Origin of the sequence: Streptomyces sp. NPDC047117, from assembly GCF_040643545.1 — a bacterium.
Taxonomy (GTDB): domain Bacteria; phylum Actinomycetota; class Actinomycetes; order Streptomycetales; family Streptomycetaceae; genus Streptomyces.
In genome coordinates this window covers 1-56,965 of the sequence record NZ_JBEYUN010000004.1, presented here as the reverse complement: position 1 = coordinate 56,965, position 56,965 = coordinate 1, and the positions used below count along the sequence as shown (strand labels likewise).

Sequence of the window (56,965 nt, the reverse complement as noted above, 5' to 3'; positions counted from 1 at the left end):
GATCCGGTTCGCCGGGTTCTCCATCCAGCCCGGCGAGTTCGCGAAGATCCTGCTCAGTGTCTTCTTCGCGGCCTATCTCGCGGCGAACCGGCACGCGCTCGCGTACACCGGCCGCCGGCTGTGGCGGATGCAGCTGCCCACCGGCCGGGTGCTCGGCCCCATCGTCGCGATCTGGCTGATCAGCGTGGCCGTGCTGGTGCTGGAGCGGGACCTGGGCACCTCCCTTCTCTTCTTCGGCGTCTTCGTCGTCCTGCTGTACGCGGCCACCGGGCGCACCGGCTGGATCGCCGTCGGGCTGCTGCTCGCCGCGGTCGGCGCGGCCGCCGTGGGCAGCGTCGAGCCGCACGTGCACAGCCGTGTCGCGGACTGGCTGCACCCCTTCGCAAGCATCGAGCGGGGCGAGGGCGCGAGCCAGCTCGCCCTGTCGCTGTTCGCCTTCGGCGCGGGCGGCATGCTCGGCACCGGCCTCGGCCAGGGCCACTCCGCGCTCATCGGCTTCGCCATGAAGTCGGACTTCATCCTGGCCACCGCGGGCGAGGAGCTCGGGTACACCGGCCTCACCGCGCTCTTCCTCCTCTACACACTGCTGGTCGCGCGCGGCTACCGCGCGGGGCTGGCGATCCGCGAACCCTTCGGCCGGCTGCTCGCGGTCGGCCTGTCCTCGCTCCTCGCCATCCAGGTGTTCGTGATCGCGGGCGGGGTGATGGGGCTGATCCCGCTCACCGGGATGGCGATGCCGTTCCTGGCCCAGGGCGGCTCCTCCGTCGTCACCAACTGGATCATGATCGCGCTGCTCGTCCGCATCAGCGACCGGGCGCGGCGGCCCCGGCCGGTCCGCGCGGACACCGGAGTGATCGCGCGGGTGGTGGTGCCGGACCCGGCGGGTCCGGCGGGTCCGGACGACGGGGCGGAACCGGCTGATCCGGTACCGGATCCGGGGGCCGCGGAGAGTGCGGGGCGCCCCGGGACGGGGCGTGGCGGCCGGGCCGGCAGGCGACGCCGCGGCCGTTCCGGCGGTCGGCGCGGCCGCCGGAACGGGGACGCCCGGTGACCCGCCACATCCGCCGGAACGGAGGCCCCCGGTGATCCGCCACATCCGCCGTACCTCGGCGTTCTGTCTCCTCCTCCTGGTCCTGCTGCTCCTGAACGCCGCCCGGGTGCAGCTCCTCAACTCCGAGGAGTACGCCCACAACCCCGCCAACCGCCGGGCCGACCTCCAGCGGTACGACCGACCGCGGGGCGCCATCGTGGTCGGCGACCGGCCCGTGACCGGCTCCCGGGACAGCGGCGGCACCCTGCGGTACGCCCGTACGTACACCCAGGGCCCGCTGTACGCGCCGGTCACCGGGTACGCCTCGCAGGTCTACGGCACCTCTCTCCTGGAGAACGCCGAGGACGGCATCCTCTCCGGCACCGACGCCCGGCTCGCGCCCGTCCCGCTGTGGACCGCTCTCACCCGCGAACAGCAGCCGGCCGGTGACGTGGTCACCACCATCGTCCCGGCGCTGCAGCGGGCCGCGTACGAGGGCCTGGGCGGCAAGAAGGGCGCCGTGGCCGCCGTGGAGCCGGCGACCGGGAAGATCCTCGCGCTGGTCAGCACGCCCTCGTACGACCCGGGCCGGCTGTCCGGCAGCGGCTCCGCCACCACCGACGCCTGGACCCGGCTCAACGCGGCCGCCGACCGGCCGATGCTCAACCGGGCGCTGCGCCAGACCTATCCGCCCGGCTCGACGTTCAAGGTCGTCACCGCGGCGGCCGCGCTCGACCACGGCATCGTGGAGGACCCGGACGCCGACACGGACACCCCGAGCCCGTACACCCTGCCCGGCACCTCCACCCGGCTCACCAACGAGGCGGGCGGCTGCGAGGACGCCTCGCTCCAGCACGCCTTCGAGGTCTCCTGCAACACCGTCTTCGCGCGCCTGGGAGTGGACGTCGGGCTGGACGGAATGGCGGACACGGCCGAGAAGTTCGGCTTCAACGACGACGGGCTGATGATCCCGTCCCGGGTCGCCGGGAGCACCTTCGACACCGACATGAACGACGCGCAGCTCGCGCTCTCCTCCATCGGCCAGTACAACACCGCCGCCACCCCGCTCCAGATGGCGATGGTCGCCGCCGCGGTCGCCAACGACGGTGACCTGCGGCGCCCGTTCCTGGTGGACCGGCTGACCGACGCGCGGGGGAACACCCTCACCCACACCCGTTCGCGCCGCCTGCACCGCGCGATGAGCGAGGACACCGCACGCCGGCTCCGTGCGCTGATGACCGACGTGGTCACCAAGGGCACCGGTACGAAGGCGGCGATCCCCGGCGCGACCGTCGGCGGCAAGACCGGCACCGCGCAACACGGCGTCGGCAACTCCGGCACCCCGTACGCCTGGTTCCTCTCCTGGGCACAGGCGGACGGCGCGGAGGTCCCCGCCGTCGCGGTGGCCGTGGTGGTCGAGGACGCGTCGGCGCACCGCGCCGACATCAGCGGCGGCGGCAGCGCGGCCCCGATCGCCCGCGAGGTGATGCGGGCGGCGCTCGACCAGTGACTCCGGGTCCCGCGGGCGCCGCCCGCCGCGCGCCCCGGTCCGCCGTACCCCAGGGGACAATGCCTCCATGACTGACACGGGATCGCTGACACTGTCCGAGGTGGAGGCGCTGGCGCGGCGCGCGCACGAGGGGCAGACGGACAAGGCCGGGCGGCCGTACGCGGAGCATCTGGCGGCGGTGGCGGCGGGGGTGCGGGAGCGGGGCGGGAGTACCGAGCAGATCGCGGCGGCGTGGCTGCACGACTCGGTGGAGGACGACGCGCTGTCGGCGGAGTGGCTGGCGGAGGCGGCGCTGACGCAGGCCACGAAGGACATGATCCTGGCCGTCACGAAGCGGGCGGGCGAGCCGCCGGAGGAGTACGCAGCCCGGATCCTGGCCACGCCCGGTGCGCTGCTGGTCAAGGAGGCCGACCTCGCGCACAACGCGAATCCGGACCGGCTGGCCGTCCTGGACCCGGCGACCCGGGACCGGCTGACGGCGAAGTACGCGCGGATGCGGGGGCTGCTCGGGCTGGGCGAAGGCTGACGCACCGGTCCGGCCGTCCATCGGCCGGACACCCCCGCATAAACATGCCCAATACAGCTAACCTGCCGCGCATGAGCGCATCGGACGACACCCAGGCGCGTGTGATCGCCGCCCTTTCGGGGGCGAGCGTCCGCCGCATCACCACCGGCCAGGTCATCCTCGACGACATCGACTGGTCCGTACGCAACGGCGAGCACTGGGCGCTGCTCGGCGCGAACGGCGCCGGGAAGACCACCGTCCTCCGCCTGGTCGGGGCGCTGATGTTCCCCACCACCGGCACGGTCGAGGTGCTCGGGCACCGGCTCGGCACGGTCGACGTACGGGAGCTGCGGGCCGCGATCGGCCTGGTCTCCAGCGCGCAGAAGGTGCCGCAGGACCTTCCCGGGCACACGGTCGTCCTCACCGGCGCCAGCGGCACCGTGCAGCCGCTGTGGAAGCAGTACGACGACGCCGTGCGGGAGCGCGCCCACGCGCTGCTGACCGAGCTGGACTGCAAGGACCTGGCGGACCGGCCGTACGGGGTGTGCTCGGGCGGGCAGCGGGCCCGGCTGCTCATCGCCCGCGCCCTGATGGCCGACCCCTCGCTGCTGCTGCTCGACGAGCCGTTCAACGCGCTCGACCTGCCGTCCCGCGAGGACCTGATCGACACCATGCACCAACTGGCCCTGAACCGGCCGGAGCTGGCGACGATCACCGTGACCCACCACCTGGAGGAGCTCTCGCCGGCCATCAGCCACGCGGTACTGCTCCGCGAGGGCCGCGTCCAGGCGAAGGGCCCGGTCGAAGAGGTACTGACCGGGGACGGGATGACGGCGTGCTTCGGCCGCCCGATCGAGGTCACCCGCCACGAGGGCCGCTGGCTGGCCCGCTCGGGACACCGCTGACCACGATGCGGACGGCCCGCTGACCATGCCCGCACCCCCTGGCTAGGGTGCGGGCATGGTCACGTCATCCGCGGCGACGCCGCAGCCCGCGCCCTTACCCGTACTCGCCCAGGTCAACATCGCCCGGCTCAAGGCTCCGCTGGACTCCCCCGAACTCAAGGCGTTCGTCGACGGGCTGGACCCGGTGAACGCGCTCGCCGAGGCCGCCGACGGGTTCCTGTGGCGGCTGAAGTCGGAGGGCGGGGACGCCACCGACATCAGCATTTTCGGGGACGAGTGGCTGATCGTGAACATGTCGGTGTGGCGGGACGTCCCCGCGCTCACCGCCTTCATGTACACCGGCCTGCACCGGGAGTTCCTGGCGCGGCGGCGGGAGTGGTTCGAGAAGGTGGACGAGGCGATGACCGCGCTGTGGTGGGTCACGGAGGGCCACGAGCCGACCGTCGCGGAGGCCGAGGAGCGCCTGCTGCACCTGCGGGAACACGGCCCGACCCCGCACTCCTTCAGCCTCCGTACGACGTTTCCGGCCTCCGAGGAAGCACGCACTACGACGTCGCCCGCCGCTCCCTGAACAGCGCGTACCCGGTCGCCGCCGCGCCCGCGCCCTCCCACAGGCCCACGCCCAGGAAGCCCGCCGGCACCGCGCCACCGATGACGACACCCGTGAAGACGGCGCAGGTCAGCAGGCGGAAGGGCACGGTCCAGCGGAAGAAGGCGCGCCAGTCGGCCGCGGCGGCGAGCAGGTAGTACGCGCCCATGTTGAACGAGGTCATCGAGGACGCGGTGAGGAAGGCACGGGTGTGGTCGGCGGGGGCGCGTACGGCCGGGTCGGCGAAGCCGAGCGAGGCGAGCAGCGCGCCGGGCGCGACCAGTCCGACCGCGCCCATCACCAGCGCGCAGGCGCCGAAGACGGCCATCGTCCAGCCGGACGCCGACCGCGGCAGGCCGGGCCGCCGGGGCCTTCCGGACACTACGCGGCGCCGCCGCGGCTGATCGCCTCGGCCACCTCGGCGGTGCGGGCCGCCTCCTCGGCCGCGAACCGTTCCGCGTCCAGCTTCTCGGCCACCTCCTCGTCCTGGGCCATCAGCAGGTCCAGGTTGGAGTCGCCGAGGTCGAAGACGCCCATGTCGAGGTAGGTCTGCTGGAGCCGCTTGCCCCACAGGCCGATGTCCTTCACGCACGGGACGATGCGGCTGAAGAGCAGCTTCCGGAAGAGGTGCAGGAACTCGGACTGCTCGGTGAACTCCTCGGCCTCCGCCTTGGGTATGCCCCAGTTCTCCAGCACTTCGAGGCCGCGCAGCCGGTCGCGCATCAGGTAGCAGCCCTCGATGACGAAGTCCTCGCGCTCGCGCAGCTCGGCCTCGGTGAGCTGCTTGTAGTAGTCGCGCAGGGCCATCCGCCCGAAGGCGACGTGGCGGGCCTCGTCCTGCATGACGTAGGCGAGTATCTGCTTCGGGAGCGGCTTGTCGGTGGTGTCGCGGATCATGCCGAAGGCGGCCAGCGCCAGGCCTTCGATGAGGACCTGCATGCCGAGGTAGGGCATGTCCCAGCGGGAGTCCTCGAGGGTGTCGTTCAGCAGCGACCGGAGGTTGTCGTTGATCGGGTAGAGCATCCCGATCTTCTCCTGGAGGAAGCGGCTGTAGATCTCGGCGTGCCGCGCCTCGTCCATGGTCTGGGTCGCCGAGTAGAACTTCGCGTCCAGGTCCGGCACCGACTCGACGATCCGCGCCGCGCAGACCATCGCCCCCTGCTCACCGTGGAGGAACTGGCTGAACTGCCAGGAGGTGTAGTGCTGCCGCAGCTCCCCGCGCTCCTTCTGCGACATCCGGTCCCAGTACTTCGTGCCGTACAGGGACATGGACTCGTCGGGCGTGCCGAGCGGGTCGTGCGGGTCGACCTCCAGGTCCCAGTCGATGCGCAGGTCCGCGTCCCACTGCTTGTCCTTGCCCTTCTTGTACAGGGCGAGGAGGCGGTCGCGGCCGTCGTCGTACTCCCAGGTGAAGCGGGCCGCGCCGGTCGCGGGCACCTGCCACAGCGACTCGCCCGGGCCGGTGACGTAGAGGTCATGCGTGGACATGGGGAGCCTCCTCGGGTCCGAACGCCGCGGCGCGTCCGGTAGTTGGCAGGCTCACACGCACCTTACCGACGGGTCAATAAGTCGTGCGCGGGGGATTGACGACCTTACTGACGCGCAGTCTCATAAGACGTGACCGCCGGTAACCCCATGAGCGAGGTAGCCAGAGCCATGCCGACAGCTCCCGACATCAGTACGGCGGAGACCGGGATCCTGCGGGACGCACTCGGACTGCTCAAGGACCGCGAGCAGGTCGCCGAGCGCCTCCTGGACTCCTCCGCGAAGCACTCGTTCGACCCGGACACCGAGCTGGACTGGGACGCGCCGATGGAGGAGGGGAAGTGGTTCTGGCCTCCGGAGCTGGTCTCCCTCTACGACACCCCGCTGTGGCATCGCATGCCCGAGGAACAGCGCATCGAACTCTCCAAGCACGAGGCGGCGTCCCTGGCGTCCCTCGGCATCTGGTTCGAGATCATCCTGATGCAGCTGCTCACCCGGCACGTCTACGACAAGTCGCCGACCAGCTCGCACGTCCGCTACGCGCTCACCGAGATAGCCGACGAGTGCCGGCACTCCAACATGTTCGCCAGGCTGATAAGCCGCAGCGGGGCGCCCGTCTACCCCGTCTCGAAGACCCACCACAACCTCGGCCGACTCTTCAAGACGGTCTCCACCACGCCCGGTTCCTTCACCGCGACCCTCCTCGGCGAGGAAATCCTGGACTGGATGCAGCGGCTCACCTTCCCCGACGAGCGCATCCAGCCGCTGGTCCGCGGCGTGACCCGGATCCACGTCGTGGAGGAGGCGCGGCACGTCCGGTACGCCCGCGAGGAACTGCGCCGCCAGATGACCACCGCGCCCCGCTGGAGCTGCGAGTTCACCCGGCTCACCTCCGGCGAGTTCGCCCGCGTCTTCTCGCAGGCGTTCATCAATCCGATGGTCTACACGAACGTCGGGCTGAACCGCGCGGAGGCCGTCGCCCAGGTGAAGGCCAGCGGCCACCGGCGCGAGGTCATGCAGACCGGCGCCAAGCGGCTGACCGACTTCCTGGACGAGATCGGCGTCCTGCGCGGTGCCGGCCGCAGGCTCTGGCAGAGCTCCGGCCTGCTGGCCTGAGGGAGCGACGGAGGCCAACCACCCCCGGCCGGACGAGAACGGGGCGGTTACGCTGCTGTTCATGAACGTCAGCGGCACCGCCCCAGCAGTCCCCCGCCCCGCCTACCGGCGGCTGAGCGTGGCGGAGCGGCGTGCCCAGCTGCTGACGGCGGCGCTCGGCCTCTTCGCCCAACGGGCGCCGGAGGACGTGTCGTTGGACGACGTGGCGAACGCCGCCGAGGTCTCCCGACCGCTGGTCTACCGGTACTTCCCCGGCGGCAAGCAGCAGTTGTACGAGGCCGCGCTGCGCAGTGCGGCCGACGACCTCGAAGGCTGCTTCGCCGAGGCGGAGACCGGCCCGCTGACCCAGCGGCTGGGCCGCGCCCTGGACCGCTACCTCGCCTTCGTCGACCAGCACGACACCGGGTTCAGCGCCCTGCTCCAGGGCGGCAGCGTGGTGGAGACGGCCCGTACCGACGCCATCGTCGACGAGGTGCGGCGCACCGCCGCCGAGCAGATCCTGCACCACCTCGGCGCGCCCGAGCCGGGCCCGCGGCTGCGGATGATGGTCCGTACGTGGCTCACCGCCGTCGAGGCGGCCTCGCTGATCTGGGTGGACGAGGAGAAGCAGCCGCCGCTGGACGAGCTGCGCGACTGGCTGGTCGACCACTTCGTCGCGCTGATCGTCGTGACCTCGGCGACGGACGAGGAGACCGCACGGATCGCGGCCGTCGCGCTGGCGGCCGAGACCCGCGAGGGCCCGGTCGGCACCCTCGTGCGGCGGCTGTCACCGGCCTTCGGGGACGCCGCCCACCTGCTCTGAGCACCGCGCCCGGCCACCGGGCGCGGCCCTGATGTGACACTGACCGCGTGAGAAGCGAGAACACGCCCTTCGTCGGCGGCCCCCTGGACGGCCGGGTGCTGCCGGTCCTGGTCGGCGCGACCGGCCGGCCGCCCGCCCGGTACGAGATCCCGGTCCCGGGCACGGACGGCGCGCCGGACACGGTGCACGTCTACCGGCGCGAGCCGGGCCCCGCCGGACGGCTGGGGCTGCCGCGCGGCTGGGTGTACACCTACGCGGCGGATGCGCGACCGGGCGAGGGGCGGCCCAAGTGGCCGTGGTCGCGGAGGCATTGACGGAACTTCCGGCGGCCGCCGGGCGTTCTTCCCTCGCACGACGGCGGCTGATCGGGTGACGCCCGTCCCCCGGTTCGCCCGCTCCCTGAGCGGGCAGGTGTGCCGCGTGGCACCATCCGAACCAGTCGGATGGTCGGTCCAGAGGCGGAGGTGCAGGGTGCGGGGACGGTTCCGGCGGTCGGTGGGGACGGTGGCTCTGCTGGGCGCTGCCGCCGCGGCACTGCCCGCGGCTCCCGGGTACGCGGCAGCGCGGCCCGCCGCGCCGCCCGACATCCCCGTCAGCGAGCTGCTGACCCGGCTGCAGAAGCTGTACCAGCAGACGGAGGCGGCCAGCGAGGCGTACAACGCCACCGAGGAGGACCTCAAGGCGCAGGCGAAGCGGTCCAAGAAGCTGGACGGCCGGCTGAAGGACGCCCGCGCCGACCTGGCACAGGGCCGCGCGGACGCCGGCCGGCTGGCGCGCGAGCAGTACACCGGCGCAGGACCCGGCGGCCTCTCCCCGTACGTGCAGTTCCTGCTCTCCAAGGACCCCGAGCAGGCGCTGGACCGCGGCCATCTGCTCAAGGAGGCGGCCGGCCACCAGGCCGACACCGTGACCCGGCTCGCCGGCAGCGCCAAGAAGGCCGACGAGCTGGCGACCGAGGCGAAGAAGGCACTGGACAAGAAGAAGTCCCTGGCCGAGAAGCAGAAGAAGCAGAAGGCGCAGGTCGAGAGCCGGCTGCGCGAGGTGGAGGCCATGCTCTCCTCCCTCTCGCCGGAGCAGCTGGCGGAGCTGAGCCGGCTGGAGCGGGCCGACATGAAGGACGCGCAGCGGGCGTTCCTCGGCTCCGGCAAGCTCGGCGGCCCGCAGGCCCCGTCGAAGGGCGGACAGCGGGCCATGGCGTACGCCCTGACGCAGGTCGGCAAGCCGTACGTGTGGGGTGCCGAGGGCCCGGACTCCTTCGACTGCTCCGGGCTGACCAGCCAGGCCTGGGCGCACGCCGGGCAGCCCATCCCCCGCACGAGCCAGGAGCAGTGGAAGCAGCTGCCGCACGTCAGCCTGAGCAAGCTCCGCCCCGGCGACCTGGTGATCTACTTCCCGGGCGCGACGCACGTGGCGATGTACATCGGCGACGGCATGGTCGTCCAGGCCCCGCGCCCCAACGCCCAGGTCAAGATCTCCCCGATCGCCGCGAACCCCCTCCTGGGCGCCGTCCGCCCCGACGAAAAGGCCCCGAGCCTGAAGGACTACACCCCGCCCGAGCTCCCGGACGGCGCCACGGACGGCGACGACACGGGCTACGGCGACTCCTCCGCGCCCGGGAACTGACGGTCCGCGCACGACAGCGGGGCGGCTCCCCCGAGGGAGCCGCCCCGCTCTGTCCTCGCGAAACCGTTGCGTCAGGACGTCAGCGACGCCAGGTACGCGCCCGTCTTCTCCGGCTCATAGAAGAAGTTCTCGAAGTCGGAGGGGTCGTTGAAGCCGTTGGCGAAACGATCGGCCGCCGGCTGGAGCTGGCCGGCCGCGCCGATGAGGTTCAGGACGTGCTCCGGCGGCGGGGCCAGCATCGCGTTGGTCCACTTGGTGACGTGCTGGGCGGTGTTCCAGTACCGGTCGAAGGTGGCCTGCATGAAGTCCGCGTCGAACGGCTTGTCACCGTGCTCGATGATCGAGTCGAGGTACGCCTTGGCGCACTTGGACGCGGAGTTCGAGCCCTGGCCCGTGATCGGGTCGTTGGCCACGACCACGTCGGCCACGCCGAGCACCAGGCCGCCCGAGGGCAGCTTGCCGATGGGGTTGCGGACGGTCGGCGCGTACCGGCCGGCCAGCGTGCCGTTCGCGTCGGTCAGCTCGACCTTCGTGGAGCGCGCGTACTCCCACGGCACGAACTTTTCCAGCAGCTCCAGCGTGAGCGCCAGGTGCTCGTTGGGGTCCTTCACGCCCTGGAAGGCGTCCAGCGGGCCACCGGGGATGCCCTCCCAGAAGAGGATGTCGGCGCGGCCGGACGTCGTGTAGGTCGGCATGACGAAGAGCTCGCCGACGCCGGGCACCAGGTTGCAGCGCACCGCGTCGAACTCGGGGTGCTCCGGGCGGGGGCCCATGCCGTGCACGTACGCGACGGCCAGCGCGCGCTGCGGGGTGTCGTACGGGGAACGCGTGGCGTCCCGGCCGAACATGGACACCAGCTCGCCCTTGCCCGCCGAGACCAGCGTCAGGTCGTAGCGGGAGGCGAAGAAGTCGAGGTCGGAGACGGCGGCACCGTGGATGACGAGCTGGCCGCCGCGCTGCGCGAAGGTCTCCATCCAGCCGGCCATCTTCACGCGCTGGTCGACGGACTGCGCGTACCCGTCGAGCTTGCCGACCCAGTCGATGGCGCGCTGCGTGCCCTCGGGGGACTCGTGGCTGCCCGGTGCGGCGACGGAGACCCCCAGGCCCTCGATGCGCGGGGCCTGGCTCTCCCAGAAGTTGATCTGAAGGTCGCGCTCGTACTGGAGGGCGGTGTGGAACATGCACTGCGTCGACATGACCCGCCCTGAACGGATCTCGTCGGCCGTGCGATTGGACATGAGGGTGACCTCATAGCCCTGGGACTGCAGTCCGAGGGCCAGCTGGAGACCGGACTGGCCGGCTCCGATGATGAGTATCTTCCGCATGGTGGTGCTCTTCTCTGCTGGGGCTCGCGAGCGGTGCGAACCTATTCGGGGGTCAACTCCAGGGCATGCGCGACGAGAGTGAGCAAGGACTCCACCACCGTGATCCGATTCCGTGCATCCATGATCACCACGGGCACGTCGAGCGGTACGGAAAGGGCCTCGCGCACGTCATCGGCCGCGTATTCGGCGGTCCCCTCGAAGTGGTTGACGGCGACGACGTACGGAAGACCGCAGCTCTCGAAGTAGTCGAGAGCGGGGAAGCAGTCCTCCAGCCGCCGGGTGTCCGCCATCACTATCGCGCCGATGGCACCCCGGACCAGGTCGTCCCACATGAACCAGAACCGCTGCTGACCCGGCGTACCGAAGAGGTACAGGACCAGGTCCTGGTCGAGCGTGATGCGGCCGAAGTCCATCGCGACCGTGGTCGTGGTCTTCTCCGGGGTGGCCGTCAGGTCGTCGGTGTCCTCACTGGCCTGCGTCATCACCGCTTCGGTCTGCAGCGGCGTGATCTCGGAGACCGACCCGACGAAGGTCGTCTTGCCGACGCCGAACCCGCCCGCCACCACGATCTTCGTGGCGATGGGGGCCCGCGTACGGTCCGTCTGCCAGCTCTGCAGCCCTTCGTCGGCGGCAGGCGTCCCGGCGCTCGCCGTCATCGTCTCAGAGCCTGCGAAGTCCACTCAGCACCCTCTCAAGCAGCGCGCGGTCGGGCTGGCCGGTGCCGTGACCGGAGCCGTAGACGCGGATCTTTCCCTGGTCGGCGAGGTCGCTGAGCAGGACGCGGACCACGCCCAGCGGCATTTTGAGCAGCGCGGAGATCTCCGCGACGGACCGCATCCGGCGGCACAGCTCGACGATGGCGCGCATCTCGGGCATCACGCGGTCGGCCCAGGCACCCGCGGTCAGCTCGCGGCGCTCCTCGGGCGCGTCCAGCGCGGCCACGAAGGTCTCCACGAGCAGGACGTGTCCGAAGCGGGTGCGGCCGCCCGTGAGCGAATACGGCCGCACACGCGCGGGTTTCTTGTCCCCGCCTCGTGTGGGGAGTTTGGGTGCGGTACTCACTGGACGCTCTCCATCGACTTGCGCAGTTCGCTGCGGAGTTCGGGGGTGAGGACATGGCCGGCCCGGCCGACGAAGAGCGCCATGTGGTACGCGACGACACTCATGTCGCAGTCGGGGGTCGCGTGCACGCCGAGCAGCGAACCGTCGCTGATGTAGCTGACGAACAGGCTGCCCTCGTCCATGGCGATCATCGTCTGCTTGACCGTTCCGCCGTCCATCAGCTTCGCCGCACCGTTGGTGAGGCTGCCGACGCCGGAGACGATGGTCGCCAGGTCCGCGCTGGAACCCCGCGGGCCGCGCGGGACCCCGGTGTCAGCGGCCCCCTCGGCCAGCTCCGGGTCGGAGGCCAGCAGCAGCAGTCCGTCCGACGACACCACCGCCACCGAACGGATGCCCGGCACCTCGTCGACCAGATTGGACAACAGCCACTGCAGATTCCGTGCCTGGCTGCTCAGTCCGTAAGCAGTGGGCGCTTGCGCCATCAATCGCGTGCCTCCTCGACAACGTGACTCTCTCCCGGGGCCCCCGCTCCGTCGGTGTCCGTTTGTGGGATGGTCGGGTCCGCCGTGTGCTCCGCGATCTCGGCAGCCACGTCCCGGCGGCCCTCGCGCGCCCCCTGCTGGAAACCGCCCAGCCGGCGCCGCAGCGCTTCGGCGTTCACCCCGCCGCTCTGGCGCGGGGCACTCGGCGGCCGCTGTGCCACGACGCGGGGCGTGCGCTTGGGCAGCCCCATGTCGGTGAGCCGCCGCGCGGGCGGCTCCTCCTCGGTCCCGGCCCGGCTGTGCTCGGCGCCGCCGTCGTACGGGGACGGCGCGGCGGCCGCCCGGTCCTCGTCGGCGACGTACGGCGACCGGCCGGCCGGCGCACCGCCGGTGTCCGGCTCGCCGTCGGGGTCACCGGAGAAGTCCGGTACGCCCGGACGTCCGGCACCGGCCGTCGGCGCGTACCCCTCGGGACCGGCCGGGGCCGGCGTCTGGGGAGCGGCCGGAGCCTGGGTTTGCGGGGCCTGCGCCGCCGGGTCGTGCCGGCCGTACGGTGCCTGCGGCGCCGGTGCCGCGGGGCCGGCCTGCGGGTACCCGCCCGGCGTCCCCGCGTCGGGAGCACCCGCACCCGGCGCGGCCCTGTCCGGGCCCAGACCCGCCGCGTCGATGGACCGCTCGGCGGCCTCGATCAGCGGGTCGCTGTGCTGCCCGGGGAGGGGGTCGGTGAGGGGATCCGTCAGCGGGTCCGGCAGAGGATCTGTCAGGGGGTCGCCCACGGGCGCCGGAGCCGGCTGCGCGTGCCGCGGCGGCTGTACCTGCTGCGCCTGCGGCGCCTGCTCCACCTGGTGCCGGTCCTGCTGCGGCGTCAGGGGGCGCTGGCCGCGGGCGGGCAGCGCGTTGGAGTTGGCCTCGGCGACCGAGCCCGGGAGGGTCGGTCCGGCCTGCACCGTGCCGGGCTGCGCGGCGGCGGCCGGCGTCGGGCGGGTCGGCAGGATGGACTTCGGCAGCACCACGACGGCGGTGACCCCGCCCTGCTGCTGGTCGCGCAGCTGGACGCGGACGCCGTGCCGCGCGGCGAGCCGTACGACGACGTACAGGCCGAGGCCGAGCGCCTCGTCGACGGTCTCCGAGGAGGTCGCGGTCGCCGGGTCCGCCAGCCGCTGGTTCAGCTCCGCCATCCGCTCGGCGGTCATCCCTATGCCCTGGTCCTGGACGGAGAGCATCAGCTCGCCGCTCTCCAGCAGCCAGCCGGACAGCTCGACGTGCGCGTCCGGCGGGGAGAACGCCGTGGCGTTGTCCAGCAGCTCGGAGACCAGGTGGCTGACGTCGTCGGCGACGAAGCCGGCGACCTGGGAGTGCGGCGGCAGCGACTGGATGCGCACCCGCTCGTACCGCTCGATCTCGCTGATCGAGGCGCGCAGCACGTCCAGCAGCGGCACCGGCACGGCGTTGTGGTTGCTGTGCTCGGAGCCGGACAGGACGAGGAGGTTCTCGCTGTTGCGGCGGACCCGGGCGGCGAAGTGGTCGAGCTTGTAGAGGGTTTCCAGGCGCTCGGGGTCCTGTTCCTTCTCCTCCAGGCTCTCGATGACGCCGAGCTGCCGCTCGACGAGGCCGACCGTACGCATCGCCAGGCTGACGAAACGGTTGTTGACGCCCGAGCGCAGGGCGGCCAGCCGTTCGGTGAGGTCGTCCCGCTCCTCCAGCAGCACGTCGCGCTCGGCGGCCAGCCGCTTGCGGCCGCTCGCCATCCGGGCGCGCTCGCCCTCGGCCTCGGCGGCCTTCTTCGCCAGCTCGGCGACCTGCGCGTGCAGTGTGTTCACCGAGCGGACGGTCTGCGCGTACTCGTCGTTGCGGCCCTTGTACTCGACGGGCTTCTCGTCGGCGGGGTCCTCGGCGACCCGCGCGGCCCCGCGGCGCAGCGCGGACAGCGGCTGGGTCATCGTGCGCGCGGACCAGATACTGATGCCGACGGCGAGCAGCAGGCAGAGGCCGACCAGGCCGATGCGGATCTCCAGCGTGGTGACGTCGTCGTCCCGGAGCGTGCCCATGGACTTCACGTCGGCGGTGGTCAGCGAGGACTCCACGCTGCGCATCAGGCCGATGCGGGTGGTGAGCGTGGACCCGATGCGCTCGCGGTTCAGCTGGAGGTCGAGGGGGGTCAGCCGGGACTGGTCGGTGAGCCGGGTGAGGTAGCGCTCGGCGGTGTCGACGTCGGTGCCGTTGACGGTCCGGTCGTAGCTGTCGCGGGAGTGCGCGTCCGCGCTCTGCCGGAAGTCGGCGACCGCGGCCTGCGTGCGGACGTGCGACTGCTGCGCGGCGGCCGACAGGTCCGGCTGCCGGCCACCGCTCGCCAGCGCGGCGAGCAGCAGTCCGCGGGTGGCGGAGGCCTGTTCGGTGGCGCGGGCGAGGAGCGGCAGGGCCTGGGCGTGGGAGCCGGCGGCGAGCGCGCGGGGCGGCACCTTGCGGGCGATGTCGGCCGAAATGGCGTCCAGCGCCTGGATGGTGGCACTGTAGGACTTGAAGGTGTCCAGGGCGGTGCCCCGGCCCGTCAGTCCCTCCTGCCGGACCTTGGGCAGCGTCTTGAGCAGCTTGCCGGCGTCGGCGAACGCCGCGGTCTCGGCGGAGGTCTCCCCCGCCTCGGCGCGCAGGTCCTTGATCTGCCGGTCCACGCGGGCCCGCTGGGCCTCCGACACGCCGCCGCCGTTCTGCGTGGTGCGGCCGGTCGCGACGTACGTCGTCATGGCGTCGCGCTCGTCGGCGAGGGAGTGGGACAGGGTCACCGCGCGGGCGTTCAGCTCGCCGAGGTCGACCAGCTCCTGGGAGCCGTCCACGTCCTGTGTCGCCGAGGCGATGACCGGCGTGCCGACCGCGAGGACAGCGACGGCGACCACCGCCACGGCCCCCACGAGCCTGTTGCGCACGCGCGCGGGACGTCCGCCCGCGCGGTCACCGTCCGTACCGGACCTGGCCGGGCCGGCCGGTGTTCCCGGCTCCACCACGTCACCCCGAAGCCGCTTTTTCCGCACCGCTGCTCGCAATCCTGTCTCGCCTGCCCACGCCGTGTGGCCTTGCGGACCCGGCCGTTCTCCCCCGGAGGGCGGACCTGCGACGCGTCCGCGGCACCTCACGCCCCCACCGGGGTAACAGTCCGGCTGTGCGCGTCCCGGTGAGCGAATGACCCCACCCCATGATCCGGAATACGACCATTTCACCGGCGCCGCGCGGCGGCCCGGCAACACTTGCCCGGCCACCTGAATGAGTGAACATCAATCGGAAGTTGACCATCAACTTCCGCTGTGAGGCGCAACAGTAGGCCATCGGCAGGCGGGTTTGGAGAACCGTCGCCGTCCTGGCAGGATGCCCGCCCGCATTTTCCGGAGCGGCTTTTCCGCGGCCCGGAGGGCCGGAACGGGCGCCTCTCCCGCTCCGCGCCACGCGAACCGCGCATTCCGGACGGCCTCTTCCGGCCGTTCCGGCATCCTGGCTGCCATGCGCATCGAACTCGCCACGGAGCCCGGCGACCCCCAACGCCCCAACGAGGACTACGCATCAGTAGCGCTGCCCGCGTCCGGCGAGGGCGGCGTACTCGTCCTGCTCGACGGGGTGACGCCGCCGGCGGAGGACTTCGGGTGCCGCCACGACGTGCCGTGGTTCACCGCGCGCCTCGGGGGCGCGATGCTCGAACTGTCCGGTTCGCTCCGCGACATGACGCTCACTGAGGCGCTCGCCGAAGCCATCGGGCGCACCGCCGCGGCCCACCGCGACACCTGTGACCTTTCTCACAGCAGGACTCCGCAGGCAACGGCCATCGCCGCGCGCTGGTCCCGGTACGCCGTGGAGTACCTGGTGCTGTCGGACTCCGCGCTGCTCGTCGAGGCGCCGGACGGGACGGTCGAGGCGGTGCTGGACGAGCGCCTCGCGCAGCTGCCGGCCTCGGTGGGCGAGCGGCGGGCCGCCGTACGGGCCCTGCCGGAGGGGTCCGCCGAACGAGCGGCCGCGGCCCGCGAGTACGTCGCCGCGGTCGAGGCGCTGCGCAACGCCGAGGGCGGCTTCTGGACGGCGGCCGCCGATCCGTCCGTCGCGGAGCGGGCGGTCACCGGCAGCGTGCCGCGCGACCGGGTCCGTTCGCTGACCGCGCTGAGCGACGGGGCCGGGCGCTGGGTGGAGGTGTTCCGGGAGGGGACCTGGGCCGACTGCCTCGGCGTGGTGCGGAAGGAGGGGCCGCGGGCGCTCATCGAGCGGGTGCGGGCCATGGAGAACGCGGACGCCGACGGACTGTCCTTCCCGCGGGGGAAGCTGCACGACGACGCCGCGGTGGTGTACGCGGAGCTGTGAGCGCGGGGCGGGCGCGGGCGACGGGCGCGGGCGTCGGGCGGCGGGCGGCGGGCGGCGTGGGCAACGGGCGCTCCACGGGCGGCGTGGGCGCGGCGGTCGCCGGCGGCGCCCCCGCCGTCACTCCTCCGCCGCCTCCCGGCCGGGCCCGGCGCCCGGTTCGCGTTCCTCGTGGAGCTCCCGCTCCTGCTCTTGTTCATCGTTCAACCGATGGAGGAGCCGCGCCAGTTCGCCGATCTCCCCGCGGTCCCAGGAGGCGAGCCGGCGGGCATAGCGGTCCCGCCGGGCGTCGCGCACCCGCGTGAAGCGGGCCAGCCCCTCGTCGGTCAACCGGACCAGGACGGCACGCCCGTCGGCCGGGTCCTTCTCGCGGGCGACCAGCCCGAGGTCGTCCAGCGCCCGCAGCTGGCGGCTGATGGTCGCCTTGCCGACGCCGAAGTAGCAGGCGAGTTCGGTGGCCCGCTGCTCGCCCGCGTCGGCGAGCCGGACCAGCAGCCCGTACGCCGAGGGCTCCAGATCCGGGTGCACCTCGCGGGCCATCTCGCCGGACGAGGCGCGGGCCCGGCGCAGGAATACCGCCAACTCGCGTTCCAGCGAAAGGAACAGGTCGTCCATACCGTCGGGCCGTCGCGCCGTCGCCCCGTCGGTTCCGGTGTTGTGCACGTCAGCGCCCTTTCCCGTTTTCCGGACGATGGAAGAATTTTTCAGCGGCGGCCGATTCCGCAGCTGGGACAGTATTTCGCAGGATTAGACCAACGGAATCATCCGACCCCCTTTCCGCTCCAGGTCTACGCGCGTACCGTCATTTATGGCATGACCACACCAAGTCATGATCCACGGTCGGCCTCCCCCTCAGATCCCACCGAGATCTTCGGAGTCACGTATGCACGTGCACAGATCCGGCCCGGCCCGCCACCCTCGGCGCTCCGCCGCCAGGGTGGCCGGGATCCTCCTCACCCTGCTCGCGCTGCTCGGCGGCACCTTCGGCACCGCCGCCGCCACGCAGCCCGCCGGCACCCCCGCGAAGGACGCACCCGAACCCACCCACCCCGGTCAGGACTGGGCCGGCTCGCAGATCGCCGAGCACGAGGGCGGCACCGGCCTGCCGGCCGCGCCGTCACTCCAGGCGTCCGTCGAAGGAGTGGACGTCAGCGGCCATCAGGGCAACGTCACCTGGTCGACGCTGTGGAACAGCGGGGTGAAGTTCGCCTACGTCAAGGCGACCGAATCGACCAGCTACATCAACCCCTATTTCGCTCAGCAGTACAACGGCTCCTACAACTCCGGGATGATTCGCGGGGCCTACCACTTCGCGACGCCCAACACCTCCAGCGGCGCGGCCCAGGCCAATTACTTCGTGGACCACGGAGGCGGCTGGTCCAAGGACGGCAAGACCCTGCCCGGGGCGCTGGACATGGAGTACAACCCGTACGGCCAGGTCTGCTACGGCATGAGCGCAACGGCGCTGGTCAACTGGATGAAGGACTGGTTCGCGACGTACAAGGGGCGGACCGGACGGGACGCGGTGATCTACACCTCCACCAGCTGGTGGAAGCAGTGCACCGGCAACTATGCGGGCTTCGGGAACACCAACCCGCTGTGGATCCCGCGGTACGGCTCCTCCGTCGGGGAGCTGCCGGCCGGCTGGGGCTTCCACACCATCTGGCAGTACACGTCCACCGGGCCCACCGTCGGTGACCACAACCTCTTCAACGGGGCGTACGACCGTCTCCAGGCGCTCGCGAACGGGTAAGAGGCGGACAGGGCTCCCCCACCGTGCCGCGCGGACCCGCGCCGGGCTCATCCCGCGGGTCCGCGCCGCACGGCGCCCTGTCCTCCCCTCCCCTTGCGCGTCTTCGAAAGAGGCTCCCCCCTATGCGCATACGCCGGTGCATCACGCTGCTCTGCACACTCGGCACGGCCCTCACGGTGGCCGTGCCCGCATCCGCCGCATCCGCCACGACCACCCCGACCGACGGCTCCCGCGCCTCCGGAACCGACCACCGCGCGGGCTCCACGATCCGTTCCCACGAGGGCGCCGCCGCGCCGGACACGGCACCGCGGCCGCTCGCCGGGGTGGCCGGCATGGACGTCAGCAGCCACCAGGGCAACGTCAACTGGGCCGCCGCCTGGCGCGCCGGCGCCCGCTTCGCCGTCGTCAAGGCGACCGAGGGCACGAGCTACCGCAACCCCAAGTACGGCCAGCAGTACGGCGGCTCGTACAACGTCGGCATGGTCCGCGGCGCGTACCACTTCGCGATCCCCAGCTCCTCCTCCGGCGCCGCGCAGGCCAACTTCTTCGTGAACAACGGCGGGGGCTGGAAGGCGGACGGCCGCACCCTGCCGCCCGCGCTGGACATCGAGTACAACCCGTACGGCAGCATCTGCTACGGCCTGAGCCGGGCGGCCATGGCGGCCTGGATCAGCGACTTCAGCAAGACGGTGCACGCCCGTACCGGCCGCCACCCGATGATCTACACCTCCACCAACTGGTGGAAGCAGTGCGTCGGCGACAACGCGTCCTTCGGCATGAACCACCCGCTGTGGATCGCCCGCTACTCCTCCTCACCCGGCCCCCTCCCGGCCGGCTGGGCAGCACACACCATCTGGCAGCACGACGACAGCGGCCGCTTCCCCGGCGACCAGAACGTCTTCAACGGCTCCACGGCCCAACTCCGCAAACTGGCCACGGGCTGAGCATCCGCACGGGCGAGGCCCGGCCCCCTGGGTGGGGGCCGGGCCTCGTGGATGGTGGGGTCACGCCGCCACCGGGACCTCCGGTGCGGCCGGGGTGGCGGCCGGGGTCAGGGCCAGGTCGAGGACCTGGCGGACGTCGGAGACCGGGTGGACGTCGAGCTTTTCCAGGATCTCGGCGGGGACGTCGTCGAGGTCCGCCTCGTTCCGCTTGGGGATGATCACCGTGGTGATGCCCGCGCGGTGTGCCGCGAGGAGCTTCTGCTTGACGCCGCCGATGGGCAGCACGCGGCCGGTGAGGGAGACCTCGCCGGTCATCGCCACGTCGGGGCGGACCTGGCGGCCGGAGAGCAGCGAGGCCAGCGCCGTCGTCATGGTGATGCCGGCGCTCGGACCGTCCTTGGGGACGGCGCCCGCGGGGACGTGCAGGTGCACGCCGCGCTCCTTCAGATCGGCGACGGGCAGCTCCAGTTCCGCGCCGTGCGAGCGGAGGAAGGAGAGGGCGATGTGCGCCGATTCCTTCATCACGTCGCCGAGCTGTCCGGTGAGCTGGAGGCCGGCACCGCCGGTCTCGGCGTCGGCGAGCGAGGCCTCGACGTAGAGGACGTCGCCGCCCGCGCCGGTCACGGCGAGGCCGGTGACCACGCCGGGCACCGCCGTACGCCGCTCCTCCGGGTCCTGCGCGGACTCGGGGACGTGGTGCGGCCGCCCGATGAGCGGGCGCAGCTCGTCCGTGCCGACGGTGAAGGGGAGGTCCTGTTCGCCCAGTTCGTGCTTGGCCGCGACCTTGCGGAGCAGGCGCGCGATGGCGCGCTCCAGGTTTCGTACGCCCGCCTCTCGGGTGTACTCGCCGGCGAGCTTGCGCAGCGCGGCGTCCTCCATCACGACCTCGCCGGTCTCCAGGCCCGCCTTCTCCAGCTGGCGCGGGAGCAGGTGGTCGCGGGCGATGGTGACCTTCTCGTCCTCCGTGTAGCCGTCCAGCCGGACCAGGTCCATGCGGTCCAGGAGCGGCTCCGGGATCGCTTCGAGGACGTTGGCCGTGGCGAGGAAGACCACGTCGGAGAGGTCGAGCTCGACCTCCAGGTAGTGGTCGCGGAAGGTGTGGTTCTGCGCCGGGTCGAGGACTTCGAGCAGGGCGGCGGCCGGGTCGCCGCGGAAGTCGGAGCCGACCTTGTCGATCTCGTCGAGGAGGACGACCGGGTTCATGGAACCGGCTTCCTTGATGGCGCGGACGATGCGGCCGGGCAGCGCGCCCACGTACGTACGGCGGTGGCCGCGGATCTCCGCCTCGTCCCGGACGCCGCCGAGCGCGACGCGGACGAACTTGCGGCCCATGGCGCGGGCGACGGACTCGCCGAGGCTCGTCTTGCCGACGCCGGGCGGCCCGGTCAGGGCCAGGACGGCGCCGCCCGCCCGTCGCCCACCACCGCCCTTGCCGGAATCGCTGCGCGATACCCCTTCTGACGGGCCGCCGACCAGGCCGAGGCCGCGGTCCGCGCGGCGCTTGCGGACGGCCAGGTACTCGGTGATCCGCTCCTTCACGTCGTCCAGGCCCGCGTGGTCCGCGTCCAGGACGGCGCGGGCGCCCTTGATGTCGTACGCGTCCTCGGTGCGCTCGTTCCACGGCAGCTCCAGGACGGTGTCCAGCCAGGTGCGGATCCAGGAGCCCTCGGGGCTCTGGTCGCTGGACCGCTCCAGCTTGTCGACCTCCTTGAGGGCGGCCTTGCGGACGTCCTCGGGCAGGTCGGCGGCCTCGACGCGGGCGCGGTAGTCGTCGCTCTCGTCGTCCGGGTCGCCGTTCAGCTCGGACAGCTCCTTGCGGACCGCCTCCAGCTGGCGGCGGAGCAGGAACTCGCGCTGTTGCTTGTCGACGCCCTCCTGGACGTCCTTGGCGATGGACTCGGCGACGTCCTGCTCGGCGAGGTGCTCACGGAGCGCCTCGGTGGCGTCCTTCAGGCGGGCCACCGGGTCGGTGGTCTCCAGGAGGCGCACCTTCTGCTCGGTGGTCAGGAAGGGCGAGTACCCGGAGTTGTCGGCGAGCTGGCCGACGTCCTCGATCTGCTGGACGCGGTCCACGACCTGCCAGGCGCCGCGCTTGCGCAGCCAGCTGGTGGCCAGCGCCTTGTACTCCTTGACGAGCTCGGTGACGGCACCGGGCAGGGGGTCCGGGACGGTCTCGTCGACCGTGGTGCCCTCCACCCAGAGGGCGGCGCCGGGCCCGGTCGTCCCGGAGCCGATCTTCACGCGGCCCAGGCCGCGGATGAGCGCGCCGGGGTCGCCGTCGGACAGCCGGCCGACCTGCTCGACCTTGCCGAGCGTGCCGATGCCGGCGTACGTGCCGTCGATCCGTGGAACGAGCAGCACCCGTGGCTTGTTACCGGGTGAGGCGGCGGCCTGCGCGGCCTCCACCGCGGCGCGTACGTCCGGATCGGAAAGGTCCAGCGGCACCACCATGCCCGGCAGGACGACCTCGTCGTCGAGGGGCAGCACGGGCAGGGTGAGCGGTGTGGACGTCGAAGCCATGATCTCCCCTTCGGCAGGCAAGTTGAGCTGTACTCACTCAATGCTCATGAGCCGATGGATGTTCCCCTGCCGTGTTCGCTGTGAGCGATCAGTCGCGGACTCGTAGAGTGGGGGCGCCCGGCACCCACGACCCCGGAGGCCCCGCACCCATGTCAGCCCCCTTCGAGACCGACGAGGCGCCCGTCACGCTGGAGCGCCGGGACGGACCGTTCGGCGAGGTGGTGCTGCGGCGGCGGGGCGCGCACTTCGAGATCATCGCCAACGGGTGCTTCCTGATGGACACCTCGGACGGGCGGTCGGAACGGCTGCTCGTCGATGCCGCGCTCGCCGCGCTGCCCGACGGCCGCGCGCTGCCGTCCGTACTGATCGGCGGGCTCGGCGTCGGGTTCTCCCTGGCCCGCGCGGCGGCGGAGCCGCGCTGGGGCCGGATCGCGGTCGTCGAGCGCGAGGCGGCGGTGGTCGACTGGCACCGCTCGGGCCCGTTGGACGCGGTGTCGGGCCCGGCCCTGGCCGATCCGCGCATCGAGATCGTCCCGGCCGACCTGGTCGCGTACGTACGCGACGGAGCCGGCGCCGAGACCTTCGACGCGCTCTGTCTGGACATCGACAACGGGCCGGACTGGACCGTCACCGAGGACAACGACAGCCTCTACTCCCCGGCCGGCCTCGCGGCCTGCCGGGACCGGCTGACGCCCGGCGGAGTGCTCGCCGTATGGTCCGCGCAGCCCTCCGCCTCCTTCGAGTCCGCTCTCCGGAATGTGGGGTTCAGCGAGGTTCGCACCGAAGAGATCCCCGTTGTCCGAGGCGTCCCCGACGTGGTCCACCTCGCGAGGAAACGCGCGTAGCCGCGGGTCTCATCGTGCCTTTACGCTGCTGCCAGCAGTGTGCGACCAGCCGGTACACCGGGTCAGCAGGTCGGCACAACCAGTCAGTAACGCGACCACGCACGGGGAAATTCAGGGGCGGGCGATGGACCAGACTCAGACCACCCACGGCGCCGCCGCGGCGGCGGCCACGCCCGGCGCACAGCGGCGAGTGCTCGTCGTCGAGGACGACCCGACGATCGTGGACGCCATCGCGGCCCGGCTGCGCGCCGAGGGCTTCCAGGTGCAGACCGCCGTCGACGGCCCCTCCGCCGTCGACACCGCCGAGGCCTGGCAGCCCGACCTGCTCGTCCTCGACATCATGCTGCCGGGCTTCGACGGCCTGGAGGTGTGCCGCCGGGTGCAGGCCCAGCGGCCGGTCCCGGTGATGATGCTCACCGCGCGGGACGACGAGACGGACATGCTCGTCGGCCTCGGCGTCGGCGCCGACGACTACATGACAAAACCGTTCTCCATGCGGGAGCTGGCCGCCCGCGTGCACGTCCTGCTGCGCCGCGTCGAGCGGGCCGCGCTGGCCGCGCACACCCCGCGCAGCGGCATCCTGCGCCTGGGCGAGCTGGAGATCGACCACGCCCAGCGGCGGGTCCGGGTCCGCGGCGCCGACGTGCACCTCACCCCGACCGAGTTCGACCTGCTGGTGTGCCTGGCCAACACCCCGCGCGCCGTCCTCTCCCGAGAGCAGCTGCTGGCCGAGGTCTGGGACTGGGCGGACGCCTCCGGCACCCGTACGGTCGACAGCCACATCAAGGCGCTGCGCCGGAAGATCGGCGCCGAGCGGATCCGCACGGTGCACGGCGTCGGTTACGCGCTGGAGACCCCGCCGGCATGAGGTCGCCCCGGCCTCTGGCGCGCGAGCTCTGGCAGCGGGCCTGGGAGGCGATGCGCCCGCTCGACCCCTACCGGTCGGTCAAGGCGGCACTCGGCGCGCTGGTCACCGTTTCGGTGATCATCACGACGCTGCTGGTCCTCGTCGCGTTCCACTCGGCGACGGAGCTGCGGGTCATCACCGTCTTCTCGATCATCGCCTCGCTGCTGATCACCCAGTTCGTCGCGCAGGGCCTCACCGCCCCGCTGGACGAGATGACGGACGTGACCCGGGCCATGGCCGGCGGGGACTACACCCGGCGGGTGCAGGGCAGCCGGCGGGACGAGTTCGGCGAGCTGGCGGACGCGTTCAACCGGATGGCCGCGGATCTGGAAGCGGTGGACACCCATCGCAAAGAGCTGGTCGCCAACGTCTCGCACGAGCTGCGCACCCCGATCGCCGCGCTCCGCGCCGTGCTGGAGAACGTCGTCGACGGGGTCTCCGAGGCCGACCCGGAGACGATGCGCACCGCGCTGAGCCAGACCGAGCGGCTGGGCCGGCTGGTCGAGCACCTGCTGGACCTCTCCCGGCTGGACAACGGGGTCATCCCGCTGCACGCCCGCCGCTTCGAGGTCTGGCCGTACCTCTCCGGTGTGCTGAAGGAGGCCAACATGAGCCGCAGCGCCTCCACCCTCGCCGTCGGCTCCAGCCACCACAGCCGTACGGACGTCCACCTGCACCTGGACGTCTCGCCGCCGGAGCTGACCGCGCACGCGGACGCCGAGCGGCTGCACCAGGTCGTCGCCAACCTGATCGACAACGGCATCAAGCACAGCCCGCCGCACGGCCGGGTGACCGTACGGGCGCGCCGCGGCGAGGGCGCCGGCAGCCTGGTCCTGGAGGTGCAGGACGAGGGCCCTGGCATCCCCGAGTCCGAGCGGCACCGGGTGTTCGAGCGGTTCAACCGCGGCGGGCCCGCCCCGTCCGGTCCGGGCACCGACGGCGGTACGGGTCTCGGACTGGCGATCGCACGCTGGGCGGTGGATCTGCACGGCGGGCGCATCGGAGTGGCCGAATCCCCGCGTGGCTGCCGGATCCGCGTCACCCTTCCGGGGACCGGTCAGCCCCGTCCTTGACGCTCGGTGACGTAGGGTCGGTGGCGGAACCACTCATTCGGGGTGTTCCCCGTGTCCCCACCGGGGGTGCGATGGCGATACCCCCTACCCAGGCGCGAGCGAACCACGCATGTTTCCCGCCAAGTCGTTCCCCGAAACCCGCCGCCAAATGTGACGTGCGCGACGAGTACCCCTCCCGGACTGCAGCATCGGTCGACAGAGGCGTAGCCTTTATTCCCGCTGTCCACCACCTTTAGGAAGCGGAAGAGGGCGGTTGCCGCCGTGTCGCCACAGTCCCCCAACACTTCGAGTGCCTCGACCGACCAAGACGGGCAGGGTAAGAACCCTGCAGCCGGATTCGGTGCGAACGAGTGGCTCGTCGACGAGATCTACCAGCAGTACCTCCAGGACCCGAACTCGGTAGACCGAGCCTGGTGGGACTTCTTCGCCGACTACAAGCCGGGCGCCCCGGTGACGTCGGGCACCCCAGCTGACGAGGCCAAGCCTGCCGCGCAGGCGACCCCGCCGGCCCAGCCGGCCGCCAAGCCGGCGGCTGCCGCCCCGGCCAAGGCCGAGGCCAAGCCTGCCGCCGCGCAGCCCGCGCCCGCGCAGCCCGCGCCGGCGAAGGCCGCCCCGGCCCCGGCCAAGGCTGCTCCGGCCGCCAAGCCCGCGGCCAAGCCGGCCGCCGAGGCGCCCGAGGGCCCCGAGCTCGTCACGCTGCGCGGTCCCTCCGCCGCCGTGGCGAAGAACATGAACGCCTCGCTGGAGCTGCCCACGGCCACGTCCGTGCGCGCCGTCCCCGTGAAGCTGCTGTTCGACAACCGCATCGTCATGAACAACCACCTCAAGCGCGCCCGCGGTGGGAAGGTCTCCTTCACCCACCTCATCGGGTACGCCATGGTGCAGGCGCTCAAGGCGATGCCCTCGATGAACTACTCGTTCGCCGAGAAGGACGGCAAGCCCACCCTGGTCAAGCCGGACCACGTGAACCTCGGTCTGGCCATCGACCTGGTGAAGCCGAACGGCGACCGCCAGCTCGTCGTCGCCGCCATCAAGAAGGCCGAGACGCTCAGCTTCTTCGAGTTCTGGCAGGCGTACGAGGACATCGTCCGCCGCGCCCGGGTCGGCAAGCTGACGATGGAGGACTTCACCGGCGTCACCGCGTCGCTGACCAACCCCGGCGGCATCGGCACCGTGCACTCCGTGCCGCGCCTGATGCCCGGCCAGGGCCTCATCGTCGGCGTCGGCGCGATGGACTACCCCGCCGAGTTCCAGGGCACCTCGCAGGACACCCTGAACAAGCTGGGCATCTCCAAGGTCATGACGCTGACCAGCACCTATGACCACCGCGTGATCCAGGGCGCCGCCTCCGGCGAGTTCCTGCGGATCATGAGCCAGCTGCTGCTCGGCGAGAACGACTTCTTCGACGACATCTTCAAGTCGCTGCGGATCCCGTACGAGCCGGTCCGGTGGCTGAAGGACATCGACGTCAGCCACGACGACGACGTCTCCAAGGCGGCCCGGGTCTTCGACCTGATCCACGCCTACCGGGTGCGCGGCCACGTCATGGCCGACACGGACCCGCTGGAGTACAAGCAGCGCAAGCACGCCGACCTGGACATCACCGAGCACGGCCTCACCCTGTGGGACCTGGAGCGCGAGTTCGCGGTCGGCGGCTTCTCCGGCAAGTCGATGATGAAGCTCCGCGACATCCTCGGCGTGCTGCGCGACTCGTACTGCCGCACCACCGGTATCGAGTACATGCACATCCAGGACCCCAAGCAGCGCAAGTGGCTGCAGGACCGCCTGGAGCGCCCGCACACCCCGCCGGAGCGCGACGAGCAGCTGCGCATCCTGCGCCGCCTGAACTCCGCCGAGGCCTTCGAGACCTTCCTGCAGACGAAGTACGTCGGCCAGAAGCGCTTCTCGTTGGAGGGCGGCGAGTCCGTCATCCCGATGCTGGACGCGGTCATCGACTCCGCGGCCGAGTCGCGGCTGGACGAGGTCGTCATCGGCATGGCCCACCGCGGCCGCCTGAACGTCCTCGCCAACATCGTCGGCAAGTCCTACGCGCAGATCTTCCGCGAGTTCGAGGGCAACCTCGACCCGAAGTCGATGCACGGCTCCGGCGACGTGAAGTACCACCTGGGCGCCGAGGGCACCTTCACCGGCCTGGACGGCGAGCAGATCAAGGTCTCGCTGGCCGCCAACCCCTCGCACCTCGAAGCGGTCGACCCGATCGTCGAGGGCATCGCCCGCGCGAAGCAGGACATCATCGGCAAGGGCGGCACGGACTTCACCGTCCTCCCCGTCCAGCTGCACGGTGACGCCGCGTTCGCCGGCCAGGGCGTGGTCGCCGAGACGCTGAACATGTCGCAGCTGCGGGGCTACCGCACCGGCGGCACGGTGCACATCGTCATCAACAACCAGGTCGGCTTCACCGCCGCGCCGGAGTCGGCCCGCTCCTCCATGTACGCCACCGACGTGGCCCGCATGATCGAGGCGCCGATCTTCCACGTGAACGGTGACGACCCGGAGGCCGTGGTGCGCGTCGCGCGGCTCGCCTTCGAGTTCCGCCAGGCGTTCAACAAGGACGTCGTCATCGACCTGATCTGCTACCGCCGCCGCGGCCACAACGAGTCGGACAACCCGGCCTTCACCCAGCCGCTGATGTACGACCTGATCGACAAGAAGCGCTCGGTGCGCAAGCTCTACACCGAGTCCCTCATCGGTCGTGGCGACATCACGCTGGAAGAGGCCGAGCAGGCGCTGCAGGACTTCCAGGGCCAGCTGGAGAAGGTCTTCACGGAGGTCCGCGAGGCCACCACGACCCCGGCCGCCCCCGAGGTGCCGCAGCCGCAGGCCGAGTTCCCGGTCCACGTGGACACCGCGGTCTCCCAGGAGGTCGTGAAGCGGATCGCCGAGTCCCAGGTCAACATCCCCGACCGGGTCACCGTCCACCCGCGTCTGCTGCCCCAGCTGCAGCGCCGCGCGGCCATGGTCGAGGACGGCACGATCGACTGGGGCATGGGCGAGACCCTGGCCATCGGTTCGCTGCTGATGGAGGGCACCCCGGTCCGGCTCGCCGGCCAGGACTCCCGTCGCGGCACCTTCGGCCAGCGTCACGCGGTCCTCATCGACCGGGAGACGGGCAACGACTACACGCCGCTGCTCTACCTCTCCGAGGACCAGGAGCGGTTCAACGTCTACGACTCGCTGCTCAGCGAGTACGCGGCGATGGGCTTCGAGTACGGCTACTCCCTCGCCCGGCCCGAGTCGCTGGTCATGTGGGAGGCGCAGTTCGGTGACTTCGTCAACGGCGCGCAGACCGTCGTGGACGAGTTCATCTCCTCCGCCGAGCAGAAGTGGGGCCAGACCTCCGGCGTCACCCTGCTCCTGCCGCACGGCTACGAGGGCCAGGGCCCGGACCACTCCTCGGCCCGCATCGAGCGCTTCCTCCAGCTGTGCGCGCAGAACAACATGACCGTCGCGATGCCGACGCTCCCCTCCAACTACTTCCACCTGCTGCGCTGGCAGGTGCACAACCCGCACCACAAGCCGCTGGTCGTCTTCACCCCGAAGTCGATGCTGCGTCTGAAGGCCGCGGCGTCGAAGACGGAGGAGTTCACCACCGGCGGCTTCCGCCCGGTGATCGGCGACAGCTCGGTCGACGCGAACGCCGTGCAGAAGGTCATCTTCTGCTCCGGCAAGGTCTACTACGACCTGGAGGCGGAGCGGGAGAAGCGCGGCGCGAACGACGCTGAGGCTGCCAACACGGCGATTGTCCGCATCGAGCGCCTGTACCCGCTGCCCGGCAAGGAGCTCCAGGCGGAGATCGCCAAGTTCCCGAACGCCGGCAAGTACATCTGGGTCCAGGAGGAGCCCGCCAACCAGGGCGCCTGGCCGTTCCTCGGCCTGAACCTGATCGACCACCTGGACCTGGCGGTCGGTGCCGACGTGCCGCACAAGGAGCGCCTGCGCCGCATCTCGCGGCCGCACGGCTCCTCGCCGGCGGTCGGCTCGGCCAAGCGCCACCAGGCCGAGCAGGCCCAGCTCATCGCCGAGGCGTTCGACGCCTGAGCCACCGGCTCGTACGGCACCTGAAGGGGCGGGGCCCCACCGAAGCGATTCGGTGGGGCCCCGCCCCTTCGGCGTACGCCGCCGGGCCGTCGGCGGCGCTCAGATCGTCAGCGGCTCGAAGTCGCGGAGCTGGTACGGCGGCAGGTCCGCCTCGGTGGAGCGGGTGTCGTGCGCCAGCGCGAGCGTCCAGGGGTGGCCGGGACCGACCGCGACCTCCATGGCGGGCAGGGCCCGGGAGAGCGTGCCCAGGGCCGCGGCGCGGTCGCCCGTCGCGAGCAGCGCCAGCGCGTGGTTGGCGTCGCTGCCGACGGTGTACGGGTGGGCGGGGCCGAGCAGATCGCGGTAGGCCCGGTACGTGCGCTCGGCCATCGCCAGGGCACGCTCCGGGTCGCCGGACTCCCGCTCCAGGCAGCCGGCGCCGGACGCGATCATCAGGGTGAGCGGGTCCCGGCGGCCCAGCAGCCGCACCGACCGGTCCAGCAACGCCTGCATCCCCTGCCGGGCGCGCTCCCCCTGACCGGCGCCCCGGCGGCAGAGCGCCAGGTTGTGCGCGGCGCGCAGCGTCTGCGGATGGTCGGCGCCCAGGAGCCGGTGGTGGGCCCGGGCGTTCCGCTCCTGGGTCTCCAGGGCCGGCTCGATGCGGCCGGTGAGCCGCAGGCCGGTGGCGTGGTGCAGCTCGGAGCAGAGCGTCCAGGGGTGGCCGGTGCCGAGGATCTCGCCGCGCGTCCGCAGGGTCTCCCGGTCCAGTTCCACGGCCTGGTCGTGGGCGCCGAGGAGCCGCAGGGAGACCGCGAGGTTGTTCTGCGCGGCGAGGGTGCGGGCGTCGCGGTCGCCGAAGGTCTCCCGGCTGCCGTCGAGGACGTACCGGGAGAGTTCCAGCGCCTCCTGGTAGCGGGCGAGGCCGCGCAGGTCGGCGGCGAGGCCGGCAGCGGCGCGCAGGATCTCGGCGTCCGGGGCGCTGCGCCCGCCGAGCAGCCGTTCCAGCACGGGCCGGTCCAGCGCCTCGCAGGCCGCGTACTGCCCGGTGGCCCGCAGCAGGTTGGTGTGCGCGTGCAGCAGGTCCAGGCGGTGCGGGTGGTCCTCGGGCAGCAGCCGCTCCCAGGTGAGGTCGGCGCGCCGGGCGAGGGCGAGGCCGGTGTCCTGGGCGCCGGTGAGATAGGCGTAGCGCAGGCAGTTCAGTACCGGTGCGGCGGTCTCCGCGGGGTCGGCGTCCAGCGCGCCGGCGGGCAGCAGGTGCGGCAGCAGCCCGGCGTACGCCGGCCAGTGGGCCGGTTCGTCGGGACGGCCGGGGTCGGCGGCGGCGAGCGCGCCGCGGACGGCCCGCGCGTACCGCTCCCGCTCCGGTGCCGGGATGCCCTCGCGGACCAGGAGGCGGACCATGCGGTGCAGGTGGACGCAGGCCACCTCGGTGCCGTCGGCCGTCTCGGTGGCCTCCACGACGGAGTAGCGGGCGAGCAGCCGCAGGGCTTCCTGGAGCCGCCGGTGGTCGCCGGTGACCGGGGTGAAGTCGCCGCGGATCCGGGCGAGGAGGCCGACCGGTACGGTGCCGGGCGCGAGGACGGCGCACAGCCGCAGCACTTCGGCGGCGTCCGGAGCGGTCTCGGCGATGCGGTCGAGCAGGGCGGTCCAGGCCGCGGCGAAGGTCATCGGGAAGTCGTCGGCGACCACCGTGCGGGCGTCGGCAATGCCGCCCTCCAGGAGGCGCAGGTACCGGTCGACGCTCATGTCGGAGTCGTTCAGCCAGCCCGCCGTCTGGTCCAGCAGGAGCGGCAGGTCCTCCAGCGCGGCGGCCAGCCGGTCGGCGTCGGCCGCGGTCAGCCGCGGGGCGCGGCGGCGGACGAAGGCGACGCTCTCCGGGCGGCCGAGGACGGGAACCGGGAGGAGGAGGGTGTTGTGGGTGTCCCAGGAGCGGTTGCGGGAGGTGATCAGGACGTGGCCCGAGCCGCTGGGCAGCAGGTCCGCCACCGCGGCCGGGTCGTCGGCGCCGTCCAGGACGAGCAGCCAGCGGCGGTACGGCTCGCCGCGGCGCAGCGCGTCGACGACCGCGCCCAGCCGCTCCCCCGGGCCGGTGCGCAGCCCCAGCTCGGGGGCGAGCGCCGCCATCTTGCGCCGGGCGCGGTCGCCCGTACCGGCGTTGACCCACCACACCACGTCGTACTCGGTCGCGAAGCGGTGCACGTACTCGGCGGCCAGCTGAGTCTTGCCCACCCCCGCCATGCCCAGGAGGGTGCAGACGGCGGCGCCGCGTACGGAGTGCTCCAGGCGGCGGTGGATGTGGGCGAGGAGCGCGGCGCGGCCGGTGAAGCGGGGGTTGCGGCGCGGCACGCCGCCCCAGACGGCGGGGGCGTCCAGCGGGAAGCGCGGGCCGCCGGTGCCGGGTGCCGGGGTGTCCGGGAGACCGAGGCGGCGCAGCAGGAGGCGTTCGGCGTGGTGCGCGCCGGCCTCGGTGAGCTGTGCGGGGCCGAGCGCGGCGGCGCCGGCCGGGAGGTTGCCGGGGTCGGTGACGGAGACGGCGGCGAAGCGGCCGGGGTGGGCGGCGTTCACGGCGGCGAGCGCGGTGTCCCACTCCCGGCCGGTGCGGACGCCGGGCTGGAAGTAGCCGGCGCTGAAGACCAGCAGTATCCGACCGCCGGAGAGGGTGAGGCCGGCGAGCGCGGAGCGCAGCTCCATGGCGGCGGGCGGGTCCCAGTGGTGCAGCGGGGCGCGCAGCCCGTGGCGTTCGAGGCGGTCGGCGATCCAGTCGCCCCAGGCGCGACTGTCCGCGGCGACGCTGACGGTGACCCTGGGGCCGGCCGGCGGCCCGGGGCGCACCGGCCGGGCGGGCCGCGGGACCCGGGCGGTCGCGCCCGTCGGCCGCTGCGGGAACGTCGACTCCGCCGGCTGTGCCATACGGTCCTGCTCTCCTGTGAAGGGACCGTCGATACGGCCCTGTTCTTCCGTATCCCACGGCGCCGGGCCGCCGCGAGCGGATTCCGGCCTAGTGCGCGGGGCGGCCGTGGCACGCACCCGGCACTGACGTCCCCTCAGATGATCTGCGGTTCGAAGTCCCAGAAGGGCCGGGTACGGGCGCGGGCGGAGACGGTGTGGGCGTGCTGCGGGCCCAGTACGGTGCTCAGCCCGGTCAGCGCCTCCTCCTCCAGCTTGTCGGCCTCCTGGCGTTTGCGCAGGCCGCGCAGGTCCGCGGCGAGCGCCACCTGGCCGGAGAGGGTCAGTGGGTGGCGCAGGCCGAGGGTGGCGACGGCCCGGGTCACGGTGTCCCGGCCGAGCTCCGCCGCGCTCTCCGGGTCGCCCGCGAAGTTGCGGGCGGCCGCGGCGTTCAGCGCGCAGCCCAGCGTCCAGGGGTGGTCGGGGCCGACGGCCCGGTCCATCCCCGCCAGCGCCTCCTCGGTCAGCAGCAGGGCCTGCTGCCGCTCGCCCGCCGCGCGCAGCACCAGCGCGTGGTTGGCCCGCGCGCCGATGGCGTACGGGTGGGCCTCGCCCAGCTGGAAGCGGTACCGGTCGGTGACCCGCTCGCCGATCTCCCTGGCCTGGTCCAGGCTGCCGTGCTCGCGGGCGAAGCAGGAGTAGCTGACGCCGACCATGAGGGTCAGCGGGTCGGTCTCGCCCAGCACCCGTTCGCACCGCTCCAGGACCCGGGCCAGCAGCCGGCCGGCCTTGGGGCGTTCGCCGGAACGGTAGAAGCACAGCCCGAGGTTGTGCTCGGCGCGGAGCGTCTGGGGGTTGTCGTTGCCCATGACGATGCGGTGCACCCGGGCGCTGTGCTCCTGCACCGAGGTGGCCTCGGCGTACCGGCCGAGCAGCCGCAGGTCGGTGGCGACGTGGATCTCGGAGAACAGGGACCAGTTGTGGCGCGGGCGCAGCAGCTCGCGGCGGGCCTCCAGGGTGCGGCGGTTCAGCGCGAGGGACTCGGTGTAGCGGCCGAGGAGGCGGAGCGAGACGGCGAGGTTGTTCTGCGCGTTGAGGGTGCGCGAGTCCTGCTCGCCGACCAGGTCGGTGTAGCCCTGCAGGACGGTGGTGGACAGCTCCAGCGCCTCGTCGAAGCGGCCGAGGCCGCGCAGGTCGGCGGCGAGCCCGTTGGCGGCGCGCAGGGTGTCCAGGTCGCGCGGGCCCTGGGTGTCGCGCAGGTGGTCCAGGACGATGCGGTCCAGCGCCTCGGTGGCGGCGTAGTCGCCGGTGGCGCGGAGCAGGTTGGCGTAGTGGTAGCTGAGGTCCCAGATCCGCGGGTGGGTGTCGCCGAGCGTCTCCCGCCAGCGGGCGAGGGCGCGTTCGGCGAGCTTGAGCCCGGCGCGGTACTCGCCCGAGAGGTACATGTACCGCAGCACGTTCAGGACCAGGTTCTGCACGTCGGGGTCCCGGCTGACCAGGACGTCGGCGGCCTTGAGGTGCTGGGCGATCTCGGCGAACCGCGGCCAGAGCCGGGTGTCGGTGGGGCGCAGCGGATCGGCCGCGGCCAGGGCGCGCTGGGCGACGCGGCTGTACTCCTCGATCTGCCGGTCCGGCATCAGGGCGCGGACGGTCTGGTGGACCATGCGGTGCATGTAGAGGATCTCGCCGCCGGGCGAGACGTCGTCGGCGGTGACGTCGTGGGACTCGATGCGCACGACGGAGTACTGCAGGAGCTTGCTGAGGGCCTGGTTCCACAGCAGCGGGTCGTTCATCAGCCCGGTCAGCTCCTCCGGCAGGTCGCCGGGCGGGAGCTCGCGGAGCAGCCGTACGGGGATGGCGGCGGGCGCGAAGAAGGAGCACAGTCGCAGCAGGTCGACGGAGGCGGGGACGGCCTCGCTCAGCCGGTTCTGCAGTATCGACCAGGAGGTCTGGTAGGTCATCGGGAAGTCGTGGGCGACCCGGACGACCTCGGCGTCGGCGCCGCTCCCCAGCAGTTCGACGTACTCGTCGACGGACATCGAGGAGTCGCTGAGCCAGCCGGCGGTCTGGTCGAGCAGCAGCGGCAGGTCCTCCAGGGCCTCGGCGAGCCGGTCGGCCTCCTCGCGGTCCAGGCGCGGGGCGCGGCGGCGCACGAAGGCGATGGACTCCTCGCGGGTGTAGACGGGGACCTCGAACATCATGCTGTTGTGCTCGCCCCACTCGCGGTTCTGCGAGGTGAGCAGTACGTGGCCGGGCCCGGAGGGCAGCATGTCGGCGACGTGTTCGGGCTGGTCGGCGCCGTCCAGGACGAGCAGCCAGCGGGAGGAGGGGTCGCCGCGGCGGAGCGCGTCGCGGACGGCGCGCAGCCGCTCGCCGTACTCCTGCCCGGTGGTCAGCCCGAGGGCGGGGGCCAGCTCGGCCAGCCGCTGGCGCATGGGGGTGCGCTCGCCCGCCGAGACCCACCACACCACGTCGTACTCGGAGCCGAAGCGGTAGACGTACTCGGTGGCCAGCTGGGTCTTGCCGACGCCGGACATGCCGTACAGCGTGCAGACGGCGGCGCCGCGCTCGGCCTGCTGGAGGCGGTGGTAGACGTCGGCGAGGAGGGGCTCGCGGCCGGTGAAGCGGGTGTTGCGGCGCGGCACGCCGCCCCAGACGCGCGGCTGCTCCTGGGGGTAGCGGGGGCCCTCGCCGTCCTCCTCCGGGTCGGGGTGCGGGTCGGCGTCGATGCCGAGCCGGGCCAGCAGGCGGCGTTCGGCCTCGCGGGCGCCGACGTCGGCCAGTTCGGCGGCGCCGAAGACGGCGGTGGCGGTGGGCAGCGCGTTGGTGGTGACGGAGACGGCGGCGAACTTGTCCTGGCGCTCGGCGACGACCGTGCGCAGCGCGCCGTTCCACTCGTCGTGGCTGCGCGGGCCGAGCTGGATGTACCAGTCGCTGAGCACGATGAGGACGGTGCCCTCGGCGAGCGCGAGGTCGCGCAGCGCGTCCTCCAGCGGGGTGCCGGCGCGGGGGTCCCAGCGCTGGAACGCGACCCGCATGCCGTGCCGTTCCAGCCGGTCGCCGATCCAGGCGGCCCAGGCGCGGTTGAACCCGGCGAAGCTGATCGTGACGGGTGGCCGGCCTCCGTGCGAAAGGGTCCTGCGCGCTGCGGGCATTCGAACGACTCCCTCGTCTTGCGTACGAACGAACGGCCGGGCAAGGACCGTCAGAGCTGCCCTCGTGGGGAACATACACCGGCGAACCGGTCGTCGGCGGTCATCGCGCGTGCTGACGTCGCCACATCGTCCGCGAGGTCTCCACGTAGGCGCTCGCCCGGGCCAAGTAGCCCTCCGGAGGCGGCCGTTCCCGCAATCGGGTGAGCCGGTCCGCCATGGCTCCGACCAGCACGCGGCCGGCCGGGGTGAGGGCGCGCGAGCCGAGCAGCGTGGACAGCGCGGCGCCGACCTGTTCCCGGCAGCGGGAGTGCTCGGCCCAGGCGGTGTGGCGCTCCAGCGCGTTCTCGGCGGTCAGCGCGAAGCGCTGCCAGTAGTCGGCGAGGGCGAGGTGGGAGTACGTGCCCTGGAGCAGTCCGTCGAAGGGGCGCGGGTCGGGCCGCCAGGGTGCCCAGTGCCGGGTGGTGCCGGTGTCGTGGTGCAGCGGCGTCAGCTCGGTGAGCGCCGAGAGCTTGGCGTGCTGGAGCTCGTGGACGAGCGTGGCGGCGAGGAAGGCGGGGGTCTGCGGTGCGGAGCTGAGGACCGCGCCGAACGCCTCGCGGCGGGTGCCGCTGCAGTGTGCGGGGCCCGCGGCGTGCGGGCCGGCCTGGGGCGGCGGCGCGAGCGGCACGATGCAGTCCAGCAGGATGCCGGCCTCCAGGGCGCGGGTCGGGCCGCCGCGCTCCAGCAGCGGCCCGGCCCCGGCCCAGGCGGCCTGCCAGCCGGCGCGTTCGGCCGTGCCGAGGGGTTCGGCGGGCTTGAGTCCGTGCCGCTCCAGGCCGCTGTCGGCCGTGCGGAACGGGTCGAGGTCGTCGAGGAGTACCGGGCGCGGGCCGCCGGTGAGTGGGCGCAGCGGCCGCCACGCGGGGGCGGCCGACTCCCAGATGCCGTCGGGCCGGCGGCACAGTACGGCGGGCGGCCCCGCGGCCGGGCGGAGGGTCAACCTGCCGCCACGGTGGGTGAGTTCGACGTCGGGCGGTGGCCCCCGGTGTCCGGCGTCCGGGCCGGGCAGGGCGTGGGCGCCGAGAGTGGGCAGGGCGAGCGTGCCGTTCGCGGCACGCAGCCGCAGCGTGAACGGGAGCCCGGCGCGGGCGGCAGCGGCGGCGGCGACGGCCCCGAGGTGTTCCAGGTCGGGCAGGAGGTCCGGCGGCGGGACGGCGGCCGCGAGCCCGCGCAGGACCCGCCGTACCCAGGGCCCGAGGAGCGGGTAGTACAGCACCTGGCGGGTGGCGTCCCGGCCTGCGCGGTCCGCCGCCTCCAGCAGCCCCCAGTGTTCGGCGACCCGGGCCGCCGCGGACCGCGGCACGGTGGGGGTGCGGGCGGTGTCCACGGCGTCCAGCAGCGCGCGCAGCGCCAGCAGCCGCCGTACCCGCTGGTCGTCGACGAGCAGCCCCAGCACCTCGGCCCCGCCTTCGGACCGTCCCAGCTGGCGCAGCAGGTCCAGGGGTATCCGGCTGCTCATCGCGCGGGCCCCCGCGCCGCACCGGCCAGCCGTCCCGCCGCGTGCCGGATCAGGCGCTGGAGGTCGGCGCAGTACACCGAGGGGTTGGCGAAGCCGCTGCCGTGCCGGTAGCGGTGCGCGTACTGGCCGCCGCCGCACACCCGTACCAGCGGGCAGGCGCGGCACACGGGGGCGAGGGCCGCGGCGCCCGCGTGCCGGGCGGCGACGCCGGGGTGCGCGAGCGCGTCGTCGAAGGTGTGGTGGAAAACGTCCAGGCCGGTGGCGGCGGCGCCCTCGTACGCGGACTTCAGGGAGTCCACCTGCTCGATGCTGCCGTCGGTCTCCACGACGACCGCGGTGAACGGCGTCAGGCCCAGCGACTCGCCGCCCGCCGGCGCGCCCATCAGCAGTGCCAGGCACTCCTCGAAGAGCCGGACGCCGGGCTGCCCCGGGCCGCCGTCCCACCAGGCGTCGAAGGCGGCGGCGAGCCAGTCGCCGTACGGGGTGGGGCGGTCGGCGGTGTCAGGGGTGAGGCCCGGTGGCGGGGTGGTCCAGTTGCCGTGCGGGAGCAGCAGGTCCAGGCGTGGCGGGCGGAGCGCGGCGAGCGAGGCGTAGGTCTCGGCCGGGTCGGTGCGCGGGTCGACGACGGCGAGGATGCCGGCGTACGCGTCCGGCTGCACCTCGGCGAGCAGCCGCAGCCCGCGGACGGCGCGCGACCAGGCGGGGCGCCCCGCGTGGTCCACGCGCGCGGCGTTGTGCGCGGGCAGCCCGCCGTCGAGGCTGACGCCCACCCGTATGCCGTGTGCCGCGAGGGTGCGCAGCCGGTCGCGGGTGAGCAGGGTGCCGTTGGTCTGCACGGTGGGGTGCAGGGCGCAGTCCGCCGGCAGCAGGGCGCGCAGCCGGTCCACGGCGCGGCCGAGCCGGCCGGCGCCGGCCAGCAGGGGCTCGCCGCCGTGCAGGACGAGGGCGGCGTGCGGGAGGCGGTGGGCCGCCACGTGCTCGGCGATGCGCCGGGCCGTGCGCTCCAGTACCGCGTCGCTCATCATGGCCGGGCGGTCCCGCCAGCCGTGGTCGGCGGCTTCGTAGAGGTAGCAGTAGCGGCAGGCGAGGTTGCAGTGGCCGTGCACCTTGAGGACGAACTGCCGGAAGGGGTGGACGTCCGGCCGGTCCGCCGCCGGGCCCGCGTCCCGTACGGTCTGCTGCGCCACGTCGGCACCCCCAAAGCCGCGGCCCGTGCAGGGACGGCCCCCGTCGCCGGTCCGTGGCGGAGTATCCCTGCGGGGCGGCGTCACCAAACCGGCTCCGATCGGCCGTGTCCGGTTCCGTCGGTCCCAACGACCGAAAATGTTCGGGTGACGTCGGTTCACGTCAGAAGGCGCTGTTGAAGCCCCACAGCATCTCGGTGGGTTCGTCCACCCGGGTCCGTATCCGCTCCAGCACCTCGGCCAGTACCGGGTGCTCCACCGTCCGCAGCTCCGCGAGGTCCAGCGCGAGCAGGTCCGGCAGTTCGGGCAGCTCGCCCGCCGGCGCCACCACGGCCCCGGCGGCCCCCGCGCGGTCCACCGGCCGCGCCTCCGTGTCCTTGCCGCTCGCGCTCATCGCTTGCCCCTTCCCGCCAACTGCCCCCGTTGCGAGGTCGCTTACAGGCTGCCGCCTGTCACCTGCCGATGTCCACGATCCGGCGCGAGGTCTCCTCGGCCGCGGGCCCGCCCCCGTCCGGCAGCCGCCGCCACTCCTCCAGGGCCAGCCGGTAGGCGTCCCGCGCGGCCCGCGGCCGGCGCGCGTCCTCGTACACCTCGCCCCGCAGGTGGTACGCGCGGGCGCACAGCCGTACGGCGGGTGCGGGGTCGGCCGCGTCCTCCTGGGCCGCGCGCGCCGCGTCCGCCGCCCGCCGGTACGCGTCCGCCGCCTGCTCCAGCTGCGCGTCCAGGCGGGTGCGGCGGTGCGCCAGCCGGTGCGTGCCGCCCAGCTCAAGGAAGCACTCGGCGCGCACCATCGGGTCGGCGGCGGACTGTGCGGCGAGCCCGAAGAGGTGCTCGGCCTCCCGCAGGTCCACCCGGTCGTCGTCGGTCCTCCGGAGCATCAGGGCACGGCCCAGGGTCAACAGCCGCCGCGCCAGCCGCGGGTCGCCGGCCGCCGTCTCCATCCGGCAGTCCCGCAGCACCCGGACCGTGCGGTGGACGACGGCCCGGCCGCCGGGCTCCCGCGCCCGGCGCATCAGCGCCTCGCCCCACTCCTCGATCAGGTCGCCGTAGCCCTCCCGGTCCCGCGGCACCGCCCGGCAGGCCGCTTCGTAACCGCGGTCGGCCTCCGCCAGATGCCGTACGTCGCCATCCGCCTCGAAGCGCCGTACCGCCAGCCGGGCGGCGCGCACCCACACGTTGGCCCGCTCGTCCGGCCCCTGCGCGGCCTCCTCCATCTCCTCGATCAGCCGCCCGGCGCGGTCCAGCGCGCCGCCGGTCAGCGTCAGCAGCGCGTCGGCCAGCTCCAGCCGGGCCCACAGCCGGGCTTCCGCGGGCGCGTCCTCGGCGGCCATCGCGTCGGTCGCGTGCGTGAGCGAGGCCGCCGCCTGTTGTGCGTAGGCCGCGGCCTGTTCGCGGTCGGCGGCCGTGCCGGACAGCCGCAGCAGCGCCCGCCCGTGCGCCAGCGGCAGGCCGAAGGGCTGGGCCTCGTCGTACGGCCAGGCGTCGGCGAACGCCTCCAGCATCCCGACCGTCTCCTGGAGCAGCCCGCTGTCGCCGCCGAGCTGCCACTGCTCCTCCAGGACCCGCACCCGCTCCAGGGTGATCGCCAGGGCGTGCCACGGCTCCAGGCCCGCGGTCGCGCACACGGCGGTGAACTCCCGGTCGGCGCGGCGCAGCAGCTCCAGCGCGCCGCGCCCGTCGCCGGCCGCCCGCCGCTCCGCCGCTTCCCTGTGCAGCACCCGGCCCAGGGCCGTGCGGGCCCGCGCGGCGCCGGACTGCGCGGCCGTGCGCGCCGCGTCGTGCGCCTCGCGGAGCAGCGCCCGGCCGCCCTGCAACTCCCACAGCCGCAGCAGGGTCTCCGCCAGCTCGCTCCACAGCACCGCGTCGGCGCCGCGGTGCCGTTCGCCCTCGGTGGCGTGCCGCAGCAGCTGCACGGCGTCGATGAGGTTCTGGACCATGCCGTCGGCGGCGAACCGCCGCACCAGGTCCTGGGAGCGGCGCACCGCCTCCGAGGACGCCGGGCCGCCGGGGCCCTCGTACGCGTCGGCGGAGACGCTGCGCAGCGGGATGAACCGCTCCAGGACGTGCGCCGCGACCTCGGCGAACGGCTGCGGTACGCGCACGCCGGGCCCGTCGGGCAGGGGCGGGGTGCGCAGCCGCGCCACCGACTCCACGGCGTCCGCGAGCCGGTCGCCGGTGAGCTGGGCGATGGCGAGCGCCGGGAAGTTCGGGCCGCCCTTGCCGAACCGCTGCTCCACGTACGCGGAGCAGTGCTTGAGCACCAGGAGCGCCTCGTCCCTGCCCAGCGGACCGAGCAGCACCTCCTGCACGCCCTTGACGAACTCGTACCAGGGGCCGCCGGCCATCGACTCGCCGTCCGTGCGCGTCAGCAGCCCGCCGAGCAGCACCTCCGACAGCTCCGCGGGGCCGGTGCCGGGCAGCATCGTGCGCTGCACCAGCTGCATCACCGGCAGGCACAGCGGCGCCGCCGCCAGATAGACGGCGAGCTGGGCCGCGCCGGGAGAGGCGGCGCGCCGGAAGCGCGCGACGACCTCGGTGGCGGGCAGCGGATCGCGGGGCCGCGGCGCGGGGGCCGGCGGCTGGTCGGCGCGGAGCCAGCCGACGGCGGCGGGCACCTGGCCCGCGCCCGTGCCGGAGAGCAGCCTCGCCCAGGCGGCGAGGGCGCCCGCCGCGGGCGGCAGCACCGGTACCGGCAGCGCGCCGGGCGCGGCCTGCGCGGTGTCACCCGTGAAGTGCAGGGCCGTGGCGTACGAGGGGCCCTCGCCGCGGCGCAGCGTGCCGTAGGAGACGGGCAGCCGGGTGCGGGACCACATGCGCTGCGGGAGCGGCTGGAGGACGGCGAGCGGGCCGTGCCGGGCGAGCCGGTGCAGCAGCCGGTGGGCACGGCCGCTGCGCCACAGGGGCCCCGCGCAGTCGCTGACCAGGACGGTGACCCGGCGCCCCGTGGGGTCGCTGAGCTGGTCGGCGGAACGTAACGGCGCATGGCCGGGCTCGAAGCGGCGGGAGACCGCGGGGCGGCCGTCCGGACCCTGGTGCAGGAACTGCACCTGTACGTCCCGGAAGGCGCCCAACTGACCAAAGACCTGCTGGAGTTCGTGCAGCAGCCGGTCCCATACGCACATCGAGGACGAGGCGTCCATCACCAGCTGGAGCGACGCCTCGGCCCGCGGCACCGCCCGGAACACCGGCATCACCAGTCCGCCGGACCGTGCGCTGCGCTCCGCCGTCGCCCGCTCGTCCAGCACGTGCCGCACGGCGGGCGCCGCGCTGCGGTAGCGCTGGAGCGGGCGCAGGGCGCGCTGCAGGGCGAGCAGGTCGGGCAGTGCGGAGGCGGCGGGCACCCCCACGGGCAGGCCGGTGCCGTACGGACCGGCGGGCGCGCCGGAGCCGTCCGTGCCGCCGCTCACGGGCGGGTCCTGGCCGGCCGGGTAGAGCGCGACGCGGGAGGTGCCGGGCGGGCCGGCTGAGCCGCTGCCCGCCGGTTCGCGGTCGGGTCCTGTGCCGCTCGCGGGCCGGTCGGCGCGCGCGGGCACCGCCGTCCGTTCCTCCGGCACCCCGACGCCGGTTTCCGCCGGGCCGGCGTCGCTCTCCCGTTCCGCCGCGGCCTCGCGCGGCCGGTACCACTGCGCCAGCCACAGGGCGTCGGCCAGCTCCCCGGCGTCCGGGTCCAGGCCCGCGCCGCGCAGCGCGGCGACCACGTCGGCCCAGCTCTGCGGGGCGGTGGAGTGTCCTGCACGGTCCCGCGTCACGGCGTCACCTCGGCCGGTCGAGGCGCTGGATGAGGAGGTCGGCGAGCCGGTCGCGGGTGGTGGGGGCCGCCTGGTGGGTGAGGTAGATGGCGTTCAGCAGCTGGTCGGCGGCGAGCAGTTCGCTGCGGGAGCGTTCGAGGAAGCGGGCGATCAGGTCGTCGCCCGCGCGGGCCGCCTCCTCGCCGAGGTGCGCCCGTACGACCGTGGCCAGCCGTTTGTGGTCGGGCTGGCCCAGCTCCAGGTGGATGCAGCGGCGCAGCAGCGGGGCGGGGAAGTCGCGTTCGCCGTTGCTGGTGAGGATGACGAAGGGGAAGGCGTGGCAGCGCACCCGGCCGTCGCGGATGCGTACCTTCTGCCCGTCGTCGGTGAGCACCTCGACCTCGGGCTCCCGCTCGGCCAGCCGCTCCAGCTCGGGGATCGAGAACTCGCCCTCCTCCAGGACGTTCAGCAGGTCGTTGGGGAGGTCGATGTCGCTCTTGTCCAGCTCGTCGACGAGCAGGACGCGCGGCTGCGCGGTGGGCAGCAGGGCCGTGCCGAGCGGGCCGAGCCGGATGTAGCTGCCGATGCCGCCGGGCGCCGCGGCCTGCGCGCCGGGCCCGCCGGCCGCCCGGCTGCTCGCGGCGATCTGCACGTCCTGGAGCCGGGCGATGGCGTCGTAGTGGTACAGCCCGTCGCCGAGCGTCGTCCGGCTCACGATCGGCCAGCGGAGCACCCTGCCGAGCTTCAGTTCGTGCGCGACGGCATGCGCGAGGGTGCTCTTGCCGGTGCCCGGATTGCCGGTGACCAGCAGTGGCCGGCGCAGGTACAGCGCGGCGTTGACGATCTCCAGCTCCTCGGCGCTGGGCCGGTGCATCTCCGCGACGTGCTCGCCGAGCCGCCGGGTGGAGGAGCTGTCGGTGGCGGGGCCCGGCGCGACGAGCGGGGCGCCGTCGAAGTCCCGCCAGGGCGGTGGGTCGGGAAGGGCCGCGATGCCGTCGTGGGGCTCGCCCGTGCCGCGGTAGATGAGCCATTCGTTCGGTTCGCTCACTGCGAACTCCTCGTCACTGGTGGGTCATCGGCGGTTGCGCACCGGCCACGCTCCGACCGTATCGGGACCGGCGGCGGCCCGGTAGGAGCACACGGAAAGACGCGCGTCCCTCACGGTGTCTCCAGCACGTCGGCGTCCCCCGGGAGCGGCCGCCCGGGATCGTCGTACAGCAGCGTGATCCCGCGTGACCAGTATGCTTCCGGCTCCGCCGCGCCGATGCCGGCGCGCAGCTCACGGACGGCGGCGGGCAGCCGGTGGGCGGTCGTCCCGCTCTTGACCGTGCGCAGGATCCCGCGGTGGTACTCCCCGCACACGGGGTCCGTGCGCTCCCTGCGCCACAGTGCCACCGGATGGCCGCTGCCGACGATCCGGCGGATCGCCTCGCGCCCTCCGTCCCCGCCGGGCATCCGGCACAGCACGGGGAAGAACCGCGCTTCCAGATCGCGCAGCGCGTCGGCGGTGACGTCCTCGGGGCGGCCCTCGTCGCAGTCGACGCAGGCGTGTTCCATGCCGTCCTCGTGCAGCCGCGCCCAGCGCTCCTGCGGCGCGGGCCCCGGCGCCGCGCCCTCCTCCGGCGGGGACTCGGCGGGCCGGTCGGCGCAGCGCACCACCACCGGCCGCAGCTCGCCGATCGGCGGGGAGCCGGGCGGAATCCGCCAGGTGTCCACCGCCAGGTCCAGCAGCGCCTGCCGGAGGGCGACCTCCAGGACGGCGGGGCGGCCCGGCTCGTCGCTGCGGCGGAACGCCTCGCCGAGCGGCCCGGCCAGCTCTGCGGGCAGGTCGGCCAGCGCCGTGCCGTGCCGGCCCTCGCCCAGCGGCAGGTCGCCGGTGGGTCTGCTCGCGGCGATGTACCAGTCGAACCGGCCCTGCTCCCAGGCGCGTTCGGTGATCTCCAGCAGCACCGAGGGCAGCGGGACGGCGGCCGCGGCCTCCTCCGCGCGCCGGGACCGGCCGATCGCGCGGGCCCGCACCCGGGCGTGCCACTCGGCACCCAGACGGCTCCTGGCCAGCGGCGGCAGTTCGGTCATCGCCAGGTCGCGCACCCAGTCCCAGACCGCGTCCGCCGCCTCGGCCGCCGCCGGATAGGGGTGCTCGGCGGTCGCCGCGTACACCGCGTACCGCAGCACCGCCTCCAACTCGCTGTGTATGTCGCGCAGTTCGAGCCGGTCGAGGTAGACCTCCAGACCCTCGCGCCAGCCGCGGGGCGCGAGCCGCAGCTCCTCGCCACGTCTCGGGAGCAGCTCGTCGACCAGCGCCACCAGCGCGGGCGTGCCGGCCGGCGGCGGCAGCTGGGCCAGCAGGCCGTGCAGCACCACCCGGCGCTTGGGCGTCAGCGCGGCGACGGTGGCGGCCGCGGCGGGCAGCCCGCTCTGCGCCTCGGTCCAGGTGTCCCGGGCCTCGCTGACGTCGGCGTGCAGATCGGCGTGGTGCCGGTCGTGGGCGTGCAGCACGCGGTGGTACGGATCGTCCTCCTCGCGGCCGATCCGGACGCCGGGGACGCCGATGCGGCGCAGCTGGGCCAGCGGGATGCCGAGCCCGCCGTCCCGCGCGCCGCCCCGCCGGCCCTTCAGTACGCCGATGACCTCGCCGCGCTCCACGTCGACCAGCGGCCCGCCGGACAGCCCCTCCGGCATCTCGTCCTCATTGCCCAGCCGCAGCAGCCCCTGGTCGCCGAACTCGCCCCGGACCCTGCAGCGCCCGTCGAACGCGCCGACCGTCCCGGCGATCTCGGTGTACCCGAAGTAGGCGACACGCTCGCCGCCGTGCGCCCGCCCCGTACGCGGCGAGAGCCAGCAGCAGGCATGTGTGATGGGCCGGAGCAGCCGGATCAGGGCGAGGTCGGGCGCGGGCAGCCAGCCGTCGGTGCGCGCGGCGGGTTCGGCCCATTCGACCCGGCCGCGCACGCTGCCCCCTTCGAAGCCGACGCCCACTTCGCCCCCCTCGCCCTCCAGCGCCACGTGGGCGCAGGTGAGCACCCAGTTGGGGGCGACGAAGAAGCCGCTGCCCCAGAGGGACGGCTCCGGCGGCCCTTCGTGGGGATACCCGTCGTGGGCGGCGTGGATGCGCACGGTGGCGGCCTTGACGAGCGGGGCGAAGCGCCGGGAGAAGTACGCGTCCGGATCGTGCGCCCCGTTCATGCGCCGCCCCCGGTCCCGCCCTCCGCGAGGTCGGCGGGCGGGCCGCCCTGCCAGGTGAGGGTGACGTTGATGGCGGCCTTGGCCTCGCCGTCGGCGAGCAGCCCGACCAGGCTGCCGGACTTCCCGCTCAGCTCGATGCCGAACTGCACGCTGACCTCGTCGGGCCGCAGCCCCTGAAGTGCGCCGGCGAGCGACCGGGCGACACCGTGCACCAGCCCGTCCAGGCTCTCCATCCGCCCGAGGACGCGGTCGGTGAGGAAGCCGCTGTCGACGTAGTCGGTGCCCTCTCCCCCGCCGCGCCGGCCGCTGTCCACGTACGCCGCGCTCCGGGGCCGCGGCAGGAGCCCATCGGCGCCGGATATCCGGGCCCAGACGGGCGTACCGTCCGGCAGTTCGATGCGTGCGACACGCGTCGTGTCCTCGCTCATGCCACCCCCCGCTGCAGCTGCGCCAGGAGGCCGGCCGGACGCTCGGTGCCGATGCGGACCCCCCGACCGCGGCTGCCTATCCTGACCTGGAATGTCTTACCCCTACCCCTTTAGCGGAGCGCTCACGTGTATTTCACCGACCGAGGCATCGAGGAGCTGGAGAGCCGGCGCGGCGAGGAGGAGGTGACCCTCGGCTGGGTCGCCGAGCAGCTGCGCACGTTCGTCGACCTCAACCCCGACTTCGAGGTCCCGGTGGAGCGGCTGGCGACGTGGCTGGCGCGGCTGGACGACGAGGACGACGAATAGGGGCGCACGGCGGCGCCCCGGCGCGCGCGGCGCTTGACGTGACACGACCGCGATATATCGTGTTCCGTAGGGAACACGATATGTTGCGTTGCCCGTCCACACAGGGGAGGCCTGTCATGTCCGTCAGGAAAGAGTGGCCGGACGGCCCGGTCGAGGTGACCGGACCACGCACGCTCGACGTCGACGCGGCGGTGACCGCGCTGCAGGTACGGGTGTACGGCGGCACCGTCAACGTCGTCGGCAGCGCGACGGCCGAGCGCACCCGCGTCGAGATCGGCGAGATCAAGGGCCCGCCGCTGACCGTCTCCTACGACGACGGCACGCTCACCGTCGGCTACGACGACCTGCCCTGGCGCGGGCTGCTGCAGTTCCTCGGCCGCAAGGGGTGGCAGCGCGACGCCGTCGTCTCGGTGACCGTCCCGGCCGCCGCCCGGGTCGAGGTCGGCACGGGCGACGCGAGCGTGGTGCTCTCCGGCGTCACCGGGCGCACGGAGCTGCGCGGCGTCTCCGGCGACACCACCCTGGTCCGGCTCACCGGACCGGTGCGCGCCGAGACCGTCACCGGCAGGGTCGAGGCCCAGGCCGTCACCGGCGACCTCCGCTTCCAGTCCGTCTCCGGCGATCTGACCGTCATCGACGGCGGCGGCAGTGCGGTGCGGGCCGAGTCGGTCACCGGCGGCATGGTCGTGGACCTGGACCCGGCGGCCAAGGGCACCGACGTGCACCTGACGACGGTCTCCGGCGAGGTCGCCATCCGGCTGCCGGACCCCGCCGACGCCGAGGTGGACGCCAGCACCACCAGCGGCCGGGTCTCCAACGCCTTCGACGACCTCCGGGTCGGCGGCCAGTGGGGCACCAGGAGCATCACCGGACGGCTCGGCGCGGGCACCGGACGCCTGAAGGTCACCACCGTCTCCGGCTCCCTGGCGCTGCTGCGCCGCCCGCGCTCCGAGGACGCCCCCGCCGACCCGCCCGCCGACAAGAAGGTGCTGTAACCCATGCCCCCCGTCTTCGCGCACGGCCGTCTCCGTCTGTACCTGCTGAAACTGCTGGACGAGGCGCCCCGCCACGGTTACGAGATCATCCGGCTGCTGGAGGAGCGCTTCCAGGGCCTGTACGCACCGTCCGCCGGCACCGTCTACCCGCGGCTGGCCAAGCTCTCCGACGAGGGCCTGGTCACGCACGCCACCGAGGGCGGCCGCAAGGTGTACTCCATCACCGGGGCCGGCCGCGCCGAACTGGCCGCACGCGGCGGCGAACTCGCCGAACTGGAGCTGGAGATCCGGGAGTCGGTGGCCGCGCTCGCCTCCGACATCCGCGAGGACGTCAGCGGCTCGGCACGCGACCTGCGCCGCGAGATGCGCGAGGCCGCCCGGGCCACCCACAAGCAGGGCGCAGGCACGGGTGGTACGCGGTCCGGCAGCGGCGGGCCGCAGGGCCACCCCGATCCGGCGGACTTCTTCGACCGCGCCTACGGCGACCCCGACGCCTGGCGGCAGGCCAAGGAGGAGTTCCGGCGCGCCAAGGAGGAGTGGAAGGAACAGGCCCGGCGGGCCAAGGAGGAGAGCCGGCGCGCCAAGCAGGAGGCGCAGCGCGCCCGCAAGCAGGCCAAGACCGCCAAGGACTCCGCGCGCGAGGAGGTGCAGGAGGCCATCCGGCGGGTGCAGGAGAAGGCCCAGGACCACGTGCGGTCGGGCGACTGGCAGGGCGCGGTGCGCGAGGCGCTGTCCGAGGTGTCCCGCGAGGTCGGCCGCTTCACCGACGGCCTCACCGGCGCGGCCGGCCCCACCGGCCTCACCAAGGACACGCCTCCCGGAGCGGACACGGCGACCCCGCCCGCCCCTGCCTGGGCGAACGATCCGGCCACCGGCGATCCGGCCCGCGACCTGGACCGGCTGCTGGACCGGTTCCGCGACGACGTCCGGGACGCCGCACGCGATCACGGCGTGGACGAGGAGCAGTTGGCGGAGGCCCGCAGGCAGCTCGCGGCGACCGCGGCGCACATCGGTGCGCTGCTGCGCCGTTCCGCACGATAGTCACACACGGTCATTTTCGAAGGGCTGGGTTCACCCCGGGTAATCGGGGCACCCGGCCCTTCGCAGGGCCGTTCGTCCACCCACGGACCGACTACGGCGTTCCGTAGACCCCTGGCCTTGCCCACGCTTAGAGTCAACTCTTCTCGCTCATAGGGATCTTGAAGGCCATGAGGTGTGCGATGTCGGAATATCCCGCGGTTGCCCGTCGGCTGTGGCACCAGCTCGAACCGCTCCACGCCACCCTCTACTACTCCCCCGAGGCCTTCGAGGAAGCGGCGGCCCTCGGCTACGACGTCGGCACCCGCTGGCCCAGCTACTTCGCCTGGCGCACCGCTCCGCTGGGCGCCGCCGGGCCCGAGCTGGTCGCCGCCACGTACTACAGCTTCAGCCCGCGGATGGTCGAGCAGTACGTGCCGCTGATCTGGTCGACGGCCGCGCCCGCCAAGGTCCTTGAGGCCCGGCTGCGCGCGATGGACCGGGTGCTGCGCCGGCTGATGGGCGACCGGCTGACGAAGGACCAGATCACGGAGGCGGCCCGGCTGGCCCGGCAGGCCGCGGAGAACGCCATCCCCGCCGCCCGCCCGCTGGCCGCCGCCAACCTGGACCTGCCCTGGCCCGCCGAGCCGCACCTGGAGCTGTGGCAGGCGCTCACCGTCCTGCGCGAGCACCGCGGCGACGGGCATCTGGCCGCGCTGCTCACCGCGGGCCTGGACCCCTGCGAATCACTGGTCTCCTTCGCCGCGGTGGGCGCTGCTCCGGAGGACCACTTCCGCAGCCGCGGCTGGTCCTCGGCGGAGTGGCGCCAGGCCCGGGACCGACTCGCCGCGCGCGGCTGGATCGCGCCCGACGGCCGGGCCACCGACCGCGCCCGCGAGGGGCGGGAGGAGATCGAGCGGCAGACGGACCGGCTGGCGGCGGGCCCCTGGCGGGCGCTGGGCCGGGCCCGCGCCGACCGCCTCGCGCAGCTGGTCAACCCGCTGCTGGCGGCCGTCTTCGAGTCCGGGCACCTGCCGAAGACCACCACCCTCGGCATCGGCCGGATCCGGGTCGCGTACTGACGCCCGGCGCCGGCGCCCGGACGGCGGCGGGCGACGTCAGGCCGCCCGGGACCGCTCGGCGAGCACCCGCTCGACCTCGCCGCGGGTCACGCCGTACTCCGCCAGGACGGCCGTCGCCACGCCGGTGCCCGTGGTCAGTGCGAGCAGCAGGTGCTCGTCGCCGATGTGCTTCTCGCCGCGGCCGAGGGCGATCCGCAGCGAGCGCTCCAGCACGCTCTTCGCCTCGCGGCTGAACGGGCGCCGCCCGAAGCGCCCCCGCGCCTTCGTCCGCGCCAGCGCGCCGGCCCCGTGCTCGGCCTCCACCCGCGAGACGATCTCCTCGACGTCGATGCCGAGCCCGGCCAGGGCCGCGGTGTCGGCCGGCGAGAGGCCGCCGCGGCGGCGCGCCTGCGCCAGCGCCTCGGTCACCGCCGCCCGGCGCGCGGACGCCCCGAGCGCCGTCAGCGCCCCGGCCGCGGGCGTGCCCTCCCGTTCCAGCAGGGCGAGGAGCAGCTCCTCCTCGCCCACCGTGCCGCTGCCCGTGCGCTCGGCGCAGGCGACGGCGCCCCGTACGACCTCCCGGGCACTCACCGTGAACTTCTCGAACATCAGCGCCTCCCGTGCTTCTTGTGGACCGCCTGCCGGCTGACACCCAGCTCGTCGGCGATCTCCTGCCACGACCAGCCCTTCACGCGGGCACTGCGCACCTGTACGGCTTCCAGCTGCTCCAGCAGCCGGCGCAGGGCGGCGACGGCCCGCAGCCCGATACGCGGGTCCCGGTCGCCCGCCCGCTCGGCGAGTTCCGTTGCTTCCGTCATGGTGTCAATTTAGGTTGACGCGCCCCGCGCGTCAACCATGGTTGACGAACGGGAGCGCGGACCGGTGCGGCCGCTCAGGAGACCTGCGACATCTCGCTGTCCGCCTTGTGCTGGATGGCGGAGAGCACGGCCGCCGGATCCCCGCCCTTGCTGACGGCCCGGGCGATCCGCTTCTGGAGCGCGGCGGTCACCTGCGGGCCGCCGACCGTGTCCAGCTGCGGGAACTGCGCGTCGCGCAGCTGGTCGACGAAGGGCCACAGCGCACGGTGGTGGCCGTCGGCGCGCATCGCCTCGGCGGCCGGGACGGTGACCGGCAGCGTGCCCTGGTGCTCGGCGTACCGGGTGACGTTCGGCGTGCTGTAGAGGAAGTCCAGGAACGTGCCCGCCTCCCGGACGTGCCCGCGCTGCTGGAACGCCACCAGCCAGTCGGTGCTGCCGGTGGGCGTCGCGGCGCCGCCCTGCCGCCGCGGGAACGGGGCCGTCGCGTACCGCAGGTGCGCCCGGTCGGCGCGTGCCATCAGCGCCGGGTGGGCGAGCAGCATGCCGGCCTTCCCCCCGACGAAGGCCCGGTAGGCCTCGGACCGGTTCAGCCCCGCGCCCTCGGGGCCGGTCAGGCCGGGCGCCACCAGCCGGTCGCGGAGGGCGCGGAGCGCCGTGGTGTTCTGCGGGGAGTCCAGGATCCAGCTGCCGCCGAGGCCCACGTAGCCGCCGTTGTTGCCGAGCAGCCAGCTCAGCGCCTCGTCCTCGGCGGCCTCGGGCCCGAGCTGCAGCGCGTACGGCGTGCGCACGCCCGCTTCCTCCAGCGCCGCGGCGTCCGCGGCCAGTTCGTCCCAGGACGTCGGGGGGCCGTCGAGACCGGCCTTCTTGAACAGCTTCTTGTTGTAGAAGAGGCGCGGCGTGCTCGCGCGGAACGGCAGCCCGTACTGCACGTGGCTGATCTCGCCCGCGCGGGCCAGCGCCGGGACGAAGTCCGCCTGGGTGGCGATGGAGAGCAGGTCGTCCGCGCTGTAGAGCCGCTCGGACCGCGCGTACGAGGCGAAGGCGCCCGTCTGCGCGATGTCCGGCGCGTCCCCGGCCGCGACGCGGTCCGCCACCGCCTCGGTGAGCCGGGTGTGCGGCACCGGGTCCAGCTCGACCGCGATGTCCGGGTACTGCTTCTCGAAGGCGGCGACGAGGCCCTGCCAGTAGGCGGTGGTGTCCGCGGCGTCCGCGCCGTAGTCGGCGACCACCACCTTCAGCGTGACGTCCGCGTTCCCCGGGCCGCCCGTGCCGCACGCGCCGAGCGAGAGGGCCAGCGCGGCGGCCACCCCCGATGCCACGCACCGGAAGCCGGCCGCCCGTCTCGTCGCCCCTGCTGCCCGCCCCGCCGCGCATAAGGAAGCGCGTCGCCGCCGTATGACCATGTCCGCCCCTGTGCCGAATTCCCACTGGCGAACGAGTGGTTCCCCCCGGCCGTCCCTCCGCCATCCCTGGGCACATGCTCACCCACGGGCCGCACGCGGGCGCGGAAATCAGCCGCCGACGGGTGTGACGGACGGGACGAGTGTGACGACGGCGGCGACGCCGTCCGGGCCCGCGTCGAGGTCCGCCGAGATCCCCGCGGGCAGCAGCGCGGCGTCGTACCGGCCGAGCCGCACCGGCTCCCCGGCCGCGGCGGGCGTCAGCAGCGCCTCACCGGCCACCGCCACGACCAGGACGGCCGCCTGCGGGCCCGCCGCCGGGCTCACCGCGTACCGGCCGCGGGCCATCGCCACGTCGGCGGCGCACCGCCCCTCCCGCACCATGACGTTGAAGTTGACGACGGGGCCGCCGGCGAGCCGGCAGTCCGTGGCGGCGCCACCGGCGAACGACAGCGGCCGGAACCGCTCGGTGACGGCCGTCCGCTCCCCGTCGATCGTCAGCTCCAGCCCGTCCCCGGCCACCATGGTGAGGATGCGCCGGACGCCGGGCAGCGGGGAGTACGGCCCGTCCCGGTCCACGTCCGCCAGGCTGGCCCGCCAGGCGAAGTCGGACCAGCCGGCGCCGGGCGGCCCGGCGGCGATCTCCCGGGTGGTGCCGCCCCCGTTGCTCCAGGGGGCGGCGGCGCGTCCGGCGGCCGGCAGCAGTCGTACGGGCTCCATCAGACGGTCAGCACGACCTTGCCGAAGAGGTCACCCTCCGCCATCTTCGCGAAGCCCTCGCGGGCCCGGTCCAGCGGCAGCTCGGAGTCGATGACCGGCTTGACGCCCTTGGCGGCGCAGAAGTCCAGCAGCCCGGCCAGCTCCTCCTTGCTGCCCATCGTCGAGCCGACGACCTTCAGTTCCAGGAAGAAGATGCGGTTCAGCTCGGTCTTCTCGGGGTTGAAGCCGCTGGTGGCGCCGGAGATCACGAGCGTGCCGCCGGGCTTGAGGGACTTCACGGAGTGCGACCAGGTGGCGGCGCCGACGGTCTCGATCACGGCGTCGACCCGCTGGGGCAGCCGCTCGCCGGACGCGAAGGCGCCCTCGGCGCCCAGCTCCAGCGCCCGCTTGCGCTTGGCCTCGTCCCGGCTGGTGGCGAAGACCCGCAGGCCCGCGGCCGCGCCGAGCGCGATCGCCGCGGTGGCCACGCCGCCGCCCGCGCCCTGGACCAGTACCGAGTCCCCGGGCCGTACGCCGGCGTTGGTGAAGAGCATCCGGTACGCGGTCAGCCAGGCGGTCGGCAGGCAGGCGGCCTCGGCGAAGGTGAGCCCCTTGGGCTTGGGCAGCACGTTCCAGGCCGGGACGGCGACCTGCTCGGCGAAGGTGCCCTGGTACCGCTCGGTGAGGATCGAGCGGGGCTCCTTCGGGCCGACGCCGTGGCCGGTCTGGCCGATCACCGAGTGGACGACGACCTCGTTGCCGTCCGCGTCGGTGCCGGCCGCGTCGCAGCCGAGGATCATCGGGAGGGCTTCTTCGCCGAGCCCCACACCGCGCAGCGACCAGAGGTCGTGGTGGTTGAGGGAGGCGGCCTTGACGTTGACGGTCGTCCAGCCGGGGCGGACCTCCGGAGCCGGGCGCTCGCCCAACTCCAGGCCGCTGAGCGGATCGTCACGGTCGATTCGGGCGGCGTAGGCAGCGAACATGATCCGAACGTACGCCGGGGGTGCGTCGTTGCGGAACCACTACGGGGTGTGACGCGCGCCGCGCCGCGGCGGCAGGGGACGGCCGCACAAAGCACCGCGCCGCCGCCGTACGCATCCGGTCGTACGGCGGCGGCGCGGTGTGACGCGTCAGCGGCGGGCGACGCCCTCGGCGCGCGCGGCTGCGGCCACGGCGGCGGTGACCGCCGGGGCGACCCGCTCGTCGAACGGGGAGGGGATGACCTTGTCCGCGCTCAGCTCGTCCGCGACGACGGCGGCCAGCGCCTCGGCGGCGGCGAGCTTCATGCCCTCGGTGATCTGCGACGCGCGCACCTGGAGGGCGCCCGCGAAGATGCCCGGGAAGGCGAGCACGTTGTTGATCTGGTTCGGGTAGTCGCTGCGCCCGGTGGCGACGACGGCGGCGTACTTGTGCGCCACGTCGGGGTGGATCTCCGGGTTCGGGTTGGCCATCGCGAAGATCAGCGAGTCCTTCGCCATCTTCGCCACCGCCTCCTCGGGGACCGTGCCGCCGGAGACGCCGATGAACACGTCCGCACCTTCCAGCGCCGACTCCAGCGAACCGGTGAGCCCGCCCTTGTTGGTGAAGCCGGCCACCTCCCGCTTGACGTCGGTGAGGTCCTCGCGGTCCGCCGAGACGACGCCCTTGCGGTCGCAGACCGCGACGTCGCCGATGCCCGCCTCGATGAGGATCTTGGCGATGGCGACACCGGCCGCACCGGCGCCGGAGATCACCGCGCGCAGCTGCCCGAGGGAGCGGTCGGTGAGCTTGGCGGCGTTGCGCAGCGCGGCCAGCGTGACCACGGCGGTGCCGTGCTGGTCGTCGTGGAAGATCGGGATGTCCAGCTTCTCCTGAAGCCGGCGCTCGATCTCGAAGCAGCGCGGCGCGGAGATGTCCTCCAGGTTCACGCCTCCGAAGGAGGGCGCGAGCCGTACCACGGTGTCGACGATCTCGTCGGTGTCGGTCGTGCCGAGCGCGATCGGCACCGCGTCGACCCCACCGAACTGCTTGAAGAGGATGGCCTTGCCTTCCATCACGGGAAGGGAGGCCTCCGGGCCGATGTCGCCGAGCCCGAGCACCGCGGTGCCGTCCGTGACCACGGCGACGACCTGGGACTTCCAGGTGTAGTCGTGGACGAGTTCGGGCTGCTCGGCGATGGCGCTGCACACCTTGGCCACGCCGGGCGTGTACGCGAGGGACAGGTCGTCCCGGTCACGCACCGGCACTGTCGCCTGGACGGCCATCTTGCCGCCGCGGTGGAGCGCGAAGGCCGGATCGAACGGCTCTCCGTCCGTGCTGTCGCTGTCGCTGCGAGGATTGACGATCTCCGCTGCCACTGTTTTGACCCCTTTGTCGTAAATCAGTTGAGGGTGGCCACTCCCTGGTTGAGGGGTGGGCGGGCACCGCGTCCGCGCCCTGAGCGGGGAATGACCACCGCGCGGGGGGAGGTACGGACGCCGGGCGCGCCGCACACGCGCCCTGAGCCCCGGATGAGGGGTGTAACGACCCTTTGTACCCGACGGGCGTGCACCCCGACGAGTCAGATTGGTTACCCTCGCGTTCGCGATTCCGACAATAACCGCGAATACCTCGGAAAGCAGGAGCCCGGATCACCGGGCGTCCACATACCGAGACTTTCGTTCCGGTAACACGTCCCGCCAGGCCTCCGGCGGATCCGTCATCCTTCGTTGACCAGCCATGCCACGTCCGTTATCCGATTTTGACCTGAGCAGCAGTCCGAATAACGGAGTCCGGATGGCAAGATTCCGTGACCGAACGAGGTCGCGATGCCCGAAGGTGTGCGCCCGGCCCCACTCCCGCCGGCTTTCCACGCCTCGGTCCGCAGTCGGCTCATTCCGATCCGCAGGAGGAAACGCATGACCGCAAGCTCCACCCGTCGCCCGGCTTCCGGCAGGTCACGCACGGTCGCCGGCGCGGCGACAGCGGTCGTGGCCGCCCTCCTGCTCAGCGGCTGCGGCGACCAGACGGACGCCGCCATCGCCGCCCGCGAGGCCGCGAAGAACCGTGACGTGCACGCGCCGCTCTTCAAGAAGCTGCCCAAGGCCGTCCAGGACAAGGGCTTCCTCCAGATCGGCTCGGACGCCACGTACAAGCCGGTGGAATTCCGTAAGAACGGGGCGATCGTCGGCATCGACCCCGACCTCGCCGAGGCCATGAGCAAGCAGCTGGGCATTCAGCTCAATTTCAACAACGCCACCTTCGACACCCTCATGGGCGGCCTGAAGTCCAAGCGCTACGACCTCGCGATGTCCGCGATGACGGACACCAAGGAGCGCCAGGAAGGCATCGACTCCACCACCGGCAAGAAGATCGGCGAGGGCGTCGACTTCATCGACTACTTCAACGCCGGTGTCTCCCTCTACGTCCAGAAGGGCAAGAGCTCCAGCGTCTCGGACTGGGCCGACCTCTGCGGGAAGACCATCGCCGTACAGCGCGGCACCGTCTCGCACGACTACGCCAAGGACGAGTCGGCGAAGTGCAAGAAGGGCGGCCAGGAGGAGATCTCCATCGAGGCCTTCGACAACGACTCCGAGGCCCAGACCCGGCTGCGCACCGGCGGTGTGGACGCGGTCTCCAGCGACTACCCGGTCGCCGCGTACGCCGTGAAGACCTCCGGCGGCGGCAAGGACTTCGAGGTCGTCGGCGACCAGGTCGAGGCCGCTCCGTACGGCATCGCCGTGCCGAAGGGCCGGCCGGAGCTGCGGGACGCGCTCAAGGCCGCGCTGGAAGCGATCATCAAGAACGGGGACTACGCCAAGATCCTCGAAAAGTGGCAGGTCAAGGACGCCGGGGTCAAGGAAGTGAAGCTCAACGGCGGCTCCTGAGCCGTACCGAGCCGTACCGCCCCTTCCCGCCCGCTGAACTCCGCCGAACCCCCGAAAGGCAACATCCGTGACTGTCGACGTCGACAAGGCGGCCCGGCCGCCGCAGGACGCCCCGCCCCCGATGCCCGAACCGATCAAGGCGATACCCGTACGCCACTACGGCCGCTGGGTGGCGGCCCTGGTGGTCATCGGCCTGCTCGCGCTGCTCGTCCGGGCCTTCGCCACGGGCAACGTCAACTGGGGCGCCGTCCCGGACTACCTCTTCAACTCGGACATCCTGCGGGGTCTGCGCAACACCCTCCTGATCACCGTGCTGTCCATGGTGATCGGTGTGGTCCTCGGCGTGATCCTCGCCGTGATGCGCCAGTCCAAGAACCCGGTGACCTCGACCGTCGCGTGGTTCTACATCTGGTTCTTCCGCGGCACGCCGGTCTACGTCCAGCTCTTCCTGTGGTTCAACCTCGGCCTGGTCTTCCAGTACATCGACATCATGCCGATCTACAAGGACGAGTGGGCGGACTTCATGACGCCCTTCCTGTGCGCCCTGCTCGGCCTCGGCCTGAACGAGGCCGCGTACATGGCGGAGATCTGCCGCGCCGGCCTGACCGCCGTGGACGAGGGGCAGACCGAGGCCGCGCACGCGCTCGGCATGAGCCACGGCAAGACCCTGCGCCGGATCGTGGTGCCGCAGGCGATGCGCGTCATCGTGCCGCCGACCGGCAACGAGGTCATCAACATGCTCAAGACCTCCTCGCTGGTGATCGCGGTGCAGTACTACGACCTGCTGCAGTCCGCGCAGAACGTCGGCCGCGACTCCGGTGTCGTCGTCGAGATGCTGATCCTCGCCGCCGTCTGGTACCTGGTCGCCACCAGCGTGCTCAGCGTCGGGCAGTACTACCTGGAGCGCTACTACGCCCGCGGCTCCAGCCGCCAGCTCCCGCCCACCCCGCTGCAGCGCGCCAAGGCCAAGCTGTCCGGTGGTGCCAACCACCCCGCCGGAGGTGCCGCATGACCGCCAGCAAGTCCGCTTCGAAGGCCGTCCCCATGGTGAAGGCCGAGGGCGTCCACAAGTCCTTCGGCCCGGCCCACATCCTCAAGGGCATCGACCTGGAGGTCGCGCCCAAGGAGGTCTTCTGCCTGATCGGCCCGTCCGGTTCCGGCAAGTCGACCTTCCTGCGCTGCATCAACCACCTGGAGAAGATCAACGCCGGCCGGCTCTCGGTCGACGGCGAACTGGTCGGCTACCGCGAGGCCCACGGCAAGCTGTACGAGCTGCGCGACAAGGAGGTCGCGGCCCGCCGCCGCGACATCGGCATGGTCTTCCAGCGCTTCAACCTCTTCCCGCACCTGACCGCGGCGGAGAACATCATGGAGGCGCCGGTCCAGGTCAAGGGCGAGTCCAAGGCCTCGGCCCGGGAGCGCGCGCTGAAGCTGCTGGACCGGGTCGGCCTGAAGGACAAGGCCGGCAACTACCCCTCGCAGCTCTCCGGCGGCCAGCAGCAGCGCGTGGCGATCGCCCGCGCGCTGGCCATGGAGCCGAAGCTGATGCTCTTCGACGAGCCGACCTCGGCGCTCGACCCCGAGCTGGTCGGCGACGTCCTGGACGTCATGAAGGACCTGGCGGCGGACGGCATGACGATGGTCGTCGTCACGCACGAGATGGGCTTCGCCCGGGAGGTCGGCGACTCGCTGGTCTTCATGGACGACGGCGTGGTCGTCGAGTCCGGCCACCCGCGCGACGTCCTGACCAAGCCGCAGCACGAGCGCACGAAGTCGTTCCTGTCGAAGGTGCTCTGAGGCACGCCGGAACGACGGAGGGGCGGTGCGGGCCGTGGCCCGCTACGAACGCGGGCTGCTGAGCCCGGAGAGCTGAACGCCATGACGCACAACCGACTGCCCGTCACCGTCCTGTC

General features: G+C 73.1%; 47 protein-coding genes (1 of these 47 cut by a window edge). 23 read left to right on the top strand and 24 right to left on the bottom strand.

The window, feature by feature from the left end; all coding sequences use genetic code 11:
* The 5 genes from ABZ840_RS08850 to ABZ840_RS08830 form a co-directional block, all read left to right on the top strand.
* A protein-coding gene (locus tag ABZ840_RS08850; RefSeq protein ID WP_361555572.1) for an FtsW/RodA/SpoVE family cell cycle protein crosses the window boundary here: on the top strand, positions 1-1,051 show its 3' portion. Its footprint begins 506 nt before the window's first position; the window shows 1,051 of its 1,557 coding nt (coding positions 507-1,557); its start codon lies beyond the left edge, outside the window; the stop codon is at positions 1,049-1,051.
* Positions 1,052-1,082: 31 nt separating this feature from the next.
* Entirely contained in the window at positions 1,083-2,540 is a 1,458-nt protein-coding gene (locus tag ABZ840_RS08845) for a penicillin-binding transpeptidase domain-containing protein (protein WP_361555569.1), read from the top strand.
* 67 nt (positions 2,541-2,607) lie between these two features.
* Positions 2,608-3,066 carry an HD domain-containing protein gene (locus tag ABZ840_RS08840; protein WP_361555566.1) on the top strand — a complete coding sequence of 153 codons (459 nt, stop codon included), beginning with the start codon at positions 2,608-2,610 and terminating at the stop codon, positions 3,064-3,066.
* 71 nt (positions 3,067-3,137) lie between these two features.
* Positions 3,138-3,950 (top strand): ATP-binding cassette domain-containing protein, encoded by an 813-nt coding sequence (locus ABZ840_RS08835; RefSeq protein WP_361555563.1) that lies wholly within the window; start codon positions 3,138-3,140, stop codon positions 3,948-3,950.
* 55 nt (positions 3,951-4,005) lie between these two features.
* Positions 4,006-4,521, top strand: coding sequence for a DUF3291 domain-containing protein (locus ABZ840_RS08830; RefSeq protein ID WP_361555560.1), 516 nt, complete (start codon positions 4,006-4,008; stop codon positions 4,519-4,521).
* Here ABZ840_RS08830 and ABZ840_RS08825 read toward each other — a convergent pair.
* The gene (locus tag ABZ840_RS08825; RefSeq protein ID WP_361556542.1) at positions 4,496-4,867 is read right to left on the bottom strand and encodes a hypothetical protein; all 372 of its coding nucleotides are present in this window, start codon (positions 4,865-4,867) and stop codon (positions 4,496-4,498) included. The genes ABZ840_RS08830 and ABZ840_RS08825 overlap by 26 nt on opposite strands.
* Positions 4,868-4,920: 53 nt before the next feature.
* Positions 4,921-6,027 (bottom strand): ferritin-like domain-containing protein, encoded by a 1,107-nt coding sequence (locus ABZ840_RS08820; RefSeq protein WP_361555557.1) that lies wholly within the window; start codon positions 6,025-6,027, stop codon positions 4,921-4,923.
* A 168-nt stretch (positions 6,028-6,195) separates the two neighbouring features.
* On the opposite strand from ABZ840_RS08820, the gene ABZ840_RS08815 reads away from it, so the two are divergent.
* From ABZ840_RS08815 to ABZ840_RS08800, 4 genes are all read left to right on the top strand, one after another.
* Entirely contained in the window at positions 6,196-7,140 is a 945-nt protein-coding gene (locus ABZ840_RS08815; RefSeq protein ID WP_361555554.1) for a diiron oxygenase, read from the top strand.
* A gap of 61 nt (positions 7,141-7,201) precedes the next feature.
* On the top strand, positions 7,202-7,942 hold the full coding sequence (locus ABZ840_RS08810; protein WP_361555551.1) for a TetR/AcrR family transcriptional regulator: 741 nt from the start codon (positions 7,202-7,204) through the stop codon (positions 7,940-7,942).
* Between the two features lie 47 nt (positions 7,943-7,989).
* Positions 7,990-8,256: a hypothetical protein gene (locus ABZ840_RS08805; RefSeq protein WP_361555548.1), complete on the top strand. Its 267-nt coding sequence runs from the start codon at positions 7,990-7,992 to the stop codon at positions 8,254-8,256.
* A gap of 181 nt (positions 8,257-8,437) precedes the next feature.
* Entirely contained in the window at positions 8,438-9,565 is a 1,128-nt protein-coding gene (locus ABZ840_RS08800; RefSeq protein WP_361555545.1) for an NlpC/P60 family protein, read from the top strand.
* A gap of 71 nt (positions 9,566-9,636) precedes the next feature.
* On the opposite strand, the gene ABZ840_RS08795 is transcribed toward ABZ840_RS08800, so the two are convergent.
* Genes ABZ840_RS08795 through ABZ840_RS08775 form a run of 5 tightly spaced genes read right to left on the bottom strand, consistent with a single transcriptional unit; the run spans position 9,637 to position 15,355 of the window.
* A complete protein-coding gene (locus ABZ840_RS08795; RefSeq protein WP_361555542.1) occupies positions 9,637-10,890 on the bottom strand; it encodes a styrene monooxygenase/indole monooxygenase family protein in 1,254 nt (417 codons plus the stop codon).
* Positions 10,891-10,931: 41 nt separating this feature from the next.
* A complete protein-coding gene (locus tag ABZ840_RS08790; RefSeq protein ID WP_361555539.1) occupies positions 10,932-11,546 on the bottom strand; it encodes an ATP/GTP-binding protein in 615 nt (204 codons plus the stop codon).
* 4 nt (positions 11,547-11,550) lie between these two features.
* Positions 11,551-11,952, bottom strand: a complete 402-nt coding sequence (locus tag ABZ840_RS08785) for a DUF742 domain-containing protein (RefSeq protein WP_361555536.1) — start codon at positions 11,950-11,952, stop codon at positions 11,551-11,553.
* Complete coding sequence (locus ABZ840_RS08780; RefSeq protein ID WP_361555534.1) at positions 11,949-12,434, bottom strand: roadblock/LC7 domain-containing protein; 486 nt, start codon at positions 12,432-12,434, stop codon at positions 11,949-11,951. The genes ABZ840_RS08785 and ABZ840_RS08780 overlap by 4 nt, the downstream gene beginning before the upstream one ends.
* Positions 12,434-15,355, bottom strand: coding sequence for a nitrate- and nitrite sensing domain-containing protein (locus ABZ840_RS08775; RefSeq protein ID WP_361555531.1), 2,922 nt, complete (start codon positions 15,353-15,355; stop codon positions 12,434-12,436). The genes ABZ840_RS08780 and ABZ840_RS08775 overlap by 1 nt, the downstream gene beginning before the upstream one ends.
* Positions 15,356-15,923: 568 nt before the next feature.
* On the opposite strand from ABZ840_RS08775, the gene ABZ840_RS08770 reads away from it, so the two are divergent.
* Positions 15,924-16,769, top strand: a complete 846-nt coding sequence (locus tag ABZ840_RS08770) for a hypothetical protein (protein ID WP_361555528.1) — start codon at positions 15,924-15,926, stop codon at positions 16,767-16,769.
* Positions 16,770-16,886: 117 nt separating this feature from the next.
* On the opposite strand, the gene ABZ840_RS08765 is transcribed toward ABZ840_RS08770, so the two are convergent.
* Positions 16,887-17,381: a MarR family transcriptional regulator gene (locus tag ABZ840_RS08765; RefSeq protein ID WP_361556539.1), complete on the bottom strand. Its 495-nt coding sequence runs from the start codon at positions 17,379-17,381 to the stop codon at positions 16,887-16,889.
* A gap of 268 nt (positions 17,382-17,649) precedes the next feature.
* Here ABZ840_RS08765 and ABZ840_RS08760 point away from each other — a divergent pair, with 268 nt between their 5' ends.
* Together ABZ840_RS08760 and ABZ840_RS08755 are read left to right on the top strand one after the other, a co-directional pair.
* Entirely contained in the window at positions 17,650-18,519 is an 870-nt protein-coding gene (locus ABZ840_RS08760) for a lysozyme (RefSeq protein ID WP_361555525.1), read from the top strand.
* 122 nt (positions 18,520-18,641) lie between these two features.
* Positions 18,642-19,463 carry a lysozyme gene (locus tag ABZ840_RS08755; RefSeq protein WP_361555522.1) on the top strand — a complete coding sequence of 274 codons (822 nt, stop codon included), beginning with the start codon at positions 18,642-18,644 and terminating at the stop codon, positions 19,461-19,463.
* Positions 19,464-19,523: 60 nt separating this feature from the next.
* Here the strand turns inward: ABZ840_RS08755 and lon are convergent, their stop codons facing one another.
* Positions 19,524-21,983 carry an endopeptidase La gene (lon, locus tag ABZ840_RS08750; RefSeq protein WP_361555519.1) on the bottom strand — a complete coding sequence of 820 codons (2,460 nt, stop codon included), beginning with the start codon at positions 21,981-21,983 and terminating at the stop codon, positions 19,524-19,526.
* Between the two features lie 149 nt (positions 21,984-22,132).
* Here lon and ABZ840_RS08745 point away from each other — a divergent pair, with 149 nt between their 5' ends.
* From ABZ840_RS08745 to ABZ840_RS08730, 4 genes are all read left to right on the top strand, one after another.
* The gene (locus ABZ840_RS08745; RefSeq protein ID WP_361555516.1) at positions 22,133-22,828 is read left to right on the top strand and encodes a spermidine synthase; all 696 of its coding nucleotides are present in this window, start codon (positions 22,133-22,135) and stop codon (positions 22,826-22,828) included.
* A 124-nt stretch (positions 22,829-22,952) separates the two neighbouring features.
* A complete protein-coding gene (locus tag ABZ840_RS08740; RefSeq protein ID WP_361555513.1) occupies positions 22,953-23,696 on the top strand; it encodes a response regulator transcription factor in 744 nt (247 codons plus the stop codon).
* Positions 23,693-24,808 carry an ATP-binding protein gene (locus ABZ840_RS08735; RefSeq protein ID WP_361555510.1) on the top strand — a complete coding sequence of 372 codons (1,116 nt, stop codon included), beginning with the start codon at positions 23,693-23,695 and terminating at the stop codon, positions 24,806-24,808. The genes ABZ840_RS08740 and ABZ840_RS08735 overlap by 4 nt, the downstream gene beginning before the upstream one ends.
* A gap of 261 nt (positions 24,809-25,069) precedes the next feature.
* On the top strand, positions 25,070-28,867 hold the full coding sequence (locus ABZ840_RS08730; protein ID WP_361555507.1) for a multifunctional oxoglutarate decarboxylase/oxoglutarate dehydrogenase thiamine pyrophosphate-binding subunit/dihydrolipoyllysine-residue succinyltransferase subunit: 3,798 nt from the start codon (positions 25,070-25,072) through the stop codon (positions 28,865-28,867).
* A gap of 99 nt (positions 28,868-28,966) precedes the next feature.
* Here ABZ840_RS08730 and fxsT (ABZ840_RS08725) read toward each other — a convergent pair whose 3' ends face one another.
* The 9 genes from fxsT (ABZ840_RS08725) to ABZ840_RS08685 all read right to left on the bottom strand — a co-directional run bounded on the left by fxsT (ABZ840_RS08725) (position 28,967) and on the right by ABZ840_RS08685 (position 44,911).
* Positions 28,967-31,756 carry an FxSxx-COOH system tetratricopeptide repeat protein gene (gene fxsT / locus ABZ840_RS08725; RefSeq protein ID WP_361555504.1) on the bottom strand — a complete coding sequence of 930 codons (2,790 nt, stop codon included), beginning with the start codon at positions 31,754-31,756 and terminating at the stop codon, positions 28,967-28,969.
* Positions 31,757-31,890: 134 nt separating this feature from the next.
* Positions 31,891-34,887, bottom strand: a complete 2,997-nt coding sequence (gene fxsT / locus ABZ840_RS08720) for an FxSxx-COOH system tetratricopeptide repeat protein (protein WP_361555501.1) — start codon at positions 34,885-34,887, stop codon at positions 31,891-31,893.
* A gap of 100 nt (positions 34,888-34,987) precedes the next feature.
* On the bottom strand, positions 34,988-36,385 hold the full coding sequence (locus ABZ840_RS08715; RefSeq protein ID WP_361555499.1) for an HEXXH motif-containing putative peptide modification protein: 1,398 nt from the start codon (positions 36,383-36,385) through the stop codon (positions 34,988-34,990).
* Positions 36,382-37,572 carry an FxsB family cyclophane-forming radical SAM/SPASM peptide maturase gene (locus tag ABZ840_RS08710; RefSeq protein WP_361555496.1) on the bottom strand — a complete coding sequence of 397 codons (1,191 nt, stop codon included), beginning with the start codon at positions 37,570-37,572 and terminating at the stop codon, positions 36,382-36,384. Before ABZ840_RS08710 ends, ABZ840_RS08715 begins: the two co-directional genes overlap by 4 nt.
* Before the next feature lie 160 nt (positions 37,573-37,732).
* On the bottom strand, positions 37,733-37,963 hold the full coding sequence (gene fxsA / locus ABZ840_RS08705; RefSeq protein ID WP_361555493.1) for an FxSxx-COOH cyclophane-containing RiPP peptide: 231 nt from the start codon (positions 37,961-37,963) through the stop codon (positions 37,733-37,735).
* Positions 37,964-38,021: 58 nt separating this feature from the next.
* Positions 38,022-41,318 (bottom strand): SAV_2336 N-terminal domain-related protein, encoded by a 3,297-nt coding sequence (locus ABZ840_RS08700; RefSeq protein WP_361555490.1) that lies wholly within the window; start codon positions 41,316-41,318, stop codon positions 38,022-38,024.
* A 4-nt stretch (positions 41,319-41,322) separates the two neighbouring features.
* A complete protein-coding gene (locus tag ABZ840_RS08695; RefSeq protein WP_361555486.1) occupies positions 41,323-42,345 on the bottom strand; it encodes a MoxR family ATPase in 1,023 nt (340 codons plus the stop codon).
* 110 nt (positions 42,346-42,455) lie between these two features.
* A complete protein-coding gene (locus tag ABZ840_RS08690) occupies positions 42,456-44,483 on the bottom strand; it encodes a trypsin-like peptidase domain-containing protein (RefSeq protein ID WP_361555483.1) in 2,028 nt (675 codons plus the stop codon).
* Positions 44,480-44,911, bottom strand: a complete 432-nt coding sequence (locus tag ABZ840_RS08685; RefSeq protein WP_361555480.1) for a CU044_2847 family protein — start codon at positions 44,909-44,911, stop codon at positions 44,480-44,482. The genes ABZ840_RS08690 and ABZ840_RS08685 overlap by 4 nt, the downstream gene beginning before the upstream one ends.
* Positions 44,912-45,037: 126 nt before the next feature.
* On the opposite strand from ABZ840_RS08685, the gene ABZ840_RS08680 reads away from it, so the two are divergent.
* From ABZ840_RS08680 to ABZ840_RS08665, 4 genes are all read left to right on the top strand, one after another.
* On the top strand, positions 45,038-45,217 hold the full coding sequence (locus tag ABZ840_RS08680) for a DUF6104 family protein (RefSeq protein ID WP_018536135.1): 180 nt from the start codon (positions 45,038-45,040) through the stop codon (positions 45,215-45,217).
* Between the two features lie 116 nt (positions 45,218-45,333).
* Entirely contained in the window at positions 45,334-46,212 is an 879-nt protein-coding gene (locus ABZ840_RS08675; RefSeq protein ID WP_361555477.1) for a DUF4097 family beta strand repeat-containing protein, read from the top strand.
* A 3-nt stretch (positions 46,213-46,215) separates the two neighbouring features.
* The gene (locus tag ABZ840_RS08670) at positions 46,216-47,253 is read left to right on the top strand and encodes a helix-turn-helix transcriptional regulator (protein WP_361555474.1); all 1,038 of its coding nucleotides are present in this window, start codon (positions 46,216-46,218) and stop codon (positions 47,251-47,253) included.
* A gap of 179 nt (positions 47,254-47,432) precedes the next feature.
* Positions 47,433-48,311 carry a hypothetical protein gene (locus tag ABZ840_RS08665; RefSeq protein WP_361555471.1) on the top strand — a complete coding sequence of 293 codons (879 nt, stop codon included), beginning with the start codon at positions 47,433-47,435 and terminating at the stop codon, positions 48,309-48,311.
* 36 nt (positions 48,312-48,347) lie between these two features.
* On the opposite strand, the gene ABZ840_RS08660 is transcribed toward ABZ840_RS08665, so the two are convergent.
* The 6 genes from ABZ840_RS08660 to ABZ840_RS08635 form a co-directional block, all read right to left on the bottom strand.
* The gene (locus tag ABZ840_RS08660) at positions 48,348-48,899 is read right to left on the bottom strand and encodes a Clp protease N-terminal domain-containing protein (protein ID WP_361555468.1); all 552 of its coding nucleotides are present in this window, start codon (positions 48,897-48,899) and stop codon (positions 48,348-48,350) included.
* Complete coding sequence (locus ABZ840_RS08655) at positions 48,899-49,108, bottom strand: helix-turn-helix domain-containing protein (protein ID WP_361555465.1); 210 nt, start codon at positions 49,106-49,108, stop codon at positions 48,899-48,901. The genes ABZ840_RS08660 and ABZ840_RS08655 overlap by 1 nt, the downstream gene beginning before the upstream one ends.
* 74 nt (positions 49,109-49,182) lie before the next feature.
* The gene (locus tag ABZ840_RS08650; protein ID WP_361555462.1) at positions 49,183-50,427 is read right to left on the bottom strand and encodes an extracellular solute-binding protein; all 1,245 of its coding nucleotides are present in this window, start codon (positions 50,425-50,427) and stop codon (positions 49,183-49,185) included.
* Between the two features lie 192 nt (positions 50,428-50,619).
* Positions 50,620-51,228 (bottom strand): HutD family protein, encoded by a 609-nt coding sequence (locus tag ABZ840_RS08645; RefSeq protein WP_361555459.1) that lies wholly within the window; start codon positions 51,226-51,228, stop codon positions 50,620-50,622.
* Entirely contained in the window at positions 51,228-52,190 is a 963-nt protein-coding gene (locus ABZ840_RS08640; RefSeq protein ID WP_361555456.1) for a zinc-binding dehydrogenase, read from the bottom strand. The genes ABZ840_RS08645 and ABZ840_RS08640 overlap by 1 nt, the downstream gene beginning before the upstream one ends.
* 147 nt (positions 52,191-52,337) lie before the next feature.
* Positions 52,338-53,543: an NADP-dependent malic enzyme gene (locus ABZ840_RS08635; RefSeq protein ID WP_361555453.1), complete on the bottom strand. Its 1,206-nt coding sequence runs from the start codon at positions 53,541-53,543 to the stop codon at positions 52,338-52,340.
* Between the two features lie 540 nt (positions 53,544-54,083).
* Here ABZ840_RS08635 and ABZ840_RS08630 point away from each other — a divergent pair.
* The 3 genes from ABZ840_RS08630 (at position 54,084) to ABZ840_RS08620 (ending at position 56,849) form a co-directional block, all read left to right on the top strand.
* The gene (locus ABZ840_RS08630; protein ID WP_361555450.1) at positions 54,084-55,052 is read left to right on the top strand and encodes an ABC transporter substrate-binding protein; all 969 of its coding nucleotides are present in this window, start codon (positions 54,084-54,086) and stop codon (positions 55,050-55,052) included.
* 67 nt (positions 55,053-55,119) lie between these two features.
* The gene (locus ABZ840_RS08625) at positions 55,120-56,064 is read left to right on the top strand and encodes an amino acid ABC transporter permease (RefSeq protein WP_361555447.1); all 945 of its coding nucleotides are present in this window, start codon (positions 55,120-55,122) and stop codon (positions 56,062-56,064) included.
* 32 nt (positions 56,065-56,096) lie between these two features.
* Positions 56,097-56,849: an amino acid ABC transporter ATP-binding protein gene (locus ABZ840_RS08620; protein ID WP_361556536.1), complete on the top strand. Its 753-nt coding sequence runs from the start codon at positions 56,097-56,099 to the stop codon at positions 56,847-56,849.
* Positions 56,850-56,965: the final 116 nt, after the last annotated feature.

What these genes read in the sequence shown, in the direction of transcription:
- ABZ840_RS08840 (WP_361555566.1), top strand. Translation starts at nt 2,608, where the DNA reads ATGACTGACACGGGATCGCTGACACTGTCCGAGGTGGAGGCGCTGGCG.
- ABZ840_RS08835 (WP_361555563.1), top strand. Translation starts at nt 3,138, where the DNA reads ATGAGCGCATCGGACGACACCCAGGCGCGTGTGATCGCCGCCCTTTCG.
- ABZ840_RS08830 (WP_361555560.1), top strand. Translation starts at nt 4,006, where the DNA reads ATGGTCACGTCATCCGCGGCGACGCCGCAGCCCGCGCCCTTACCCGTA.
- ABZ840_RS08825 (WP_361556542.1), bottom strand. Translation starts at nt 4,867, where the DNA reads ATGGCCGTCTTCGGCGCCTGCGCGCTGGTGATGGGCGCGGTCGGACTG.
- ABZ840_RS08820 (WP_361555557.1), bottom strand. Translation starts at nt 6,027, where the DNA reads ATGTCCACGCATGACCTCTACGTCACCGGCCCGGGCGAGTCGCTGTGG.
- ABZ840_RS08815 (WP_361555554.1), top strand. Translation starts at nt 6,196, where the DNA reads ATGCCGACAGCTCCCGACATCAGTACGGCGGAGACCGGGATCCTGCGG.
- ABZ840_RS08810 (WP_361555551.1), top strand. Translation starts at nt 7,202, where the DNA reads ATGAACGTCAGCGGCACCGCCCCAGCAGTCCCCCGCCCCGCCTACCGG.
- ABZ840_RS08795 (WP_361555542.1), bottom strand. Translation starts at nt 10,890, where the DNA reads ATGCGGAAGATACTCATCATCGGAGCCGGCCAGTCCGGTCTCCAGCTG.
- ABZ840_RS08790 (WP_361555539.1), bottom strand. Translation starts at nt 11,546, where the DNA reads ATGACGGCGAGCGCCGGGACGCCTGCCGCCGACGAAGGGCTGCAGAGC.
- ABZ840_RS08780 (WP_361555534.1), bottom strand. Translation starts at nt 12,434, where the DNA reads ATGGCGCAAGCGCCCACTGCTTACGGACTGAGCAGCCAGGCACGGAAT.
- ABZ840_RS08770 (WP_361555528.1), top strand. Translation starts at nt 15,924, where the DNA reads ATGCGCATCGAACTCGCCACGGAGCCCGGCGACCCCCAACGCCCCAAC.
- ABZ840_RS08765 (WP_361556539.1), bottom strand. Translation starts at nt 17,381, where the DNA reads ATGGACGACCTGTTCCTTTCGCTGGAACGCGAGTTGGCGGTATTCCTG.
- ABZ840_RS08760 (WP_361555525.1), top strand. Translation starts at nt 17,650, where the DNA reads ATGCACGTGCACAGATCCGGCCCGGCCCGCCACCCTCGGCGCTCCGCC.
- ABZ840_RS08755 (WP_361555522.1), top strand. Translation starts at nt 18,642, where the DNA reads ATGCGCATACGCCGGTGCATCACGCTGCTCTGCACACTCGGCACGGCC.
- lon (WP_361555519.1), bottom strand. Translation starts at nt 21,983, where the DNA reads ATGGCTTCGACGTCCACACCGCTCACCCTGCCCGTGCTGCCCCTCGAC.
- ABZ840_RS08745 (WP_361555516.1), top strand. Translation starts at nt 22,133, where the DNA reads ATGTCAGCCCCCTTCGAGACCGACGAGGCGCCCGTCACGCTGGAGCGC.
- ABZ840_RS08740 (WP_361555513.1), top strand. Translation starts at nt 22,953, where the DNA reads ATGGACCAGACTCAGACCACCCACGGCGCCGCCGCGGCGGCGGCCACG.
- ABZ840_RS08735 (WP_361555510.1), top strand. Translation starts at nt 23,693, where the DNA reads ATGAGGTCGCCCCGGCCTCTGGCGCGCGAGCTCTGGCAGCGGGCCTGG.
- fxsT (WP_361555504.1), bottom strand. Translation starts at nt 31,756, where the DNA reads ATGGCACAGCCGGCGGAGTCGACGTTCCCGCAGCGGCCGACGGGCGCG.
- fxsT (WP_361555501.1), bottom strand. Translation starts at nt 34,887, where the DNA reads ATGCCCGCAGCGCGCAGGACCCTTTCGCACGGAGGCCGGCCACCCGTC.
- ABZ840_RS08715 (WP_361555499.1), bottom strand. Translation starts at nt 36,385, where the DNA reads ATGAGCAGCCGGATACCCCTGGACCTGCTGCGCCAGCTGGGACGGTCC.
- fxsA (WP_361555493.1), bottom strand. Translation starts at nt 37,963, where the DNA reads ATGAGCGCGAGCGGCAAGGACACGGAGGCGCGGCCGGTGGACCGCGCG.
- ABZ840_RS08690 (WP_361555483.1), bottom strand. Translation starts at nt 44,483, where the DNA reads ATGAACGGGGCGCACGATCCGGACGCGTACTTCTCCCGGCGCTTCGCC.
- ABZ840_RS08685 (WP_361555480.1), bottom strand. Translation starts at nt 44,911, where the DNA reads ATGAGCGAGGACACGACGCGTGTCGCACGCATCGAACTGCCGGACGGT.
- ABZ840_RS08675 (WP_361555477.1), top strand. Translation starts at nt 45,334, where the DNA reads ATGTCCGTCAGGAAAGAGTGGCCGGACGGCCCGGTCGAGGTGACCGGA.
- ABZ840_RS08670 (WP_361555474.1), top strand. Translation starts at nt 46,216, where the DNA reads ATGCCCCCCGTCTTCGCGCACGGCCGTCTCCGTCTGTACCTGCTGAAA.
- ABZ840_RS08665 (WP_361555471.1), top strand. Translation starts at nt 47,433, where the DNA reads ATGTCGGAATATCCCGCGGTTGCCCGTCGGCTGTGGCACCAGCTCGAA.
- ABZ840_RS08660 (WP_361555468.1), bottom strand. Translation starts at nt 48,899, where the DNA reads ATGTTCGAGAAGTTCACGGTGAGTGCCCGGGAGGTCGTACGGGGCGCC.
- ABZ840_RS08655 (WP_361555465.1), bottom strand. Translation starts at nt 49,108, where the DNA reads ATGACGGAAGCAACGGAACTCGCCGAGCGGGCGGGCGACCGGGACCCG.
- ABZ840_RS08645 (WP_361555459.1), bottom strand. Translation starts at nt 51,228, where the DNA reads ATGGAGCCCGTACGACTGCTGCCGGCCGCCGGACGCGCCGCCGCCCCC.
- ABZ840_RS08640 (WP_361555456.1), bottom strand. Translation starts at nt 52,190, where the DNA reads ATGTTCGCTGCCTACGCCGCCCGAATCGACCGTGACGATCCGCTCAGC.
- ABZ840_RS08630 (WP_361555450.1), top strand. Translation starts at nt 54,084, where the DNA reads ATGACCGCAAGCTCCACCCGTCGCCCGGCTTCCGGCAGGTCACGCACG.
- ABZ840_RS08620 (WP_361556536.1), top strand. Translation starts at nt 56,097, where the DNA reads ATGGTGAAGGCCGAGGGCGTCCACAAGTCCTTCGGCCCGGCCCACATC.